We start from the raw sequence: 57,671 nt of genomic DNA on the forward strand, positions 1-57,671 counted from the left end.
CCCCGAGGATCGCTCCTCGGGGGCCGCTTCGTCGGGTCCGTGGGTCAGGCGGTCAAGTCGTCCTCGGCCGCCGACACCCGCGGCACCGGCACGGTCGCCGGCACCGGATCGGGCTCGGGCTCGGGGTCCATGTCGGCTCCGGCCACCGCCCGCGAGTCCTGGCCGACGTTGCGCGTCTCGGCCTTGATCGCGAGGTTCGCCACCGCGGTGTTGAACTGGTCGATGGACGTCGGCTCGTCCGGGCCGAGCAGGTATCGCTTGAGCTCCCCGCGGTCCTCGGCCAGCGCATCGGCGGCGGGATCCCGTACGGCGTCCAGCAGTTCGCCCAGCTCGGCCGCGCTGTTGGACAGGATCGTCGCGGCACGCACCGCGGTGTTCGCCCGCTTGAACTCCTCCACGCCCAGCTCGGCGGAGTCCGTGACGGCGTACGGCTTGCCGCTGGCGATGAAGTCGGAGACCACGCTGGAGATGTCGGAGACCATCGCGTCGGAGACGTTGAAGCAGTCGTACAGACGCGGCTCGGCGCCCGTGATGACACGGTGCTCGTGGCCGGGGAAGGAGCGCCAGTACGCGGCGTTCCACTCGGCGCGCAGCCGGGCGACCTCCTCGTGCTTGGCGATGTCGACAAGCCCGTCGCGGGTGGCCTCGGCCTCGTCGCCCTTGCCGTTGCCCTTCCCGTTGCCCTTGCCGGACAGCTCGGCGAGGCGGGCCTCGATGCGGGCCAGCTCGGCCTTGGCGGCGGTCAGCGTGGCGGTGTCGGCCGTGAAGCGCGCGTCGGTGACCCGCTCGGCGGCGGCCTGCTCGACCAGGGCGATGATCCGCCGGTGCGCGGCGCCGGCCTCCTTGCTGACGGTGCCGGTGAAGGGGTGCGGCTTGTACAGGACGCGGACCGGCGGGTCGGCCGACACCAGCTTCTTCACGATGCTCTCGCCGGCCAGCACGATCGAGGTGTTGCCGGGGTTGCCGTCCCAGCCCTCCCAGGTCGGGGCGTAGAGAACCGTCGGGATCCGCCCCGCGGGGGCACCGCTCCAGCCCTGGATCGGCGCCAGCTGCGGGCGGCCGACCTCGACGATGTCGGCGTCGCGGACACCGACGTCGGCGATGGCATAGCGGTCGCGGCCCGCGCGCCCGGCGGTCCACACCTCGTCGTAGACCTTGCTGTACGGGTTGACGCTGGCCAGCTTGTCGCTGTCGCCGTGGCCGATGAAGACGTGCTTCATGGTCGGGACACGCAGCAGGTGGATGTTCTTGCCGACGTTCGCCGCGTACAGCGCGACGCGCACGTTCGACAGGTCCAGGTTCATCAGGTGCACGCCGCCGGGCACGCAGATGACGGGGACCGTGGTGGGCGCGAGGTTGTTCAGGATGACGCGCTCACGCAGGATGATCAGCGGCTGGGAGTCCAGCTGCTCCATGGTCTCCAGCCACATGTTGACCTGGTACGCGGAGTCCTTGGAGCCGGAGAAGTACAGCACCGTCTCGGGCCGGTACTCGCCCAGCCAGTCGTCGACGGCGGCCAGCACGGTGTCGGCGTTCGGCGGGATCTTCGCGCCGCGGACGTACGGCACGAGCGCCAGCACGTAGAGGCAGCCCACGCCCACGGTGATGCCGATGCCGATGAAGCCGACGACGGCCGACTCCAGGGACGCGGAGACGAGGATGCCGGCGACGGCCGCGAGGTCGAGGTGCAGCATCTTCTCGGCGGAGCGGTGCAGCAGCCTGCGCGGCGGGGCGTCCGGGATGCGGATGCGCGAGGCGAGGTCGATGTTGCGGGTGGCGACCGGCATACGGCGGCGGTTGCGGATCAGGGTGACCAGCGCGCCGTGCGGGGCCTGAAGGCCGTAGAAGGCGATGAAGCAGGCGATCGCACCGTAGTAGATCAGGTCGTCCGCGAGGCCGAGCCGGGCCAGCAGCAGGATCAGCAGCAGCTGCCTGATCAGGAAGCGGATCGACAGACCTGCCCGCACCTTGCTCAGGCGGTTGACCAGATAGCTGCCCTTGCGGTGCAGATAGTGGTCCGCCAGGTACGTCACGGCGGCCGCGGCCGCGAAGGCGGGAACGCTCGGTACGAGCGCGGCCAGCATGAGTGCCGGGAAGCCCAGCATCATGAGGGCCGCCGCGGCCAGCTCGGCCGCGCTGCCCACCCGGGCGACGCGAATAGCGGTGGATATCACGGAGAACCTGCTCAGGAGGAGGGGCCGGTCTGAAGGGGGAAGGACTCAGGCCCCTGTGAATTCTTCGTGAACGAAGAATCGCAGAGGCCTGAATTCCATAAGGCTATTAACTGATGATTATGCCATGCCGTCCTGCCGGTCCAGAACACTGGCCAGCGCCTGCTCGAAGCCCGACGCCTTGCCGGCGGCCGCCGTCGGGTCCTGCTGGCGGACGTCGATCACATGGCCGGTCAGCTCGGAGAGCAGCACATCGAGGGACGTGCGGGCGACGGCCTCGGAGGAGAGCAGGCTGCCCGAGGGCTCCTGACCGAAGGCCTTGGTGCGCATCGGGGTGGCGGTGCGCTCCGGGTTGATGCAGTTGACGCGGATGCCGTCGCCGGCCCACTCGTCGGACAGGGCCTGGGTGAGGTTCACCATGGCGGCCTTGGTCGAGGAGTACAGGCTGTACTCGGCGCGACCGCGGGTGTAGCTGCTGGAGGTGTACAGCAGCAGCTGGCCCTTGGTCTCGGCCAGGTACTTGTACGAGGACCGCGCGATCTGCACCGGGGCGAAGTAGTTGACCTTCAGCGCCTCTTCGATGGTGGCGTTGTCGGTCTCGGCGAGCTTGCCGATGCGCAGGACGCCGGCGGTGTTGACGACGTAGTCGATGCGCCCGGTCTCGGCGTACGCCTTGGACAGCGCGTCGTCGACCTCCTCCGGGTTCTCCACGTGGGTGCCGGTGGTGGAGCGGCCCAGCGCGTACACCTTGGCGCCGTAGGACTCGGCGAGTTCGGCGATGTCCTTGCCGATGCCGTAGGAGCCGCCGAAGACGACGACGGTCTTGCCCGTCAGCAGCTCGCGGTAGGCCTCTTCGCTGACCTGCTCGGGCGTGGCGGTGGAGGCCAGCTGGAAGAGCTTGTCGGCGATGAAGACGTCGACGGGCTGGGTGACCTTCATGTTGTACTCGTCACCCGCGACGACGTGGATCGGCACGTCCGGCAGGTACTTGAGCACGACGGAGCAGTCGTCCGTGGCCTGGAAGTTGGGGTCACCGGCGGCGACCTCGTAGGCCCGCTTGATCGTGGACAGCTTGAACGCCTGCGGCGTCTGGCCGCGGCGCAGCCGGGAGCGGTCCGGGATCTCGGTGATGAACTCGCCGTCCTCGCCGTGCGTGCGGGTCACGATGATGGTGTCCGCGGACGGGATGGCGACATCGACGGCCTGGAAGCGCTCCAGCGCCACGACACAGTCGTCGATGACACGCTGCGACAGCAGGGGGCGCACGGCGTCGTGGAAGAGGACGTTCACGTCCTCGCCCTCGGCCAGGCCCTCGCCGAGGGCGTCGATGGCGCGCTCGGTCGTCTCGTTCCGGGTGGAACCACCCTCGATGATCTTCTTGACCTTCTTGAACCCGGCCTTGGCGACGATCTTCTCGATGTCCGGCACATAACCGGGCGCCATCAGAACGATGATGTCGTCGATCGAGTCGGCCTTCTCGAAGGTGGTCAACGTGTGCTCGATGACTGCCTTGCCGGCGATCTTCAGCAGCTGCTTGGGGATCGACAGACCCACGCGCTGGCCGGTACCACCCGCAAGGATCACTGCGGTGGTACGGGGCTTGGCTATGTGCTGGGACACAGGTGACCTACCTTGTGGCGACTGGGAACTTGGAAATGGTCCCACTTGGGGTTACCGCAGTGCAAGGTGAGCGTCCCCGTCTGCATATGTGCGCGCAACCTGTCATTCACCTTGTACGCATGGTCATTGCGATGAAACCGTCCGGAAGTTCCCGGGAGTTGCCGTGAGTAACGACACAGGCTCACCGAAGCCCGATCCGCTTGAGGCAACGGTGGCCGAGTACCCGTGCCAGCTCCCGGGACGACGTCTGGTGAACGGTACGCGACTTGGCGGGCGCGGCATGCCGCACGGGAGCGCCCGCCGCCGCGGCGAGAGCCCCGTACAGCGCATGTGCCGCCGCCTCGGGAGCGATGCGCGCCCCGGCGTCGGCCCTGGCCGCCGACTGCTGTACGGCGGCCGACTGCACGGCGGACAAAAGGCTCATGTCGCCGATGATCCGCACCCCTGTCGACCCGATCCGGTCCGCCATTTCGGCACCGATCCCGGCGGCGGCCTCGACGGCCCACTGCGGGGTGCAGATCTTCACGTCACCGGGACCGGGGGCGCACGTGTTCTTCATATGCATCACGGCGCCGTTCCGCACGAGCTGTGAATAGAGCTCCGCGGGCAGTTCATTGGCGCGGAATTCCTTATTAAGATTCCGCAGCATTTCGGTCTCGGCGAGGGTGAGCGAGCGATTGGCCGCGTCCGGAATCGGCCGCAGAAGGTGTGCGGGCAGCCCGAGCAGCGCCTCGAAGGTGCGCATCAGGCCCTCCCGGTCCCGGTCGTCGACAACGACGACGGTGACCCGCTCCGGGCCGACCACCCGCGCCCAGCGCTCGACGAGCCGGTCATGCCGGTGCCGGCGCCAGAAACTGGGCGTGGGCCCGTCGTACGGCGGCTTCCTGAGCAGGTGCTCCAGCCAGTCCTCGTAGCCCATGCGCAGGCCGTTCTGCACGTACTGCTGCCACTGCGAGGGCATGATCCGTGCGAGCGGGCGCAGCGTGACCAGGACGTGCACGCGCTCGCCGCCGAGCTGCTCGACGATCCTCTCGACGGTGTCGTCGTCGGGGGCGTCGGCGAAGAACTCGCTGCTGATCACCGAGGTTCGCCGCCCGGTGCCGCGCACCTGCTCCAGCAGCCGCTCCCAGTGCCGCTCGGTGGGTGCGGGGTCGCCCATCATGCCGGTGCGGGCGCAGGCGGCCAGGACCGCCTCCATGGGGTGCCGGGTGGCGGCCGGCCACTCGACGCCGTGCCCGGCCATCTCGGCCCTCGCCTCGAACAGGGCGCCCTGGATCGAGGTGGTGCCCGTCTTGTGCGGGCCGATGTGCAGCAGGCGGGTCCCGGTCGCGAGCGGGGTGATCACGTCGCCGTTGGCCGGGAGTTCATCTCTCGTACAGTCCGTCTCCATGGTCAGAGGACGGTAAGAGGGCTTGCTGAGAGAGCGCTGAGAGTGACCTGGGACACGGATGAGTCCCAGGCCCTCGGGCAGGCGTTACGGAAGTGACAGAGGTTGCGGGAGTTACACGACCTCGACGCCCGGCCGGCCCGATTCCACCCGCAGCCGGGCCAGCGTGCTCGGCGTGGCCGTCTGTGCGCGCACCGTGTCCACGATCCGCACCTGCGCGTCGATGCCGTCGCGGCGGATGTCGAAGAGGTGGTAGCCGCGGTGGGCGTCGAGGAGCTTCCAGTGCGGGTTGTCCGGCACGCGCGGGTCCCACTCCCTGTGGAAGGCGTCCTGGTCCTGGTCGCCGTTGCTGGAGATGGACGTACCGACGAACTCCGCGCCCACGACGTCCGAGCCCGGGTCGGCGTAGTCCTCCTTGAGGTCGCTGATCATCGTCAGATGCCGGTCGCCGGTGAACACGACCGGGTTGCGGACCTGCTTCAACTCCTGCATCAGGGCGTTGCGTTCGACCTGGTAGCCGTCCCAGGCGTCGTAGTACCAGAGCTTGCCCTCGCCGACCTTGAGGTCGGTCTCGGCCATCATGATCTGCGAGCCGATCATGTTCCAGCGGGCCGGCGAGTGGCGCAGCCCGTCGACCAGCCACTGCTTCTGCTCGGCCCCCAGCATGGTGAGCGACGGGTCCTGGGCCGCCTCCTGGCTCTTGACCTGGTCGCTGCGGTACTGCCGGGTGTCCAGCACGCTGAGCCGGGCCAGACGGCCGAACTCGAGGCGGCGGTACATCTGGATGTGCGGGCCGTTCGGGATGGCGCTCGCGCGGACCGGCATGTGCTCGTAGAACGCCTGGTAGCCCGCTGTCAGCCGCGCCACGAACGCGTCGTGCGGCTGCTTGTCCGGGTCCTGCGGGATCTCACCGGCGAAGTCGTTGTCGATCTCGTGGTCGTCGAAGGTGACCACCCAGGGCGCGTTCGCATGCATCGCGGCGAGGCCCGGGTCGGTGCGGTACTGGGCGTACCGGTTGCGGTACTGGACCAGGCTGTACGGCTCACCCGTGCCCTCGTGGCGGCGCACACCCGTCGCCGATGGCGTGGACTCGTAGATGTAGTCCCCGACGAACAGGACGAAGTCGGGGTCCTGGTCGAGCATGTCGGCGTACGGCGTGAAGTAGCCGTGCTGCCAGTTCTGGCAGGAGGCCAGCGCCATGCGCAGCCGGCCGCCGGAGCTCGTCGGGTGGGGCGCGGTGCGGGTGCGGCCGGTGGGCGAGAGCTGGCCGCCGGTGCGGAAGCGGTACCAGTACGTACGGCCCGGGCGCAGCCGTCGTACGTCGACGTGAACGCTGTGCCCCAGCTCGGGCCGGGCCTGGGCGACCCCGCGGCGCACCGGTTTGCGGAACCGCTCGTCCTCGGCGATCTCCCACTCGACGGACACCGGGCGATCGGGCATGCCGCCACCGTTCAGCGGGTCCGGGGCGAGGCGCGTCCACAGCACGATGCCGTCGGGAAGCGGGTCACCGGAGGCGACACCGAGGCTGAACACGCCGTCGGGCAACGGGGTTTCGGCGGCCCTGGCGGCAGTCGGCAGCCACAGCTGGGCGGAGGCCGCGGCGCCGAGCACCGCGGCACCCGCGGTCAGAAAGCGGCGTCGGTCGGGCGATACGGATCCGGAAACACCGGTCATCGGCGAACTCCCCTGCCTCGCTGGCCTCTTGGACACTTCGGATGCTCACGCCCGAGGGCGGTCCGGCTGCTGAACTGCGAGCTTCGCGTGCATGACAACTAGGGAGACAACGGAAGACCCGCTGCGGCACGGCCACGTGCCCTTGCCACAACGGGTCTGCCGGTCGATCAGTGAGTGAATCCGGCTGGATCAGTAGTTGAACCCGGAGCCCAGCCTCGCGTTCGTCGCGACCGTGCCGAGGGTCCCCGCCCCGAAGGTGAACGAGCCGGTCGGGGTGATGCCGGTCGAGGTGGACCTGAACACCCACACCGACCCGGCGTTCGCGTTCTCCCCCGGTGCGCCGACGACGAGTTCCGCGCGGCCGTCGTGGTCGGCGTCCACCAGGTGGGTGGCACCGCCGAAGGCGTCGTTGGTCTCCGCCGCGCCCGGCACATCCACGGTGGCCTGGTTGACCCCGGTGGCACCGACGCCGGTCAGGCCGTTCGCGCCACCGCGCAGCAGGACGGCACCGCCGGCGTTGCTCAGCCCGTCGAAGTCCTCGCCGGGCACGCCCGTGGCGACGTCGGCGTACCCGTCGCCGTCGACATCGGCGACCGAGACGTCGGAGCCGAAGCCGTCGCCGCGCTCGGCGGCGCCGGGAACTCCGGCGCTGTCCTGGTTGACGTACATCGCCTTCGTACCGACGGGCCCGTTCGCGGAGCCCGGTACGAAGGCGACGCGGCCGCCCGTGGGGATCGGGGTGTCGAGGTCGCTGTCGTAGCCGTCGACGGAACGGCCCACGACGACGTCCTCGTACCCGTCACCGTTCACGTCACCGAGGTCGAGGGACTCGCCGCCCTGCACCCACCAGCCCCTGCTGTCTTCGAGCACGACCCCCTCGGCGAGCCCGTCCCGCCTGCCCTGCCAGTACGTGATCCGGCGGGCGTCGTACTCGTCGCCGTCGTTCACCGTGGCGACGACGTCGCCGATGCCGTCACCGTTCACGTCGCCCGCCGTGAGGTCCAGGACCCGGCGGTCGAAGTCGTCCGGGACGCTCTCCTCGCCGCCCCCGGCGGCGCCGTCGCGGCCGAACGGCCCCTTGATGACGCGCAGTTCGGCCCTCCTGGCGACGACGACCAGGTCGGCCGCACCGTCCCCGTTCACATCGCCGACGGCCAGCTTCCCCTTGGCGCTGAGCCGGTCGTAGGTCTCGCGCCCGTACGCCAGCGCCGCCCCGCCGGACAACCCGTTCGCCCCGCCCCAGACGACCTGGACGAGCCCGGTCTCGGCACCGCCCTCGACGGAGTCCTCACCGCTCACGCCGACGATCAGGTCCGCGTACCCGTCCCGGTCGAGGTCGGCGGTGCTCACCGCGCTGCCGAACAGGTCCTCCGTCTCGGCGGAGTCGGTGACGCCGGCCGTGTTCTGGCTGACGACCTGCTTGGAGGCGGTCCTCAGCCCACTCGCCGACCCGTACACCACGGCGACGTACCCGGCCTTCGCCTTCCCGTCGACGGTCGCCTCGGGCGCCGCGACCACGAGGTCGGAGTAGCCGTCACCGTTGAAGTCGTCCCGGAGTTCGGCTGCGGGCCGAGGGTCCCCGGCCGCGTGGGCGGCGGGCACGGCGGCCACTCCCGTCACCGCCATGACAACGGCGAGTCCCGTGCGCCAGGTTCCTCTGCGCCTGTTCATGGTGTTGTCTCCTGTCGTTTTCGTGGGGGGACATCGGTACGGGGCGGTGGTCGCCCTCAGTCGGCCAGCCACGATCCGAACCGCGCCCCGGTCACGGTCAGGCCCATGGTGGCGGGACCGAACGAGAAGGAATTGGCGGCGATGACGCCGCTGGAGGTGGTGGAGAAGACCCACACGGACCCCATGTCGAAGTTCTCGGCCGGGTCACCGACGACCAGGCCGTGCTTCCCGTCACCGTTGCCGTCGACGAGAGCGGTCTTCTGGCCGAAACGGTCCTGCCCCTCGGCGGTACCGGGCACCTTGCCGGTGTTCTGGCTGAACGACTTGTGGCCGGTGGCAGTCAGGCCGTTCGCGCTGCCACGCAGCACGAGCACGGTGCCCGCGTCGGTGAGACCGTCGAAGTCCTCGCCGGGCAGCCCCGTCGCGACGTCGAGGTAGCCGTCGCCGTCGGTGTCACCGATGGACAGCCCCGAGCCCATGCCGTCACCGTGCTCGCCGGCGCCGGGAACACCTGCGGTGTCCTGGTTGATCCACACCGGCTTGCGGGTGCTCGAGACGCCGCCGGGGCCGCCATGGACGACAGCCAACGCACCACCCTTCGTGGGCAGTCCGACGTCGCTGTCAAGACTGTCGATGGAATGGCCGACGACGATGTCGCCGTACCCGTCCTTGTTCAGGTCGCCGATCCTCACGTCCTCGCCGCCGACGGTCCGGCCCTGGGCGTCCTTGAGATCGCCCTGGTGGGTGAGGCCCTCGGGGCCGCCCGTGAGCAGGGACACCGCGCGCGAGTCCGGCTCGTCCTGGGAGGAGGTGCGCACGGCGAGGTCGGCGATGCCGTCGCCGTTCACATCACCGGCCGTCACGGAGTGGTACGACGAGTGCTCGTCGGGGTCGATGCCGAAGGAGCCAGTCCTCGCGGGCTTGCCGGTGCGGGTGAACGGGCCGTGCCACACCTGGCCGGGTACCTCGCTGTCCGGCCGGTCGTCGCTGACCATGACCACGTCCGGGCGCTTGTCGCCGTCCACGTCCGCGACGGTGAACCGGCCGCCCCACTCATGGCCGGTCCTCCAGGTCAGTCTCGTCGGCGTGGCCGACAGCCCCTTGGGGCCACCCCAGTTGACGAGGAGGGCGAACCCGGAGTCGACGTACGGCGTCTCCGACTCGGCGGTCGACAACAGGTCCGCGTATCCGTCCCCGTCCAGGTCCGCGCTCGTCAACTGGGCCCCGTAGTAACCCTCGTTCGTACGGTTGGGCCACGTCAGTACCTGCTTGCGCGAGGTCGACAACCCGCTGGCAGAGCCGTACAGCACACTGATCGCGCCGCGCAGCGGTGCCCCTCCGACCGCTGTGGACGGGGCACCGATCGCCGCATCCGGATACCCGTCGCCGTTGAAGTCGTCGTGCAGCCGCTTGCTGCTCGGCGTGGCGGCCCTGGCCTCGGTGGCGGCGTTGACCGCGGGCACCACCAGTGCCCCGGCGACGAGCGCGACGCCGGTGACGAGGACGATCCCGCTGCGGCGGGAGCGCGGAGCTCGGCGGTGAGAACGCGAAGCCATGTGATTCCTGACGTAGGGAAGAGGGGGCAGTGGCAGGGCCGCTGATCAGCGCGGGAACCGGTCACCGAGCCTGGCTCCGCTCGCGACCGTGCCGAGCGTGCCGGCGCCGAAGGCGAAGGATCCCTTCGCGGTGACACCGGCCGAGCCGGACCGGAACACCCACACGCCTCCGGCACGCGCGTCCTCCCCGACCGCGGCCACGACGGGCTCGGCCCGCCCGTCGCCGTCGGCGTCGACCAGATGCACGTTCCCGCCGAAGCCGTCGTCCTTCTCGGGGGTGCCGGGGACGTCCGCGCTGTTCTGGGCGAGGAGTTTGCCGCCGGCCCCGGTCGGCCCGTCCGGTCCACCGGGTACGACGACGAAAGCGCCGGCCTGCCGCACCGTGCCCAGGTCCTCGTACGGGTCGCCGGCCAGGACGTCGCCGTAGCCGTCGCCGTTGATGTCGCCGACCGCGAGGTCGTGGCCGAGCACGTCCCCGGCCTCGTCGGCGCCGGGCATGCCCGGCGTGTCCTGGGTGATGGTCCGGGGGGCGACGGAGTCGGCCGGGCCGCTCGCCGTGCCGTAGAGGAACCTGAGCCGTCCATGACCCATGACGATGTCGTCGCGGTGGTCGCCGTTGACGTCGCCGAGGGCCAGCGTGTGGCCGGGTCTGATCCTCTCGCCCCGGGCGTCCCTGAGGACGACGAGGGGACGCAGGCCCTGGCGGCTGCCGCGCAGGAAGTTCAGGTGCTCGCCACGGTCGCCCTCGTCGTCCGCGTCGAACGAGCGGGCCAGGGTGACGAGGTCGGTGATGCCGTCGCCGTCCACATCGCCGGCCACCACCCTGACCAGGTCGAGGTCGCCGTCGACGAGCTGCGCCCCGGTCGTGCCGACGGGCTGACCGCCCCGCCCGAACGGCCCGTACTCCACGCGGCCGTTGTCGAGCAGGTCCTGATGCCCGTCGCCGTTGAAGTCACCGGTGACGGCCCCGCCGCCGCTCTGGTACGGGCTGTCTCCGACAGCGGGCCGCACCTTCCCCGAGGTGAAGCCGCCGGGGCCGCCCCACAGGACGGTGCGGCTGCCCTCCCGGGCGATGCCGCCCTGCTCCCACCGCTCGTCATCGGCGGACACCTGCAGGTCGCTGTATCCGTCGCCGTCCAGGTCGGCCGTGACGAGGTCCGAGCCGAAGCGGTCACCGGCCTCGACGGTGCCTGGAATCCCGGCGGAGGCCTGTGTGTACACCTTCTTGGCCGTGGTGCGCAGTCCGTGCGCGGATCCGTACAGCACGGCGACGTAGCCCGCCTTCGCCCGGCCGTTCACGGTGGCGTCGGGAGCGGCGACGGCCAGATCGCCGTACCCGTCACCGTTGAAGTCCTGCCGCACGGCCGGGTTCGCCGCGTGGGCGGTCCCCACCGGCAGTACACCGACACTCGCGGCCACCAGGGCGGCAGCCATGGCGGCGGTACACCGCGTCCTGCGCGAAACAGCCTCGACCACGTCGACTCCGGGAATCCGATGGGCAGTTGACGGTGGTAAGGCCTCGAAAGTTCAAGATCCTCATCCACGCCGCCCAGTACGACTCACCGGAAAGCGAAGGGGTTGCCCTGGGATACGCCGCGAATTTTCCTGGAGTTAACCAATCCGGCCAGCGACACGCACGGGCACGGAACGCCGGCCCAGGCCGAAGTCAGCCCCGTCCGGCACTAGAGGACGAGGCTGTTCAGGCCGAAGCGCGGGCCTGGGGGCGGCAGCCCCCAGGCGACGGCACCGACAGCGCCGCACGCACCCTCAGCCTCAGAACGGCTCGAAGTCGTCGAACTCCCGGAGGGCCTCGTCCCGTTCGGCCTCCTTGTCGCGCCGCCGCTGCGCAGCGGGCCGCGGCGCCTCGAAGCGGTGGTCCTCGCCACGCCGACCGAGCATCTCCGCGCCGGACATCAGCGTCGGCTCCCAGTCGAAGACGACGGCGTTGTCCTCGGGCCCGATGGCCACGCCGTCACCGGACCGGGCGCCCGCCTTCATCAACTCTTCCTCGACACCGAGCCGGTTGAGCCGGTCGGCGAGATAGCCCACGGCCTCGTCGTTGTTGAAGTCGGTCTGGCGCACCCAGCGCTCGGGCTTCTCACCGCGCACCCGGAACAGCGGCTCGCCGCTGGAGTCATCGCGCGTCACGGTGAAGCCGGCGTCGTCGACGGCCTTCGGCCGGATCACGATCCGCGTCGCCTCCTCCGTCGGCTTCGCGGCCCGCGCCCTGCCCACCAGATCGGCCAGCGCGAACGACAGCTCCTTGAGCCCGAGATGGGCCACCGCGGACACCTCGAAGACCCGGTAGCCACGGGCTTCCAGATCCGGCCGCACCATCTCGGCGAGGTCCTTGCCGTCCGGTACGTCGATCTTGTTCAGGACGACGATCCGCGGCCGGTTGTCGAGCCCGCCGTACTCCTGCAGTTCCGCCTCGATGATGTCCAGGTCGGAGACGGGGTCCCGGTCGGACTCCAGCGTCGCCGTGTCCAGGACGTGCACGAGCACACTGCACCGCTCGACGTGCCGCAGGAACTCCAGACCGAGGCCCTTGCCCTGACTGGCGCCCGGGATCAGACCCGGGACGTCGGCGATGGTGTAGACGGTCGAGCCCGCCGTCACCACGCCCAGGTTCGGCACCAGCGTCGTGAACGGGTAGTCCGCGATCTTCGGCTTCGCGGCGCTCAGCACCGAGATCAGCGAGGACTTGCCGGCACTCGGGTACCCGACCAGTGCCACGTCGGCGACGGTCTTCAGCTCCAGGACGATGTCCTGCAGGTCCCCCGGCTCACCGAGCAGCGCGAATCCGGGCGCCTTGCGCCGCGCCGACGCCAGCGCGGCATTGCCGAGCCCGCCCCGGCCGCCCTGCGCGGCGACGTACGACGTGCCCTGCCCGACCAGGTCGGCGAGAACGTTGCCCGCCTTGTCGAGCACGACGGTGCCGTCCGGCACGGTGAGGACCAGGTCCTGCCCGTCCTTGCCGGAGCGGTTGCCGCCCTCACCGGGCTTGCCGCTGGTGGCCTTGCGGTGCGGGGAGTGGTGGTAGTCGAGCAGCGTGGTGATCGACTGGTCGACGGTGAGGATCACGTCCCCGCCGCGCCCGCCGTTGCCGCCGTCGGGCCCTCCGAGCGGCTTGAACTTCTCACGGTGGACGGAGGCACAGCCGTGGCCTCCGCTACCCGCGGCGACATGCAGCTCGACGCGGTCCACGAAGGTGGTCATGGGATGTGCCTCCAGTTACGTACAGGGTGTTGTTCTCTGAGAACCAACACGCGAAAGGCGGACCCGCTTCCCGTGAGGGAAGTGAGGTCCGCCTCGCGAAAGTTTCCGATCAGGCGACCGGAACGATGTTCACGACCTTGCGGCCACGGTGGGTGCCGAACTGCACCGAACCGGCCTCCAGGGCGAACAGCGTGTCGTCGCCGCCACGGCCGACGCCCGCGCCCGGGTGGAAGTGGGTGCCGCGCTGACGGACCAGGATCTCGCCCGCGTTGACGACCTGACCGCCGAAGCGCTTCACGCCGAGGCGCTGAGCGTTGGAGTCACGACCGTTACGGGTGGACGATGCGCCCTTCTTGTGTGCCATCTCTCCTCAGTCCCTTACTTCGCAGCCGCGGGGATCTCAGTGACCTTGATCGCCGTGTACTGCTGGCGGTGGCCCTGACGACGGCGGTAGCCGGTCTTGTTCTTGTAGCGAAGGATGTCGATCTTGACGCCCTTGTGGTGGTCCACGACCTCGGCCTGAACCTTGATGCCGGCCAGCACCCACGGGTCACTGGTCACAGCGTCGCCGTCGACAACGAGCAGGGTCGAGAGCTCGACCGTGTCGCCAACCTTGGCAGTGGAAATCTTGTCAACCTCAACGATGTCGCCGACAGCAACCTTGTGCTGGCGACCACCGCTGCGCACGATGGCGTACACGCGGATCTCACTCTCTCGCTCGGGAACGGCACCCCCGCAGTCCAGCCGCCCGACATGCGGGCAGCCTCTCCGGAACACGCTGTGCTCCGGAGGGATGAGGTTTACGGGGATGTGGCGTGCCTATATCCACGGACACGCCGACGGTCAAGGTTACGGGGCCGCGGCCAAGGGGGTCAAACCGGGCCGGGCTCCCACGCAGTGCGGCCGGTCACATGGACCGGCCGCACCACGCATCAGTTGTTGCCCGTCAGTGGCGCATCACTCGTCGGTGGCGGCCGAGACCGTGGTCTTCTTCGCCGTCGACTTGGCCGCGGCCGTCTTGGTGGTCTTCGCCGCCTTCTTGGCCGTCACCTTCTTCGCGGCCGTCTTCTTGGCCGCGGTCTTCTTGGTGGCGGCCTTCTTCGCCGTGGCCTTCTTGGCCGTCTTACGGGCCGTCTTCTTGGCCGGAGCCGCCTCCTCGACGTCCTCCTCGGCGGCCGGGGCCTCCGCGGCGATGCCGGACTCCGCCTCAGCGGCCGGGACGACCACGACGGCCTGCTCCTCGGACGCGGTCGGCGCGGTGGCCTTGCGCACGGCACGGCGCCGGGCCCGGGCGGGAGCGGCACTCTCGGCCGCCTCGACCGGAGCCGGCTCGGCCTGCTCCGAGGGAGCCTCGGCCGAGACCTGCTCGGACGCGGTGGACGCGACCTCGCCGACCGTCACGACGGTCGCCTCGGACCCCGCCGGCGACCCGGCGGGCGCGGACACCTTGCGGGTCGCACGACGGCGGGTACGTCCCTTGGGCGCGGCCTCCTCGGTGGCCGGGGCCTCGACGACCGCGTCCTCCACGGCCATCGGCTCGGCCTTCGCCTCGGCGGCCGACTCCGGCTGCACCGGACGCTCGACCTCCTGCTCGACGGTCACGTCCTGAGCCGTGGGAACCGCCTCGGACTTCCTCGGCGCACCCGCCGGAGCGGACGCCCGCCGACCGCCGCGGCGCCGCGAACGACCGCCACGCCCGGCCGCGGCCTCCGCCTCGGCGACGCTGCTGTACAGCTCCTCGTCGGGCGCGAAGGCGGGCTCCGGAAGTGCGGCGGGCTGCGCGGCCTCGGCAGCGACCTCGGCCTCGGACTCCGCCTCCTCCTCGGCCGTCTCGACGGCGACAGCGGCCTCGTGGACATGCTCCGGACCGGCACCGGCCCGCGCGCGCTTCTTGCGCTTGCCGCCGCCTCCGGCGGAGGCCGGCTGCTCCATGTGCACGATGACACCGCGGCCGTTGCAGTGGACGCAGGTCTCGGAGAAGGACTCCAGCAGACCCTGGCCGACCCGCTTGCGGGTCATCTGCACGAGCCCCAGCGAGGTCACCTCGGCGACCTGGTGCTTCGTACGGTCCCGGCCCAGGCACTCCAGCAGGCGCCGCAGCACCAGGTCCCGGTTGGACTCCAGCACCATGTCGATGAAGTCGATGACGATGATGCCGCCGAGGTCGCGCAGCCGCAGCTGACGGACGATCTCCTCGGCCGCCTCCAGGTTGTTCCTGGTGACGGTCTCCTCGAGGTTGCCGCCCTGGCCGGTGAACTTGCCGGTGTTGACGTCGACGACGACCATCGCCTCGGTCCGGTCGATCACCAGCGAACCACCGCTCGGCAGCCAGACCTTGCGGTCCAGTGCCTTGGCGAGCTGCTCGTCGATCCGGTAGGTGGCGAAGACGTCGACCTCGGAGGTCCACTTCGACAGCCGGTCGGCCAGATCGGGCGCGACGTGCGAGACGTATCCGTGGATGGTCTCCCAGGCCTCGTCACCGCTGACGACGACCTTGGAGAAGTCCTCGTTGAAGATGTCCCGGACGACCCGGACGGTCATGTCCGGCTCGCCGTACAGCAGCGTCGGCGCGTTGCCGTTCTTGGACTTCTTCTGGATGTCCTCCCACTGCGCCTGGAGCCGCTCGACATCGCGGCGCAGCTCGTCCTCGCTCGCGCCCTCGGCGGCGGTGCGCACGATGACGCCCGCGTCCTCGGGGACGATCTTCTTGAGGATGGTCTTCAGCCGCGCCCGCTCGGTGTCGGGCAGCTTGCGGCTGATGCCGGTCATGGAGCCCTCGGGGACGTACACGAGGTAGCGGCCCGGCAGGGAGACCTGGCTGGTCAGACGCGCGCCCTTGTGCCCGATCGGGTCCTTGGTGACCTGGACGAGCACGGACTGGCCGGACTTGAGGGCGGACTCGATGCGGCGCGGCCCGTTGGCCATGCCGAGCGCCTCGAAGTTGACCTCACCGGCGTACAGGACGGCGTTGCGGCCCTTGCCGATGTCGATGAAGGCGGCCTCCATCGACGGCAGCACGTTCTGGACCTTGCCCAGGTAGACGTTGCCGACGTACGAGGTCGACTGCTCCTTGTTGACGTAGTGCTCGACGAGCACGTTGTCCTCGAGGACGCCGATCTGCGTACGGTCGCCGTGCTGGCGGACGACCATCACGCGCTCGACGGCCTCACGGCGGGCCAGGAACTCGGCCTCGGTGATGATCGGCACGCGGCGACGGCCCTGCTCACGGCCTTCCCGGCGGCGCTGCTTCTTGGCCTCCAGGCGCGTGGAGCCCTTGATGGACTGCACCTCGTCGGACGGCTCGGCCTTCGGGCGGGGCTCGCGGACCTTGACGACGGTGCGCTCGGGGTCACCCTCGCCGGGCTCGCTGTCCGTGGAGGAGTCACCGGCACGACGACGACGGCGCCGGCGACGACGGCTGCTGGAGCTGGAACCGCCGTCCTCGCCTCGGGCGTCCTCGGCGTCCTCTTCGTCCTGCTCGGCGGCGTCCTCGGCATCCTGCGCGGCCTGCGCCGCGGCGACCTCGTCGCCCTCGGCGTCCCCGCCCTCGGACTCGGAGTCCGCGGACTCACCCCGACGACGACGCCGGCCACCACGCCTGCGGCGCCGACGCGACCCGGTCTCCTCGGAGTCGTCACCGTCGGCGGCGTCCTCGGTCTCCGCGTCCTCGGCGTCCTCGGTCTCGTCCTCGGCGGCGGCCTCGACGCTCTGGGTGGCCTCGGCCTCGTCGCCCTGCCCCGCGCCCCGGCGCCGGCGACGACGCCTCGACGCGGCGGGCTGCTCCTCGGCGAACTCCTCGACGTCCTCGACGTCCTCGGTCTCCGCCTCCGCGGCGGCCTCGGCGGCGGCGCGCTGAGGCGTCTGGAACTGCGGCTCGGTGAACACGGGCGCCTGGAACACGGCCACGGCGGGCCGCGCGGGGCGCGGCGCCTCGTCGCCCTCGGAGGCGGCGGACTGAGCCGGCGCCGCGAAGCCGGTGGCGGCCCGCTGGACGACACGGCGACGGCGGCGGGGGCCGCCCTTCTCCTCGGCTTCGGCGGCGGGTGCCTCGGCGGGCTCGCCGACACCGGCCACCGCGGCCGTCACGGTGTCGATACCGGAGGTGACGGGCGTCACCGCCGTCACCGGCGTCTCGGCGGGGGCCTCGTCGGCAACGACGGCCTCGTCGGCAGCAGCGGCCGCACGCCGCGTGGCGCGCCGGCGGGTACGACGCGGGGCGGCCTCGGCGGCCTCCTCGACGTCGGTGGAGGTCTCGGCGGAGGCCTCGTCGCTCACGGGTGCCTCGGCGCTCTCCTCGGCCACCGGGGAGGCAGCGGCCTCGTCGGGGGCACCGGCGGGAACGGACACCCGACGCGTGGCACGCCGGCGCGTACGACGCGGGGCAGCGTCCTCGGCAGCCTCGGCGTCCTCGGCCGGGGCGGCGGCAGGCACTTCAGCGGGCGTACCGGACGCCTCGGAGACCACGGTCTCGGCGGCCTCCGTCGGCGCGGGAGCACCGGCGGGCGCGGACGCCCGACGCACGGCACGGCGACGCGAACGGGGCGGCGCCGACTCCTCGGCCACAGCGCTCTCGGCCGCAGGCTCTTCGGCGGGGCTCGCCTGCTCGGCGACGGGTGCGGCGGCAGCCACCGGCACCACGGTCTCGGACACCTCGGCAGCCGTCGGCGATCCGGCCGGCGCGGACGCGCGGCGCACCGCACGCCGACGCGTACGACCGGCAGGGGCGGCCTCCGTCGTCCCCTCCGCCTCTTCGGCGTCCTGGGTCTCTTCGGCGTCCACGTCCTCAGAAGTCGCCTCGGCAACGGCGGCCACAACGGCGTCGATGCTCTCCTTGCGCTTCTCGGCCGTCTCGGCGTCCTCGGTCAGGGCCGCCACATCGGAGGCCTCGGCGACCGGTATGGCCGGCTCGACCACCTCTGTGGGCTGCGCCTCGGCGGCAGCCGTCGGCGGGCCCGCCGGGCGGGACGCGGCACGGCGCCGCCGGCGCGGCGGCAGGGTGTCGCTGGGAGTGTTCAGTTCGGAACCCTCAGTGGGTTCGGTCGGTTCGAGCATGCGGGCGTTTCTCCCGTCAGGCTCCCGGGCGCCGCGCCTGGTCCGGCGGTATGCCGGTGACGTCCGCGGCTCGCGCAATGCGCGACTACCGCCGTCCGGGGCGCGGGCGCCGCACGGGAGCTCTCTGTGTCCTGTCTCGCCGGTTCCGTACGCCGAATGCGTACGGCCTGGCGAAAGTCTTCTGGTCGGTGCGCTGCCCGACCCAGGTGGCTCCCGAGTACGAGGGCGGCGCTTTCGACGACCGTCCCTACGCGGAACCTTCCTTACGCCGGCGCCGTCGCGGCGGCAGCGGTCTCGGCCTCGGTTGGGGCCGTCGCTGCCTCGCGGTCGGGCGCGAGCGGGTCGGTCACCGTGCTGGTCTCTTCATCGAACAGCCCCTGCGCCAGCCTGGTCACCGCTGCGGGGACCGGCGGCGCCAGGTCGGCCACGGCGCGGAGACCGGACAGGACGTCGTCGGGTCGTACGGCAGGCGTCACGTGCCGAACAACCAGCCGCAGTATCGCACAGGGCTGGTCGGTCGGCCTATCAGCCGTTTCACTCTGTGTTTCAAGTTGTACGACCGCGGGGCGGGCGTCGAAGGTGCGGACGCCGTTCTTGGTCATCCGCTGGACCTCGACCGCCTCGGCGGCGTTGAAGGCCGCCACGGCTCGCTCGGCCTCGGCCGACTCCACGCCGGCCAGCCGCACCTCCCACACGGAAGCGGTGAGCCGGTCGGCGAGCCCCGAGGTCCGGGCCTCGACCGCGTCGACGATGTCGAGGCCGGTGGGCATCGACTCGTCGAGGAGAACCCGCAGCTTCTCGGGATCCCGCACTGTGGTGAGCGCGATCTCCAGATACTCCGCCTCACTGCCCGTGCCGGTGGGTGCGGCATTGGCGTACGACACCTTCGGATGCGGCGTGAACCCTGCCGAGTACGCCATCGGCACCTCGGCACGGCGCAGCGCACGCTCGAAGGCGCGCTGGAAGTCACGGTGGCTGGTGAACCGGAGGCGGCCGCGCTTGGTGTAGCGCAGTCGGATGCGCTGCACCGCGGGTGCGGGCGGCGGGCCTTCGGGCTGTCGCTTGCCCAGTGTCGTTCAGTCCTTCGTGAGAGCGGTCGTACTGCTACCAAGAGTACGTGTCTCACGGCCCGGAGGTTCCCGTCGGGCCACGGCCTCCCGCTTCTTCGGCTCCCCGAGCAGCATCCGCCGGAAGTCGGCCCGCGCCTGCCGTACGGACTCCCGGACGTCGGCGAGGGCCTGCCGGGTGGCTCGCCCCACGCTGCGCGCGGCCTCGGCGGCGGGCCGCAGCACGGTGTCGCGGACGACGTGCCCGACCGGGGTGAGCACCGTCCGGTACACCCATCGCACCGGCTCCACGAAGATCCACCGGAAGAGGCTCGCGAGGAACCGCCCGACGGCGAGCGAGATCCGCCCGGCGACCCGCCACGCATGCCCGAGCGCCTCCCAGATCTCCTTGCCGATGACGGCGAGCACACGGCCGACGGGCGCGAGGACCCACCGGTAAACCCCCAGCGCCGGCAGCACGAACAGCACGCGCCCGATCCAGTACAGCCCGATCCCGATCCCGGTGACGACCGTGCTCACGACCCACAGCAAACCCCTCGCGCACCAGGCGATCGCCCGCCCGAGGGGCGCGAGGACCCACTCGTACACCCACACGGCCGGGACGACGAGGAGATACCGCACCAGCCACGCCACGACGGCGAAGGTGCCGAGCCCGAACGCGGCGAGCATCGCGCCGAGCCCTCTGAGGACCCACATCGCCGCATGCCCGATCGGTGCGAGCCCGCGCGCGTACAGCCATCCCAGCCCGGCCCCGAGCCCTCGCGCCAGCCACGCGCACGCGTGCCCCAGGGGAGTGAGCACGTACCGGTACAGCCACACCAGCGGAACGACCACGAGTACGTTCCCCAGCCAGGCGAGCCCCTGCGCGACGGGCACGACGACGTACCGCCACAGCCCCACGAACGGCCACACGAACAACGCCCGCCCGACCCACAGCAGCGCCCGCCCCAACGGCCGCAGCATCGTGTCGTTCAGGAAGCGCCCGGCGACGACGAGCGCGTCCCACACCATCCGCACCGGCACGACCAGCACGAGCACGATGATGCGCACCGGCACTCGGATCGCGATGGCAAGGCACCCTTCCGGCGCCGGGTGCTGCGAGGGTCGAGCCGGTGGCTTCTCAAGGTCCATATCCGTGTAGACGCCACAGCCGCGTGTCCGGATCCCGACGCTCGCCACCATCACGCGACAACACCACGCCCGGCACCAGGCGTTCGCATTGCGGGATGCGCGGAGCAGGTGAACAGTGGATTCATAGGCCCGGGTAGGCAAACGGATGACGTCGGTACAGCGCACAGTTCATCTGGAACCAACATGGCCAGAACCACCAGGCGGTACACCTTCCACAGGGTCCACGCATCTCTCCTGGTCGCAGCACTCGCGGTGCCGACAGGGGTGGCGAGTTCGGTGGCAGCGGAGCAGAGGCCGAGCGCGAGCAGACCCCACGCGCCCGCGCAGACGACACCACCACCACCACCGTCACCGGACTCGCCGCCCTCTGAGCCCGCATCCCCACCATCTGTGGAGCCGGAACCACAACCAGTGGTCCCGGATAACTCCACTCCTTCGTCGGTCGAGCCCAAACCGGTCGAGCCCAAACCGCCGGATGTGACAACTCCGAGCGAGGAGCCGCCCGCTGATCCACCGTCAGGGTCCGCTTCCAGCGGCGAAGACGGCGAAGACGGCGAAGACGGCGAAGACGGCGAAGACGGCGAAGACGAAACCAAGACCGCACCCCCGCCGGAGCAGAAGCAGGCCCTTGCAGAAGTGACGGCCACTCTGAACGAGGAGCGCGCGGAGGTCCCCGAGGAGCTCACGGCAACCGTTGACACACTGATCGTCACGCTCGTGTCAGTCGAGGACCCGGCCACCTCGCCCCAGGACAGAGAAGCGCTCACCGACAGCGCGAAGGAGCTGGGCGCGACGCTGGCGGTAATCAGCGACAACGGCACACCCGGCAAGCTGCGGAAACAGCTGGCCAGGATCGTGAAGCAGATGGCCGCCACGCTGAAGGCGGGGCTGAAGCCGGATGTTTCGCCCGAGGATCGGTCGAGGCTCTTGGTGGTGGTGGAGCGGACAACAGTCGTCCTGGCCGCGATCGCCGATCCCAGGACGCCCCAGAAGCCGCGGCAGCAGCTGACGGCGATCGTCGAAGACACGAACTACGCCCTGGAGCAGTGCAACGGCAAAGGAGAGACGGGCGCCGCTGCGCTGCTGGTGAGCTCGTCGGTGGAATTTCTCGCCGAATCGATCACACCTCAGCAGATCCCAGGCTCGAACAGACCGGACGAGCGGCAGCCGGGGTCCACCGGAGACAACCAGCTCTTGGATGAGTCACAGCGGGTCAGTGGACAGATGAGGCGGGCGAACGACCCCAAGGCCTCACCGGAGGACCGGGCCGAAGCAGGGCAGGAGATGAGGGACCGGTCCTCCCAGTTGGAGCAAGAGCAGGACAAAGCCGCCGCGAGGCAGGGTCGGCCGGATGTCTCCCTCGGGAAGGCAGCCGAAGTATGTACCAGCGCCATTTTCAAGGCCGTATCGGATCGGAAGCTCTCGAAGGGGCTGCGGGATATGACGCCCCCGAGCTGGAACAGCACAGGAGTCAAGGACTTCTGGAAGGCCATCGACGAGGGAACGGACATGCTCGACGTCAGCGCCCAACTGGAGAACGACGAGCACACCAACGCCCCGTTCAAGGTGGCGCCCCTCATCAGCGGACTCGCCGAAATCCTGCACGGGAGCGAACTGAACGGGAGGGTCGGGATAAAGCAGGCTTCCCATTGCAGGCAGACGGCTGCCCACCTGGAGCAGGAGGGCGTCACAGTAGGGAGCTGGCTCACGAGCGGCGAAGGGTAGGAATGCGAGCGTCGCCGTCACGAGCCTGCGGATCCCAGCAGTTCCGCGACCGACACCTCCGTATCCGCCCGGACAGTCGCAGCTCCGTACCTGTCCAACTCCCTCCTTTCTTCCCCCAGGAACTCCTCCTTCTCCCAGTAGCGAAATGATGAAATGGAGGTGCCGGGCGAGCGATCCGGCGACCAGGTCACCGTCACAAATCGAGGCCTGCGCGTCACATTGATGAGGTTGTTGTTGTGCCGGACGCGCCCGCTGTAGACGAGCTCCTGCCCGCACCATGCGCAGTAGTACCGCTCGTCGGCACCCCGCCACGTGTAGTGAACCTTGCGAAACTCATCTACATCCAGCTTCCCTCGGTCCTTCCTCATGTAGGTGATCTGCACGTTGACGCCGACCGTTCCGAATCTCGGCTTCCTGGGGATTTGGAACACGCGTTCAACGGAATACTCCTGCCCGACTTCGAGCCATCTGCCGGGCCCATAGACGTGGTTGCTGCTGATGATGGTTTTTCTGAACTGACCCACATAGAGATCAGCCTCCCCCGCAGGAGTCGCTGGCCCTCCCACGCTGTCCTTCCACTCACTCAGCAAGTCCAAGGTCTCGGGAATCCTGTAGTACGTGGCGCGCGTGCCTCGGACCGTGTAGATGTCATTGACGATGTAGACGGGAATCCCGCCCGTGTTCTTCATCCGAAGCGAAAGCGGGACATGGACAAACGGCAGCGTTCGATCCGCCCGCGCCGCCCCGAACTCCGCCTTCAAGGTGAGGTGCATCGGAGCTGCCGTGGGTTGGTACATCGTCGAGTACGCCAGACTGACCCCGGTCAGAAGCGCCGTGGCCACCACTCCGGCCGCAAACCTCTTGGGCCACGGGACGCCCTCCCAGCATTTGCGCCGCACAAGGACAACGAGCGCCCAGAGTGACCAGCACCAAAGAGGCAGAAACACCAGCAGATAGGGCGTGTACTCCCTCTCTTCCAGCCACATGAAGAGCAGGAGACTGCTCGTGGCCAGCGCGATGAGCACCCCGAGCAGAACGACTGCCCCGGACAACGTGAACTGCTGTCTGCCCCAGTAGTCGAGGACCGCAACCGCGGCCAAGCCCTGCACCAGAGCCGTCAGCACGAAAACAACCCCGGTCATCCGTTGCGCAAAGGTGAGCGCCCCGGATGCGTCCGGCCATCCCACAACCGCGCTGAGCACCATCGCGGCCAGCAGTCCGACCATCATCAGCACGAGGACCACGCGCCTGGGCCACGGACGGTCCGGCCACGTGCCGCTGTCACCTCCGCGCCAGCAGATGAATGCTGTGTCGTCCAGGTCCACGTCGTCCGGGAAATCCAGACGGCGAAGAATTCGCAGCAGCTCACCCGGCGACCATGCGCTGCCCACCGCCTCACCGTTCATGGTCACCTGGCGAAGACCACGACCGTCCGGCGCCTCGACGACAACCCATGGACGCAGACTCATGCCCCCAGCCTCGAACGCACCCCGCCCCTGCGCACCCGGGGCTCCCCCGTTCGGCCCTCAAGAGCACTCAAGTCAACGGGGCCCGCGGTCTCAAGATCCCACTAGCCGGCAGTCCGGTTGAAGCTGGTGATGTTGAGTTTGACGCCGTTCGCGCTATCGAGCGTCGTGGGGGAATCACCCCGGGCCGTCTGCCCCGGTCTGATGGCGGTCTCCCATTCAGTGCCGTTCGCCAGTCGGGTGCCTCCGGCGTCGGCAGCTTCCCATTCCCATGAGTAGTCGGACTTCTCGCTGCTGCTGTTCTTGATCGTCCAAACGACCCAGACATCGGTGAGGCCGGCTACCGAGCGGTCGTCCAGCTGGAACCTGACCAGGTCCGCCCGCTCGCCCTGCGGTTCCTTCTCCCCCTGTGGCGCGTTCTCGGTCGCCGCGTCGGTGGGAGCGGACGTGGTGCTCTCGTCGTCATTCGCCGCCGAGACCACCAGCACAACCACGACGATGACAGCCACCACAGCCGCAGCCAGGGCACCGGCGCACCCCCAAAGGCACGCAGGCCCCCGCCCCTTCTGCTGCGGCGGCCCGGCGGGAGCCGCCCACTGCCCTGTAGGCGGAGAGCCTGCGCCAGGTCTCTCCCACTGGGGCCCGTCCGCACGCGGATCGTCAGCCGGCATGTTCGCCTCCTCCGTGGCGGATATCGCCACGGTAGGTAGCCGGGGCAGACCCCGCGAGCTGGAAGCAGCCGGCCAGGCGACAGCCGTCAGGTCCGCCGACGACAGCCGGTCATCTGGCGCGCAGGACCGAGGCGGCTCGGCCGGCCATGGCGAGGCCGAAGCGGGCGGCGGTACGGACGAGTTGCGGGACACCCTTCTGGGTGAACGACCCGGCGTGCTCCGCGGCGAAACCCTCGATGGTCTGCGGGGGCCGTCCGGTCAGGTCGCGCACGGTGGTGCTGACCGTCGCACCGGCGCCGGCACGGAACAGTTCCGCCATCTCGACGAGATGCTCGACGTACCAGTCGGGCTTTCCCTGGCGCCGGAGCACGTTCGCGGCGAGTCCGGGGGGTGTGTTGACGTACCCGACCCGCTGTCCGGTCGCGTCGGTGAGGACCGCGGCCAGTTCCTCGTAGCCGAACGCGCGCGGCCCGGTGACGTCGTACACCCTGTCGTGGTGGCTGTCGCTGGTCAGCACCGCGGCCGCTACGGCGGCGATGTCGCGTGCGTCGACCATCGCGATCGGTGCGCCGTCCATCGGTGCCGCGAGCAGACCGAGTTTGGAGACCATCGGCGCTGCCGTCTCGAGGAGGTTCTGCATGAAGAAGCCGGGGCGCAGGAACGTGAACGGGACGCCTGACTCTTCGATTCGGTGCTCGGTCTGCCAGTGCTGGCGGCCGATTTCCGCTGGGCCGCCGGGTGAGACCGAGGGTGCGATGCCGGACACCTTGGCGATGTGGCCGACCGTTGCGCGGAGTGCGGCGTCGACGGCGTTGCCCTGCAGTTCGGCCTGTCGGAGGTCCTGGGCCGAGACGAGGAACATGCGGTCGACGTCCTGCATCGCCTTGTCGAGTGAGGCGGCGTCACCCAGGTCGCCGGTTGCCATTTCGACGCCTTGGCGGGCGAGGGCGTGGGCGGCTGCTTTCGAGGGGTCGCGGACCAGTGCTCGTACCGGTGTTCCTGTCGCGACGAGCAGGCGGGCGACCTCGCCGCCGATTTTTCCGGTGGCCCCAATGACGAGAATCACGCGCGGCCGACCTCCTTCTGGACTTATGGACTTATCGATTTATGGGCCTAAGGGCCTACGGGCCTAAGGGCTTTCGGGGCTTTCTCCGCTTTCTGGGTTTCACGGAGCGAACGGACCGCGTGTCGGGCGGCGGACCGGACCGCCCACCAACGACCTGTACAGGTCGGCCACGCGGTCGAGGCCGCGGATGTCCGGCATCGCGAACACGATGCGGTCCGGTCGCACGATCGCGAAGTCACCGCCGTGCCGGTCGAAGAAGTCGAGCGCGTAGCCGTCGAGATCCTCGACCGCGACGGTGCCGGCCTCGCAGGGTGGCCGGAGGTGGCCGGGGCGGCTGATGGAAAGGTAGGTGGCGCCGAGCGACGTCCACAGCTCGCGGCTCTCCGCACTCAGGTGGACCTGCGGATCGAGATCGCGGCCGAGGAGGGCCCAGCCGCTGCCGATCAGGTCGTCGAGGGGCCGTAGTTGTCCCTCCGATGTGCGGACCGTGGGCTGGGGGAACGCATGTCCTGCACCGGCACGGCGTCCGGAACCGTCGAACGCTCCGCAGGAGTACCGCAGGTCGGGCTTGAACCGCCCTTCGGTGAAGTAGGGCAGGTGCGCCGCCCTCTTCAGAAGCGCGTCCCGCACCGTGGCGACGCGACGGCGGCGGGTCTGGACCATGGCGCCGGAGAAGCGGGTCAGCCGGGTCATGCGTGTGACGTGCGGACGCCGCTCGCTCTCGTAGCTGTCGAGCAACGCCGGGTCGGCACCGTCTGCCACGACGGCGGCGAGCTTCCAGGCGAGGTTGTGGGCGTCACGCAGACCCGAACTGAGCCCCTGCCCCGCGAAGGGCGGCATCAGGTGGGCCGCGTCACCGGCGAGAAGCACCCGACCCGAGCGCCACTGTGCCGCGGCGCGGGCGTGGAAGGTGTAGACGATGTGCCGGAGGATGGTGATCCGGTCGGGGTCGACCCACGGGGAGACGAGTCGCCGAGCGTTCTCCTCAGTGGCGAGTTCGGCGTGGTCCTCGCCCGGGAGAACCATGAACTCCCAGCGGTGGTGGGTCCCGGGTAGCGGCAGTGTCACGCCCGGACGGTCCGGGTTCCCGATGAACTGGAAGGACGTGACGTCGGTCAACGGAGCCTCGAGCTTGGCGTCGACGACGAGCCACGGCTGCGCGTAGGTGGAGCCGGCGAACCCGATGGAGCGAAGGCCGCGGACGGTGCTTCGCCCGCCGTCACAGGCCACGACGTAGCGGGCGCGGGTCGCGGTCTGCCGGCCTCGGTCGCCCTCTCGGGCCCACACGGTCACACCGTCGCCGTCCTCGTGGAGCCCCTCGACGCGGACGCCCATCCTGACGGTGACGTGTGGGTACCGAGCGACTCCCTCGTGGAGCACCCGCTCGAGGTCGGGCTGGTAGAAGAACGCGAGCTGCGGGAACCCGTTGCGGCCCCCGCTGGGACGCATCGTCACCAGCCGGTCGCCGCGCACCGAGAGGAACTGCGTGCTCTGCCCCAGGTCGAGAACCGGGAGGAGCCGATCGACCAGGCCGACCGCCTGAAAGACCCGGAGCACTTCGTCGTCGGTGGCGCCCGCGCGCGGCATGGTGAGCGGCTTGGCGTCGCGCTCGAGCACGATCGTCCTGACCCCGGCCTGGCCGAGGAGGTTCGCGACCATGGCGCCGACCGGTCCGTAGCCGACGATCACCACATCGGCGTCCTCGGGGGCGGCGTCGGTGACGGCGCCCGCGTTCGACTCGGTCTGAGCTTTCATCCGCATGGGCTGTTCTTCCTGTAGCGGGCCAGCCGATAACACCAGACTGAAGATTTCCTCAACATCGAGGATATCTTCAGTTTAAAAGGCGTCAAGAGGTCGCGGGTCGCACACGCAACCGGGTCCCCTTTCCGTCCGGGAAGGGGGCCCACCACGTGCTCAAGCCAAGAAGACGAAGTGGTCCTCGCCGAGAACTTGGCTGCCGCTCGGGGGCGGTGAGGGTCGCTGTGTTCATGCCACCGACCCCTGCTACATTGCGCCCTCAAGATCAAAAAACGGGGGCCGGACATGACCGTGCAAGGGCACGCCGGGGGCTATCAAGTCCAGGCGAGCGCGATGAACAGCGAGGCGCAGACACTCGACACGGCGGGTGACGACGTCGGTGCCGTCGCCAGGGCGGTCAAGGACACCGCCTGCTACCCCTCGGACGTCCTCGGCGGCTCCGACGCGGGTCCCGCGTACAACAACTTCGCCGGTGACTGGCAGGCCGAGGCCAAGGTCCTGGAGAGCGCCCTGCACGAGCTGGCCGACAAGGTGCGGGTGTCCAAGGCGAACTACCAGGGCGCCGAGCACGCCTCCATCCGGGGCATGAGCGCGGCGGGCGGCGAGGGCGCGACGACGATGCCCGCGCCCGCGGGGGATGTTCCCGCGCCGGGCTACCGCACCATGCCCGCGTCCGGCACGCCGCCGCGCGGCCTGTCCGACTTCGGCTGAGCGTCCCACGTTCCGCGCACGAGTCCGCCGTATCGCGTACGAGTCCGCACTCCTGCCCTCACCACGACAGAAGGCCGCACCCGTCATGCCCGACGCAGGCGAATCCACCACCGACCGCCGCCAGAAGCTCGCCGAGTACCACGACTCCATATCCTCGGCCGACAGCAAGAACGATCTCATCGGGGCCATCAACAACGCCCTGGGCGTCTCGGCGCCGGTAGGTGACCCCGGGGTCATCGAGGGTCTCGCCAAGACCTACCGCAAACAGATCGACGACGTCGCCGACGTGCAACGGCGGGTGCAGAAGGTCGCCAACGAGGGCCTGCCCGAAGCCTGGGTGGGCAGCACCGGGGCGCGGGCGTCCGAGGTGGTGATGGCGGCGGCCCGCTCCGCCGAGCAGATGGAGCAGGCGTTCACCGGCGCGGCCGGCGCCCTGTTCCGCCTGGCCGACGCGCTGACCAACGCCAAGTCCCAGGACAAGGGCGGCCGCGAGCAGTTGCGCGAGGCGCTCGGCATGCTCGGCGGTGAGGACGGCTTCTTCGACGACATCGTGGAGAAGGACGCCGAGGAGGCGGAGCGGCTGCGGGCCCGCAGCATCGCGGCCGCCGGCGCCAGGACGATGCACACCGCCGCGGAGGTGGCCGACGACGCGGCGCGGGCCGCGGCGCGCGACCTCAACAAGCTGGCGTCCGAGGCCCGGGCGGGCCAGATGCAGACCGACAACATCTCCGCCGCCGACCGCCTCGTACTCGCCGACATCGCGGGCCCCGGCGGCCCGGCGGAGATGAACGAGCTGCTGACCGCGAACGACCTGGAGCGCTCGGGCCGCGCGATGGAGCGCCTCGACGCCCGTGAGGAGGCCGAGTTCGAGCGGATGCTCGCCGAGGCGAAGACCCCGCAGGAACGGGCGTACCTCGTGAAGGCACTGGCCGCCGGGTACGACGTCAAGGAGGTCGGCGAGTTCCGCGACAAGATCCACGGCAAGGACCCGGACTGGCTGCAGCGGCACCTGACGCCGGTCACCACGGCCGGGGACAGCATGAAGGACGAGGGGATCAACACCAGCGGCCCCAACAAGGGTTCCAACCACAACACGGACCAGCAGACGTTCAACGGCGAGAGGTGGTCGCAGGAAGGCAACACCTGCGTGCCGTCGACCGTCGTCACCGGGCGCGCCATGGTCGATCCGGTGTACGCCCTCGAACTCACCGGCGGCCCGTCCGGGCAGGAGGACGACCCCGGCGCCTTCCGGGAGCGGCTGCGCGACGAGCAGCTTCGGATGCACGACGAAGGCGACGGCAACGACGAGTACGACTTCCCCTTCGGCTCGACACCCGACGGCATGGACAACGACGGCAAGACGGAGATCTCCAACAAGGAGATCAGCCCGCACACGGGCGGCGAGTACGAGTTCCAGGAGGTCAGGAGCGCGGACGACCGCCGGGACGCGCTCCCCGACATCCAGCGGGCCGTCGCCGAGGGCAGACCCGTGCCGATCGGCGTCGAGGGCGAGGACGAGAACGGTGACCGGGTCGGCCACTCCATGATGATCATCGGTCAGGAGGGCGACATGCTGCAGGTCTACAACCCCTGGGGAACGACAACATGGGTCAGCGAGGACGACTTCGTCAACGGCGACATGGGCAAGGCCTCCGACAAGGACCTGCCCGACGCCTACGGCGTCCACCTGCCCGCCCAGTGAACGGAAGGCCGATCCCCGTGAAGTCCAGCCACCGCCTGTCCGCCGCCCTGGCCCTGCCGCTGACGGCCGTGATGCTGTCCGGGTGCGGCCTCTTCGGCCCCGAGACGTTCGAGGCCGACGAGCAGTCCATCGAAGTGGACGCGGGCGACACGTTCGAGCTGGTTCTCCCGGCCAACCCCTCGATGGGCCAGGACTGGAGCATCGTGGACCCCGGTCCCGACCGTGCCACGGTGCGCCAGGAGGGCGGCCGGGAGGAGGACTTCGGGGGCGACAGCGGTGTCGACGGGGGTGGTGACGGTACGCAGACCTTCACCTTCGAGGCCGTTGCCGCGGGCACCACGAAGATCAAAATGAGCTACTGCGTGCTGGGCGAGTGCCCCGACGGCGACAACCGCACCGCGACGGGCAGCCCCGCCAACGACCCGGCGTACTTCAACTACACGGTCACCGTGCGATGACCGGAACGGAGGTACCGATGAACCCCGGCAAGACCGACGAAGAGTCGGCGCAGGCCGACGTCGCCATGCTCCTGCGCTACGGCGTCGGCGCCCCGGGCCCGCGTCGCAGCGCCCTGTTCGGCGACGGAGCCGTGGGCGCCGCGGTCACGCTCGACCGCCTCGGGGTGCAGCCCCGCTCGGTGGCGTTCCTCGGCAGGACCGTCCGCAGCGGTGGCACCGGCTACACCGCCCGGCTGCCGGAGTTGCTGCCCGACCCGGCGGCCTCGGACCTGATGCGCGGCTGGCTGGAGGCGGCCGCGTCGGTGGCCCGGCCCGTGGAAGGCGACGAGGTCGTGGCCCGCTGGCTGGAGGCGGTCGCCGAACTCATCGGGCTGCGCCGCACCACCCGGGAGCGTGCCGCCCGCTGAGCTCAGCCCATGCGGCCCCGCATCCCTCTGCTTCACCCCGGCAAGGGCCGCACCCGATCGACCTGGAGTCGCTCAGTCTTACCGACGTGAGAGCGACAGTCGGCGTCGCTCCTGGGTCGACGTTCGTGACGACGGCTGGGTAGCCCGCAGGGACAGCCGAGCCTCCCCGTTCCATGTGTCGAACTGCAAGAACTCGCACGAGACCCGCTGCCCGACCTCGACGGCATCGGACGCCGTCTCGAAACGAAGCCACGACAGCTCGGGTTAGGTGATGAGGCCGACGCCGGGGCGAAGCCGCTTGAGGAACGCCCAGAGCTCCGGGTTCAGTGGACGTCCGAGCCGCTGGTCGGGGAAGCCGTACGGGAGGAGGCCGTCGGCACTGACGGACGCGGGTTCGGAGGACCCGTCCCGGCCATCAGTGCAGCCCCCTCCTCCTCGCTTGCCCCCGCCGACACATCAGTCACCCGGTCGAGGGCCTCGCCCACTTCAGTGCGAGTGACCACTCGACGCCGGCGTCGGACCGCCGTTCTTGACCGTCAGAGGCAGCAGCTTCTTCCCGGTCGGACCGATCTGGCTGTGGGTGTCCATTTGCGGCTCGATGTCCTCACCGACCGAACAGACCGCCCGCCTCCACGTCGCGCAGCGGGCTGCAAGAACATCAAGTCAGTGCTCGAAGACACTCACGTCCCCGGGCTCGGTCTCCAACGCCGGGCGATTGAACAGCAGCAAGCCGACGAAGAACGCCCCACCCACGACGAGCAGACCCACCACGATCAGCACGGGAACGAGCGCTTCGGACGGCGACACCAGCATGACCAGGGACGCGAGCGTCCAGACCAGCGCGCAGACCGCGACCGGCAACTCGAACCGCCCGAGGTCAAAGGCACCCTTCCTGCGGTCCAACTTGCGGCGCACCGCGAGGTACAGGCCGATCGTCGCGCCGTAGATGATCGCCGGAAGGATCGTTGACGCCGTGATCAGCTTCAGCAGCGCGGCGCCCGGTAGCGCGACCATCAGGACAACGCCCACGGCGAGAATCAGCAGCGTCGCGGGCACCGGCGTCTGCGTGCGAGGGCTGACCCGGCGCATGAGCCGGTGGGCAGGGAAGCGCCCGTCGCGCGACATCGCGAAGACCATCCGTGAACACGCGGTCATCACCACCGTCCCAGCACCGAAGAAGGCGATCGCAACGGCCGCAAGGAGCACTCTCTCCATCGGCGACCCCAGCTGCTCACGCATGATCGCCGCGACAGGCGACTCGCTCGCGGTGATCCGTGGGATGTCCTCGATCGCGATGGTGAGGCAGATCAGGAACACGATCCCCAGTACACCGGCGGCTGCAACGGACCCCACGATCGCGCGCGGGACGCTGCGGAAGGGGTTCTTGGCCTCCTCGGCCAGGTTCGCCGCGGAATCGAAGCCGACCAGCGTGGCAAGGCCCATGATCATCGCGATCATCAGCCCCCCGCCGACGTCGAAGTAGTGCGGGGCATGCTCGGTGATGCCGCGCGAGGTCAGGTTGCCGGCCGCGCCATGGCCGGTGACCGCCACCGCGATGGCAAGGGCGAGCGCCACCACCACAACCAACGCCAGCTCCAGCACCACCGCGGTCGTGTTGATCAGGCTCACGAGGCGTGTCGAGGCCACGACGACCACGGCTTGGACCAGCAGGATCACAAGGGTGATCACCCGCGCGGTGTCCTCGTCCGGCTGCAGACCCACGAGCGGCATGAATGCTTGACTCGCGAGCGCATTGTCGATCGCCACCACCGCGATGGCCAGGTAGCAGAAGCTCAGCCAGCCGAATCCCCAGCCGACCTTCGGGTTGGCCAGCCGCGAGGCCCATTGGTAGGACGAGCCGCTGAGCGGGATGCGCCCTGCGAGCTGCGCCACCACCAAGGCCACCAGCACCTGACCCACCGTCGCGATGACCCACAGCCAGATCCCGACCGGCCCCGCGTTCTGCAGCACGTCGTCGTATGTCGAGAAGATGCCGACCGCCACCGAGATGAACGCGAACGAGATCGCGAACACCTGAAAAGAACCGAGAGTCCGCTTCAGCTCCTGCTGATAGCCGCCGAGGGCAGTGGAGTCCTCTTCGCCCGCGGAGCCCGGCGAAGCCGCTTCCACCACTTCGGCAACCCGCCTTTCGTCCCGCCCAGCCGGCTAGCACCCTCGCACCGGCTCTCACGGCCCGGCGATCAGCTTCCCATCCGTGCACTTCTCGTAGATTTAAGACATATGCACAGCACTTGTGCACCCGGAAGATCGATTCCGTCCCCCACACAGCACTGAACCAACAAGCCCCCGTCCCGGTCGGGGAAGGGGGCTCGCAGGGTCATACAGTCACGCCTGGCCGAGATACAGACCTCAGACCCACTCCACCTCGGAAAGGATCTGCGAGCCACTTCCCGGCCCAGGCAGCGGCGTACGGGACGGCACCGGTCGATCCGGCGGGCCCTGACGGGATGCGCCGGCCGAAGCCAGCACCGCAGACACCTCGTCCTCACTCGCCCCCGCCAAGGCCTCCATCACCCGATCGAGTGCCCCTCCCACCTCAGTGAGAGTGACCGCTAGGCGCCGGCGCAGCGTTCTTGACCGTGAGAGGCAGCAACTTCTTCCCGGTCGGCCCGATTTGGATGGACGTATCCATCTGCGGGCAAACCCCGCAGTCGAAGCACGGTGTCCACCGGCAGTCCTCCACCTCGGTCTCGTCGAGGGCGTCCTGCCAGTCCTCCCAGAGCCAGTCCTTGTCGAGGCCGGAGTCGAGGTGGTCCCAGGGGAGGACCTCCTCGTAGGTGCGCTCGCGGGTGGTGTACCAGTCGACGTCGACGCCGAACGGGATCAGCGCCTTGTCGGCGCACTGCATCCAGCGGTCGTAGGAGAAGTGCTCGCGCCAGCCGTCGAAGCGGCCGCCGTCGTCGTAGACCGCGCGGATGACCGCGCCGATGCGGCGGTCGCCGCGGGAGAGGAGGCCCTCGACGATGCCCGGCTTGCCGTCGTGGTAGCGGAAGCCGATCGAGCGGCCGTACTTCTTGTCGCCGCGGATCTTGTCGCGGAGCTTCTCGAGACGGGCGTCCGTCTCCTCGGCCGACAGCTGCGGGGCCCACTGGAAGGGCGTGTGGGGCTTCGGGACGAAGCCGCCGATCGAGACCGTGCAGCGGATGTCGTTCGAGCGGGAGACCTCGCGGCCCTTGGCGATGACCTTCGTCGCCATGTCGGCGATCTGCAGGACGTCGTCGTCGGTCTCGGTCGGCAGGCCGCACATGAAGTACAGCTTCACCTGGCGCCAGCCGTTGCCGTAGGCGGTGGAGACAGTCCGGATCAGGTCGTCCTCCGAGACCATCTTGTTGATGACCTTGCGGATGCGTTCCGAGCCGCCCTCCGGGGCGAAGGTCAGGCCGGAGCGGCGGCCGTTGCGCGTCAGCTCGTTCGCCAGGTCGATGTTGAAGGCGTCGACGCGGGTGGACGGGAGCGAGAGGCCGATCTTGTCTTCCTCGTAGCGGTCGGCCAGGCCCTTCGCCACGTCGCCGATCTCGCTGTGGTCCGCCGAGGAGAGGGAGAGCAGGCCGACCTCCTCGAACCCCGTCGCCTTCAGGCCCTTGTCGACCATCTCGCCGATGCCGGTGATCGAGCGCTCACGCACCGGGCGCGTGATCATGCCGGCCTGGCAGAAGCGGCAGCCTCGGGTGCAGCCGCGGAAGATCTCGACCGACATGCGCTCGTGGACCGTCTCGGCGAGCGGCACGAGCGGCTGCTTGGGATACGGCCACTCGTCCAGGTCCATGACCGTGTGCTTGGACACACGCCACGGGACACCGCTCTTGTTCGGTACGACACGGGCGATACGGCCGTCCGGGAGGTACTCGACGTCGTAGAACGCCGGGATGTACACCGAACCCGTCCTCGCCAGGCGGAAGAGGACCTCTTCGCGTCCGCCGGGGCAGCCCTCGGCCTTCCACGCGCGGATGATCGCCGTCATGTCCAGCACGGCCTGCTCACCGTCGCCGATGATCGCCGCGTCGATGAAGTCGGCGATCGGCTCGGGGTTGAAGGCCGCGTGGCCGCCCGCCAGGACGATCGGGTCGTCGATGGTCCGGTCCTTGGACTCCAGCGGGATGCCCGCCAGGTCGAGGGCCGTGAGCATGTTCGTGTAACCGAGCTCGGTCGAGAAGGACAGGCCGAACACGTCGAAGGCCTTCACCGGCCGGTGGCTGTCCACCGTGAACTGCGGGACGGCGTGCTCCCGCATGAGGGCCTCCAGGTCCGGCCACACACTGTACGTGCGCTCGGCGAGGACGCCCTGCTGCTCGTTGAGGACCTCGTAAAGGATCATGACGCCCTGGTTGGGCAGCCCGACCTCGTACGCGTCGGGGTACATGAGCGCCCAGCGGACGTCACAGGAGTCCCACGGCTTGACCGTGGAATTGAGCTCTCCGCCGACGTACTGGATCGGCTTCTGCACATGCGGGAGCAGAGCTTCGAGCTGCGGGAACACCGACGCAGCGACTTCGGCAGGCATCTCGCGAACCTTCGTGAGCGGGACTGAACTGACAGGGGTGACCATCTAGCGTAACGCGACCGCGGACACCCCCAGCACGTCCCAGGGCTCAGAGGACGTCCGCCCCGTCCTTGATCCCGTCCCAGACTCCGGGCAGCTGGTCCTCCACGGCCGCCGCCCGCTGCTCCTCGCGCCCGTACAGCAGCCCGTAGGTGAAGGTGCTCTCTCCTGCCCCGTGCGCGACCGCGGACAGCTCGCACAGGGTCTGGCGGGCCATGACGCTGTCCTGGTGCTCGCCGAGCAGGTTCTGCAGTGACTTCATGGTCTTGACCAGGCTCCTGGCCGGCTTGCCGAGTGCCGGAGCGGCCGCCTCCGCCGCGTAGCGGGTGCGCTTGGTCTTCTTGCGGGCCTCGTGGATGGTGACGTCACGGTCGCTGCCGGGCTCCAGCTCCAGAGCCCGCTCGACAAGCGCGGACACCTTGCCGAAGTCCTTCCGCACGGCCTTCGGCAGCGCGTTCCCGGGTTCCTTCCCGGCCGCCTTCAGCAGCGGCGGGTCGGCGAGCAGGCCGTCCATGGCGTCGAGCAGGGCCAGGTAGCGGTGGGAGTCGAGGACTCCGATCAGCCGGCTGCTCGCCCCGCCGGGCCTGTCCCCCGCCCAGTGGCTCAGCCGCTCGGCGACGGGACCGTAGACCAGCCCCTGGGGCACCTCGTCGAGAGCCAGCGACAGACGTTCGTTCAGCACCTCGCGGTCCCGGTCCACGCCCAGCTCGCCGGCGAGCCACTTCAGCTCGTCGCCGATCGGGTCGGTGACCGCCCGGTCCAGGACCTTGCCGAAGGACTTGAAGGTGCTGCGCATCCGGCGGGTGGCGACGCGCATGCTGTGCACGGAGTCCTCGACGTCCTGGCGCACGGCGGGGTCGAGCTCGACGATCGCGTCGCGCTGGGCGCGGACGTACGCGAGCACGTGGTCGCCGGCGGTCACGGGGTCCTCGACGGACACGGGGGCGAGCTTCTGCGGGGCGGTCTCGGCCAGGGCGCGCGCGAGCTTCGACGCCGACTTCGACGGCCGAACCCCGGCCTTGCGCAGTCGCTTCTCCACCTTGTCGAGCAGCACCGGGTCCACGCCGTCGGCCAACTCCACCTCGATCTCGGTCCACTGCGCGGTACCGCTGCCACCTGCGAGGCGGTCGGCCTGGACGGCGTCCACACTGACCTCCGCGAGCAGCCCGCCGTCGGCGTCCACGAGATGCCGCACATCACGCTCGGAGCGCAGCCGGACCATGGGCACCAGGTCGGTGCCGCGAACCCGGGAGCGGACGAGCCCGGCAAGGGCGTCGGGCAGCGTGTCGGACAGCGGCGCCTGGACCTCGTCCCGCACGCCGGGGGCCACGGGGAACTTCAGATGCCAGCCCGCGTCGGCCCCGCCCGTTCGGCGTCGCAGAGTGAGCGAGGACGTGGCGAGGCGCTCGTCCGCGGTGTCGTAATACGTGGCGTCCAAGTGCGCTACGCCCTTGTCGATCACGGCATCGACCCCGGCGACCCCGGTCAGGTCGGGCAGGCCGCTGTCGTCGGATTCATACTTCCGCTCGATTTCGCGCTTCGTGTCCGCCATGCCCTGAATCTAATCGCAGTCACGACGCGATGACAGGGCTTACCAGCCATGAACGCCCGGACAACAGGGGGCGACGGCTGGGAAACGGGCTGGTGCGGGCTGATGGAGTCCAATTCTGCGGCTGGACACCGGGCGGCCGGCTGGGGCGCCGCCGCGCCCCGGCCGGCGAGGGCACTGCCGCGCCGGTCATGGCGACGGCGCGGCGCCCATTCGGCCGACCACCGCGGCCCGAAACGACACCGCACCGGCCCGCATCGGCCCAGCCCAATGCTCACGCCGACAAGGGACGTTGCACCCGGATCGACTGCAGCAACCCCACCGCCACCCAGACCGCGAACATCGACGACCCTCCGTATGACACGAACGGCAGCGGCAGACCGGTCACCGGCATGATCCCCAGCGTCATCCCGACGTTCTCGAACGACTGGAAGGCGAACCACGCGACGATCCCCGCCGCGACGATCGTCCCGTACAGCTCGGTGGTCTCGCGGGCGATACGGCAGGCCCGCCACAGGATCACGCCGAGGAGGACGATGATCAGCCCGCCGCCGAGGAAGCCCAGTTCCTCCCCCGCCACGGTGAACACGAAGTCGGTCTGCTGCTCCGGCACGAACTGGCCGGTCGTCTGCGAGCCGTGGAACAGCCCGGCGCCCATGAGCCCGCCGGAACCGATCGCGATGCGCGCCTGGTTGGTGTTGTAGCCGACGCCCGCCGGGTCGAGCTCCGGGTTGGCGAAGGCCGCGAAGCGGGCGATCTGGTAGTCGTCCAGGACGCCCAGTTGCCAGACCGCGATCGCCCCCATGGTGCCCGCACCGATCAGCCCGAAGACCCAGCGGTTGGAGGCACCGGACGCGAGCAGCACGCCCAGCACGATCACCACCATCACCATGACCGAGCCGAGGTCGGGCATGAGCAGCACGATCAGCATCGGCACGGCGGCCAGACCCAGCGCCTGCACGACCGTGCGGTGGTCCGGGTACTGCTTGTCCCCCGCGTCCACTCTCGTCGCCAGCAGCATCGCCATGCCGAGGATGATCGTGACCTTCACGAACTCCGAGGGCTGGAGCGAGAAGCCGCCGGGGAGCTTGATCCAGGAGTGGGCGCCGTTGATCGTGGAGCCGAGCGGGGTGAGCACCAGCAGGATCAGGAACACCGAGACGCCGTAGAGGATCGGCACGGCCGTGCGCAGGGTGCGGTGCCCCAGCCACACGGTGCCGATCATCAGCGCGATCCCGATCCCGGTGTTCAGGATGTGCCGGATCAGGAAGTAGTACTGGTCGCCCTGGTTGAGCTCGGTGCGGTTGCGTGTCGCCGAGAAGACGAGGATCGAGCCGATCAGCGACAGGGCGATCGCCGCCAGCAGTATCGGCCAGTCCAGCCGGCGGGCGAGCGAGTCGCGGGCGAACAGGCGGGTCCAGCCGGCCCGCTCGGGCCCGTACCCGGAGACCTGGAAACTGTTGGCGCCGGTCATGTGAGCATCCTCCGGCTTCCGCGCCCGCGGCCCCTGCGTCGTCTGCGCCGGGTGTCCCGGTTCTCGGTCGTCGGCGGCGCGACCGTCCCGGCGAGTTGCTGCTCGTCCTGCTCGGCCTCGCCCTTCTGACCGGCCCGCTGCTCCTTCGCCGGGTCCTTGGAGACCTTCGGCGAGGCGATGGTGCCGTCGGTGCGGACCTTCGGCAGGTTCTTCTCCGGGGTGGGCAGCAGCGCGTTCTTCTTGTTGATCGCGCCGTCGTCGGCGACGCCGTACAGCGCGTCGTAGATGTTGCGCACGGCCGGACCCGAGGCGCCGGAACCCGTACCACCCTGGGAGATCGTCATGACGACCGAGTAGTCCTTGGTGTACGTCGCGAACCACGAGGTCGTCTGCTTGCCGTAGACCTCGGCGGTACCGGTCTTGGCGTGCATCGGGATCTTGTCCTGCGGCCAGCCGACGTCCGCGAACCGCCAGGCGGCGGTACCGCGGGTGGCGACGCCGGCGAGGGCGTCGTCCATCGCGGCCAGCGTCTGCTTGTTTATGGGCAGCTTGCCGTGGGACTTGGGCTTGATCTCCTCGACGGTCTTGCCGTCGGGGCTGACGACGGCCTTGCCGACCGTGGGGTCGTAGAGGGTGCCGCCGTTGGAGATGGCCGAGTAGATGGTCGCCATCTGGATGGGGGTGACGAGGGTGTCGCCCTGTCCGATGGAGTAGTTGACGGAGTCACCGGCGCGCAGCCGGTTGCCTTCGAGGCAGTTCTCGTAGGCGATCTTCTCGGCGTAGCTGCCGTCCCTCTTGCCGTACTTGCACCAGGCGTCCTTGTTGGCCTTCCAGTAGTCCTGCTTCCACTGGCGGTCGGGGATGCGGCCGGTGACCTCGTTGGGGAGGTCGATGCCGGTCTCCGCGCCGAGGCCGAACTGGTGGGCGGTCTTGTAGAACCAGTCGCCCGCGTTCTTCTTCGGCTTGGTGCCGCCGTCCCGCTTCCACTCCTCGTGGGAGAGGCGGTAGAAGACGGTGTCGCAGGAGACCTCCAGGGCGCGGCCGAGGCTGATCGGGCCGTACCCCTTGGACTCGAAGTTCTTGAAGACCTGGCCGCCGATCGAGTACGAGCTGGAGCATTGGTACGGGCCGTCGAAGGAGTAGCCCGCGTTGACCGCGGCGGCCGTCGGGACGACCTTGAAGATGGAGCCGGGGGCCGACTGGCCCTGGATCGCCCGGTTGAGCAGCGGGTAGTTGGATGCCTTGCCCGTCAGCGTCTTGTAGTCCTTGGCCGAGATGCCGCCGACCCAGGCGTTCGGGTCGTACGACGGGTTGGACGCCATGGCGACGACGCGGCCGGTCTTGGCCTCCATCACCACGACCGCGCCCGAGTCGGCCTTGTACTGCTCGTGGGTGTTGCGGTCCCACTCCTTGCGGGCTTGCTTCATCGCCTCGTTCAGCTCGTACTCGGCGACTCGCTGCACGCGGGCGTCGATGCTGGTGACGAGGTTGGCCCCGGGCTCGGCGGCGTCCGCCTTGGCCTGGCCGATGACCCGGCCGAGGTTGTCGACCTCGTAGCGGGTGACGCCGGCCTTGCCGCGCAGCTGCTTGTCGTACTCCCGCTCCAGGCCGGAGCGGCCGACCTGGTCGGAACGCAGGTACGGCGAGTCGGTGTCCTGGGCCTGCTGGAGCTCCTCGTCGGTGACCGGGGAGAGATAGCCGAGGACCTGGGCGGTGTTGGAATTGCCGGGGCTCGGGTACCGGCGCAGGGCCTGCGGCTCGGCGGTGATGCCGGGGAAGTCCTCGGCCCGCTCACGGATCTGCAGGGCCTGCTTGGGGGTGGCCTCGTCGGTGATGGGGATGGGCTGGTACGGCGAGCCGTTCCAACAGGGCTGCGGGGTCTCGGCGTCGCACAGCCGGACCTTGCCCATCACGTCCTCGGTCTTCATGCCGAGCACTTTGGCCAGCTTGGTCAGGACGCCCTTGCCGTCGTCCTTCATCTTCAGCAGGTCGGTGCGGGAGGCGGAGACCACCAGCCGCGTCTCGTTGTCCGCGAGGGGCACTCCGCGCGCGTCCAGGATCGAGCCGCGCACGGCGGGCTGCACGACCTGCTGGACGTGGTTGCCGGACGCCTCCTTGGCGTAGGCGTCGCCCTCGCGGATCTGCAGGTACCACAGGCGGCCGCCGAGGGTGCCCAGGAGGGAGAGGACGAGGATCTGGATGACTACGAGCCGGATCTGGACACGTGGCGTGCGGCCGGTCTCGGGGATGTTGCTCACTGCGGCTGCCTCCCCCTCTCAGTACGAGAACCAGTGCGGATACGACTGTGTGTGAACGACTCTGTGCACGACGCCGCCTGCGACTGCGGGTACGAGTGATGAACGTCCGGCCCGCGGGGCCCGGTTCCTCCTGGACTCACCCGTCCGGGTGAACTCGCCTGCCCTCACAGTCGCTTGACCCCCTTGATGCGCCCGGCGCGTGCCGTCCGCGCCCGCACGGCCTTCACCTTCAGCCCGCCCTTGAGTCCGCCCTTCAGGCCCCCCATCCCGCCGCGCTGGCCGCCGATGCGCAGGCCGGTGCCGCCGGAGAGCCAGCCGGTGGAGATGTCGGCCTTCTTCGCCTGGGACTTGGTGTCGGCGAGCGGATCGTTCTCCGCGCGCCTGGCCAGCGCCATGATCCCCGGGACGACGAACGGGGCGAGCAGCAGGTCGTACAGCGCGGCCGTGAACAGCAGGCTGCCGAGGCCGACATGGCGGGCGGCGGTGTCCCCGACCAAGGCACCGACACCGGCGTACAGCAGTGTCGAGCCGATCGCGGCGACGACCACGACGACCATCGGCCCGGTGGCCGATTTGAGTCGGCCGTGGTCCGGCTTGATGAGCCCGGCGAGATAGCCGATGACGCACAGCACCAGCGCATAGCGGCCGGCGGCATGGTCGGCGGGCGGAACGAGGTCGGCGAGCAGACCGGCGCCGAAGCCGACGAGGGCGCCGCCGACATGGCCGTACACCATGGCGAGGCCCAGGACGGTGAGCAGCAGCAGATCGGGGACGGCGCCCGGGAGGTGGAGGCGGGCCAGGACGCTGACCTGGATCACCAGGGCGACGACGACCAGGGAGGAGGAGAGCAGGACTCGGTTGACGCGCATCTGGCTTCAGCTCCTACTGCTCTTGCTCGTACACGTCTTGCTCGTACTGGTTCCGGCCGTCGGCCTCAGGTTGATCCTGGCCGTCGGCCTGCGGCTGGTCCTGACCATCCGCCTGCGGCTGGTTCTGACCGTCGGCCGGGTCCTCGGCGCCCGGCGTGACGGTGACCGTCACGGTCGGCGTGGGGGTCGGCTCGGGCTTGTCGGGGAGCACCGTGTCGCGCGGGTCCTTCGTGGGTGCCTGGACGACGACGCCGACGATGTCGAGCTTGCTGAAGCTGACGTACGGCGTGACGTACAGGGTGCGGGTCAGGTTTCCCCCGGACGGGTCGACGCGGGAGACCACGCCGACGGGGACGCCGGGCACGAACGGCTTGTCGGCCTGCGAGCCGAAGGTCACGAGCCGGTCGCCCTTCTTCACCTCGGCCTTGCCGTTGAGCAGTTCGACACGCAGCGGACGGTCGCCCTGGCCGGAGGCGAAGCCGAGCTCGTCGCTGGCCTCCATGCGGGTGCCTACGGTGAAGTCGGGGTCGCTGGCGAGAAGCACGGTCGCCGTGTTCGGGCCGACGGTGGTGACCCGCCCGACCAGCCCGTCCCCGTTCAGTACGGTCATGTCGCGCTGGATGCCGTCGTTCACGCCGACGTCGATGGTGATCGTCCAGGAGAAGCCCTGAGCCGCTCCTATGGCGATGACCTCCGCACCCTTGATCCCGTACTGACCTGCGCCCGCGACCTTCAGCACCTTGTCGAGCTGCTTCAGGCGGCTGCGGTTGCGGTCGTCGCTGCCGAGCTTGGCCTTGAGGGCGGCGTTCTCCTGCTCCAGCCGGGCGAGCCGGTCGTGGCGCTCGCCGGAGTCGCGGATCGCGGCGACCGCGTTGCCGACCGGGTTCACCGCGGCCGACACGCCGTCCTCGATCGGGCCGAAGACCGTGGCGGCGGCATGGCGGGCACCGTCGACCGGCGAATCCTCACCGCCGCGGATGTCCACCGTGATCAGCGCGAACGCGATGGCGATCAGCAGCACCAGGAGCAGCCGGCTCTCTCGTGTGTCCCTCACGTGCGGCGGCCGTGCCCTTCCTCAGTAGGAATTCGGGAAACCCCCGGCAAACCCGAGGTGCTCCCTATGCGGAGTTTGGCTACGAACTTGTAAGCGGAGCTTGTATGTGGAGCTTGTATGCGGAGGTTCCCTGCCAAGTGCCGAAGTCCGAAGGTTCGAAGTTTCGAGGCTCTTCAGGGAGCTTATGCCTCCATATCAACGATCCGCCGTACGAGAGGAGATCATCCCGTACGGCGGAATCGAAGAGTTACGTCATCTGCGCGGCTGGGCGTCCAGCACCTGCTGCAACGCCTCGAACTCCTCGACGCACTTGCCGGAGCCGAGCGCCACGCTGTCCAGCGGGTCCTCGGCGATGTGGATCGGCATGCCGGTCTCGCGGCGCAGCCGCTCGTCGAGGCCGCGCAGCAGGGCGCCACCGCCGGTCAGAACGATTCCTCGGTCCATGATGTCGCCGGACAGCTCCGGCGGGCACTTGTCGAGGGTCGTCTTCACGGCGTCCACGATCGCGTTGACCGGTTCCTCGATGGCCTTGCGCACTTCGGCCGCTGAGATGACGACGGTCTTCGGCAGTCCGGAGACGAGATCCCGGCCGCGGATTTCGGTGTGTTCGTCAGCATCGAGGTCGTACGCCGAACCGATCGTGATCTTGATCTGCTCGGCCGTCCGCTCACCCAGCAGAAGGGAGTACTCCTTCTTGATGTGCTGGATGATCGCGTTGTCCAGTTCGTCGCCCGCGACGCGGATGGACTGGGCGGTGACGATCCCGCCGAGGGAGATGACCGCGACCTCCGTGGTGCCGCCGCCGATGTCGACCACCATGTTGCCCGTGGCCTCGTGGACCGGCAGGCCGGAGCCGATGGCCGCGGCCATCGGCTCCTCGATGATGTGCACCTGGCGGGCGCCGGCCTGGGACGACGCCTCGATGACGGCGCGGCGCTCGACACCCGTGATGCCGGACGGCACACAGACGACGACCCGCGGACGAGCCAGATACCGCCGCTTGTGGATCTTCAGGATGAAGTAGCGGAGCATCCGCTCGGTGATCTCGAAGTCGGCGATGACGCCGTCCTTCAGCGGACGTACGGCAACGATGTTGCCGGGCGTGCGCCCGATCATCTTCTTCGCTTCGGCGCCGACCGCGAGAATGCCACCGGTGTTGGTGTTGATCGCGACGACGGACGGCTCGTTGAGTACGATCCCGCGACCCCTGACGTACACCAGCGTGTTGGCGGTCCCGAGGTCGACAGCCATGTCACGGCCGATGAACGACATTGAGTTCCCCATCAGGATTCGTCTGGCCTTCCTGGGAGCTTTTGATGGCTTTTCAGGTCGGCGAAGTGGGTGCTGTGACGTGAAGGCTTCTATCGTAGACGCGCCTTCGCGAACACTGCGGGAGGGTCTTCGCCATTGTCAGCAGATGGCGAGTCGCCTCGCTTGTGGAGACGGGCCATCGGGGGCACTCGTTCCCTCGATCGCCACGCATATGCCACTGGGCGGCCGGGTTTCTTCGACCGCCCCGGTTCGGGCCGGGTGTGGGGGTCAGGCGCGGCCCGGGAAGAAGATCTTCACCTCGCGCTCGGCGGACTCCTCGGAGTCGGAGGCGTGGATGAGGTTCTCGCGGACGATCACGCCGAAGTCACCGCGGATGGAGCCGGGCGCCGCGGCGATCGGGTCGGTCGGACCGGCCAGCGCGCGCAGCCCCTCGATGACCCGCTCACCCTCGACGATCAGGGCCACGACCGGGCCGGAAGCCATGAACTCCACCAACGGCTCGTAGAAGGGCTTGCCCTTGTGCTCGCCGTAGTGCTGCTCCAGGGTCTCCTGGTCCAGGGTGCGCAGCTCCAGCGCGGTGATCTGCCAGCCGGCCTTGCGCTCGATCCGGCCGATGATCTCGCCGGTCAGGCCGCGGCGGACTGCGTCGGGCTTGAGCAGGACGAGGGTGCGCTGGGTCACGACGAGCTCCTTATTACCTACAGGTGTGCGGTGGGACGAGGTTACAGGGCTGAGCTGGGCGCTCGTCACGGAGTGTCAGCCTGTGCAGGTCGCCGGCCCCGAGGGCTGCCCCTCAGGGCCTGGATCGGCCTCGACGGCCTCGTCCTCAGGCTCCGGAAGGGCTGGTTTTGTCCCCTTGCGCCGCAAAGCGCGCCTTCGCTTCGTCGACCTTTCTGCCGTAGTGCACCGAAGCCCACCACAGCGCCGCGAACACCGCGCCCAGGAAGAACATCGTCGGGACGATGAAGCCGGACGCGATGAGGGCGATCTGCAGGGCCCAGCCGAGGGCGACACCGCCGGGCCGGGTCACCAGGCCGCACAGCAGCAGGCACAGGAACATCGCGATCCCGCTGACCGTCCACACCGTCGACATGGACAGGTCGGGATCCTTCATGGCGACCAGACCGGCGAAGCCGATGACGAAGAACTCGCCGATCAGGGTCGAGGAACAGAGCGTACGCATCTTCGGACTCAGCCCTTCCCCAGCAGCAGCCGGGCTTCGCCGACCGTGATGACGGACCCGGTGACGAGCACACCGCCGCCCGCGAACTCGCCCTCCTCCTCGGCCAGCGTGATCGCGGCCTCCAGGGCGTCCGGCAGTCGCGGTTCGACTTGTACGCGGTCGTCGCCGAACACCTCGACGGCGAGGGCGGCCAGTTCGTCGGCGTCCATGGCGCGGTGGGAGCTGTTCTGCGTGACGACGATCTCGGCGAAGATCGGCTCGAAGGCCTCCAGCAGCTCCCGTACGTTCTTGTCGGCGCTCGCGCCGACGACCCCGATCAGCCGGCTGAAGTCGAAGGCCTCCCCGATCGCCTCGGCGGTCGCCCGCGCGCCGGCCGGGTTGTGGGCGGCGTCGAGCACGACGGTCGGCGAGCGCCGTACGACCTCCATACGGCCCGGGGAGGAGACGGCCGCGAACGCCTTGCGGACCGTGTCGATGTCCAGCGGCTCGGCCCGCGCGGCGCCGACGCCGAAGAAGGCTTCCACGGCGGCGAGGGCGACGGCCGCGTTGTGCGCCTGGTGCGCGCCGTGCAGCGGCAGATACACCTCGGGGTACTCACCGCCCAGACCGCGCAGGGTCGCCAACTGTCCGCCGACGGCGACCTGGCGCGACACGACACCGAACTCCAGGCCCTCGCGCGCGACGGTGGCGTCGACCTCCACGGCCTTCTTCAGCAGCACCTGCGCCGCGTCCACCGGCTGCTGGGCCATGATCACGGTGGCGTCCTGCTTGATGATCCCGGCCTTCTCACCGGCGATCTCGCCCGGAGTGCCGCCGAGCCGGTCGGTGTGGTCGAGGTCTATGGGGGTCACGACGGCGACATCACCGTCGATGACGTTCGTGGCGTCCCAGGAGCCGCCCATCCCCACTTCCACGACGGCCACATCGACGGGCGCGTCGGCGAAGGCGGCGTACGCCATGCCCGTCAGCACCTCGAAGAAGGACAGCCGGTACTCCTGCTGCGAGTCGACCATCTCGATGTACGGCCGGATGTCCTGGTACGTCTCGATGAACCGCTCGGCCGAGATCGGCGCCCCGTCGAGGCTGATCCGCTCGGTGATCGACTGGACGTGCGGAGAGGTGTAGCGGCCGGTGCGCAGCTCGAAGGCGCCGAGGAGGGCCTCGATCATGCGGGCCGTCGACGTCTTGCCGTTGGTGCCGGTGATGTGGATGGAGGGGTACGCCCGCTGCGGCTCGCCCAGCACGTCCATGAGCGCGGCGATCCGAGTGACGGACGGCTCCAGCTTGGTCTCGCCCCAGCGGGTGGCGAGCTCCGCCTCGACCTCGCGCAGCGCCTTGTCGACCTCGGGGTCCTCGGGGCGTGCGGGCACGTCGGCGCTGGGCGGGCCGCCCTGGGTGCGCAGGGTGCGGCTGCCGGCCTCGATCACCGCGAGATCCGGGTCGCGGTCGGTCTCGGCCGCGATGATCTCTTCGAAGGGGTCGAGGGGGTCGGGCTCGTTCTGGTCGCTCACGGGGCCAGTCTACGGAGGGCGACTGACAGTGCGCCCATGGAGTGGGGTGTCCTGGGTTGCCGGGCGGCTACCGGTCCGTTGTGGCCGGTCGCGCCCACGCGGCGGAGGCGCATATCGATACGGCCCCGCGCCCCTGAGGTACGCGCAGGCCCCCGGTGCCAGGACAGCACCGGGGGCCTCAGGGCCGTGGAACCGCCTATGCCTGCGGCAGACGGTCCAGCTGGGCGGCAATCCGCGCGATGTCCTCGTCCGCCTTCGCGAGGCGGCCGCGGATCTTCTCCACGACGTTGTCCGGGGCCTTCGCGAGGAACGCCTCGTTGCCGAGCTTGGCGTTCGCCTGGGCCTTCTCCTTCTCGGCCGCCGCGAGGTCCTTCGCGAGGCGCTTGCGCTCGGCCGCGACGTCGATCACGCCGGAGAGGTCGAGCGCGACCTCGGCGCCCGCCACCGGCAGGGTCGCCGTGGCCGTGAAGGACTCGCCCTCCGGCGTCAGGCGCAGCAGCTGGCGGATGGCCGGCTCGTGCGGGGCGAGTGCCGTGCCGTCGAGGGTCAGGCGGGCCGGGACGCGCTGGCCCGGCTGGAGGCCCTGGTCGGCGCGGAAGCGGCGGACCTCGGTGGTGACCTGCTGGAGAACGGCGATCTCCTGCTCGGCAGCGGCGTCACGGAAGCCGCTGTCCTTCGGCCACTCGGCGATCACGATCGACTCGCCGCCCGTCAGCGTGGTCCACAGCGTCTCCGTGACGAACGGGACCACCGGGTGCAGCAGCTTGAGGGTGACGTCGAGGACCTCACCGAGGACGCGCTTGGAGACCTCGGCCGGCTCGCCGCCCGCCTGGAACGTCGTCTTCGACAGCTCGACGTACCAGTCGAAGACCTCGTCCCACGCGAAGTGGAAGAGCGCGTCGGAGAGCTTCGCGAACTGGAAGTCCTCGTAGAACGCGTCGACTTCGGCGACGACGGAGTTCAGGCGGGACAGGATCCAGCGGTCCGTCGACGACATCGCCGAGGGCTCCGGGAGCGGGCCGTCGACCGTGGCGCCGTTCATCAGCGCGAAGCGGGTGGCGTTCCAGATCTTGTTGGCGAAGTTCCGGGAACCCTGGACCCAGTCCTCGCCGATCGGGACGTCGACGCCCGGGTTGGCGCCGCGGGCCAGGGTGAAGCGGAGCGCGTCGCTGCCGTACTTGTCCATCCAGTCCAGCGGGTTGACCGCGTTGCCGAAGGACTTCGACATCTTCTTGCCGAACTGGTCGCGGACCATGCCGTGCAGGGCGATGGTGTGGAACGGCGGGGTGCCGTCCATCGCGTACAGGCCGAACATCATCATCCGGGCGACCCAGAAGAAGAGGATGTCGTAGCCGGTGACCAGGACGGAGTTCGGGTAGAACTTCGCCAGCGAGTCGGTCTGTTCGGGCCAGCCGAGCGTGGAGAAGGGCCACAGGCCGGAGGAGAACCAGGTGTCGAGGACGTCGGTGTCCTGGTGCCAGCCCTCGCCGGTGGGGACCTCGTCGTCGGGGCCGACGCAGAGGACTTCACCCTCCGGGCCGTACCAGACCGGGATGCGGTGCCCCCACCACAACTGCCGCGAGATGCACCAGTCGTGGAGGTTGTCGACCCAGTCGAAGTACCGCTTTTCCATCTCCTGCGGATGGATCTTGACGCGGCCGTCGCGGACCGCGTCACCGGCCGCCTTGGCGAGCGGGCCGACCTTGACCCACCACTGCATGGACAGGCGCGGCTCGATGGTGGTCTTGCAGCGTGAGCAGTGTCCGACGGAGTGGACGTACGGCCGCTTCTCGGCGACGATCCGGCCCTCGGCGCGCAGCGCGGCGACGATGGCCGAGCGGGCCTCCAGGCGGTCCAGGCCCTGGAAGGGGCCGTGGGCCGTGATGACGGCGTGCTCGTCCATCACCGTGAGGGACGGCAGGTCGTGACGCCGGCCGATCTCGAAGTCGTTCGGGTCGTGGGCCGGGGTGACCTTGACGGCGCCGGTGCCGAACTCGGGGTCGACGTGCTCGTCGGCGACGACGGGGATACGGCGGCCGGTGAGCGGAAGCTCGATGTCGCGGCCGACGAGGTGGCGGTACCGCTCGTCGTCGGGGTGGACGGCGACCGCGGTGTCGCCGAGCATCGTCTCGGCGCGGGTCGTCGCCACGACGATGGCCTCGTCGCCGTCGCCGTACCGGATGGAGACGAGCTCGCCGTCGTCGTCCTGGTACTCGACCTCGATGTCCGAGATGGCCGTCAGACAGCGCGGGCACCAGTTGATGATGCGCTCGGCGCGGTAGATCAGCTCGTCGTCGTAGAGGCGCTTGAAGATGGTCTGGACGGCCTTGGACAGGCCCTCGTCCATGGTGAACCGCTCGCGGGACCAGGCGACGCCGTCGCCGAGGCGGCGCATCTGGCCGCTGATCTGCCCGCCGGACTCGCCCTTCCACCGCCAGACACGCTCGACGAAGGCCTCACGCCCGAGGTCGTGCCGGGACTTGCCTTCCTTGCCCAGCTCGCGCTCGACGACGTTCTGCGTGGCGATGCCGGCGTGGTCCATGCCGGGCTGCCACAGCGTCTCGTGACCCTGCATGCGCTTACGACGGGTCAGGGCGTCGATGAGGGTGTGCTCGAAGGCGTGCCCGAGGTGCAGGCTGCCGGTGACGTTCGGCGGCGGGATGACGACGGTGTACGGCGGCTTGTCGCTCTTCGCGTCCGCCTCGAAGTAACCCCGCTCCACCCAGCGCTCGTACAGCGGCCCCTCTACGTCGGCCGGCGCGTACTGGGTCGGCAGTTCGGTCTCGGGCGCTGGTGGCTGCTGCTGAGCGTTCTCGGTCACCCGCTCAGTTTAGGGGTGTCGCGGGCGTGTCCCGAAACGCCTTTGTTCTGTAACGGTGGGCACCCCGATGCCATGCGTTGCCTGAGTCTGAGCCAGGATGTCAGGAACACATAAGCATCTGGAGGGGAACCCAGAAATGAGCTACAACCAGCCGGGCCCGTACGGCGGGCAGCCCCAGCAGCCCGGTCCGTACGGCGGGCAGCCTCAGCAGCCCGGTCCCTACGGCCAGCAGCCGCAGGCGCCCCAGCCCGGCTACGGCTACCCCCAGCAGGCCCCGCCGGCCCAGCCCGGCTACGGCTACCCCCAGCAGCCCCCCGGCGTCCCGCCCCAGCAGCCGAACCCCTACGGCCAGCAGCCCCAGTACGGCCAGCAGCCTCAGTACGGCATGCCCCAGCCCCCGGCTCCGGGTGGCGGCGGCAAGAAGGCCGGCCTGATCATCGGCGCCGTGGCCGTCGTGGCCGCCATCGGCGTGGGCGCGTACTTCGTGCTGGGCGGCAGCAGGGGCGGCGGCGCGGGCAACCTCGAGGACGACGGGGCGCACAAGCTGGCTACGCCGGCGACGGTGCTCAGCGAGTACAAGCGGGTCAGTGCAAGGAACCAGTCCTCCGACTCCGACACCGTGAAGGACATGGAGAAGAGCGGCGTCAAGAACGGAACGGTCGTCGTCGGGAGCTGGTCCACCGCCGACTTCAGCAACTACGACCCGCAGGACCCCAGCACCATCCCTGACCAGGCGGAGCTGCTGGCCGCCAAGGGCGTCACGATGGTGGGCGGTTACGGAGAGATCGCGGACCCCCAGTCGACCCTGGACAAGTTCTTCGCCTCCATCCAGAAGGAGGTCGAGAAGAGCTCTTCGAGCGACTCCCCCACCATGCAGAATGCCGAGCTGGTAGGCGAGCCCGAGGAGGTCGAGATCGACGGCGCGGTCGCCAAGTGCCAGTCGACCAAGGCCACCAACGCACTCACCAAGAAGCAGTCCACCGACTGGTTCTGCGCCTGGGCCGACTACAGCACGGTCGCCATGGTCTCGCCCGGCGACAACACCGGCACGGGCGTCGGCAAGGACACCACGGTCGACCTCACCAGCAAGCTGCGCCAGGAAGTCCGCGAAAAGGCCTGACACCGCACGCGCCAACTACGAAGGGCCCCGTCTCGCGACCGGGGCCCCTTCGTACGTCTGCGGTAGTGCGGTGCGGCTACGCCGTCTTCTGCTCCCCCGACCCCCGCCCCCGCGCATCCCGCGGAATCAGCGTCGGGTTCACGTTCGACTGGACGACCTCGGCCGTGATGACGACCCGGGCGACGTCCTTGCGGGACGGCACCTCGTACATCACCGACATCAGGACCTCCTCCATGATGGCGCGCAGGCCGCGCGCGCCGGTCTGGCGGAGGATGGCCTGGTCGGCGATGGCCTCCAGGGCCTCGCGCTCGAAGTCGAGTTCCACGCCGTCGAGTTCGAAGAGGCGCTGGTACTGCTTGACGAGGGCGTTGCGCGGCTCGACCAGGATCTGGAGCAGGGCCTCGCGGTCCAGGTTGTGGACCGAGGTGATGACGGGGAGGCGGCCGATGAACTCGGGGATCATGCCGAACTTGACCAGGTCCTCGGGCATGACGTCCTCGAACTGGTCCTTGGCCTCCAGCTCGCGCTTGGAGCGGATCGTCGCGCCGAAGCCGATGCCCTTGGCGCCGGCCCGGGACTCGATGATCTTCTCCAGGCCCGCGAACGCGCCGCCCACGATGAACAGGACGTTCGTCGTGTCGATCTGGATGAACTCCTGGTGCGGGTGCTTACGGCCGCCCTGCGGCGGGACCGAGGCCGTCGTGCCCTCCAGGATCTTCAGCAGGGCCTGCTGGACGCCCTCGCCGCTCACGTCCCGGGTGATCGACGGATTTTCACTCTTCCGCGCGACCTTGTCGATCTCGTCGATGTAGATGATCCCGGTCTCGGCCTTCTTGACGTCGTAGTCGGCCGCCTGGATCAGCTTCAGCAGGATGTTCTCGACGTCCTCGCCGACATAGCCGGCCTCCGTCAGCGCCGTCGCGTCCGCGATGGCGAAGGGGACGTTCAGCATGCGGGCCAGGGTCTGGGCGAGCAGCGTCTTGCCGGAGCCCGTGGGGCCCAGCAGCAGGATGTTGGACTTCGCCAACTCGATGGCGTCCTCGCGGCTTTGACCGCCGCCGTTCTCGCCGGCCTGCACGCGCTTGTAGTGGTTGTAGACGGCGACGGAGAGCGCCTTCTTGGCTGCTTCCTGGCCGACCACATAGCCCTCGAGGAACTCGTAGATCTCGCGCGGCTTGGGCAGTTCCTCCCAGCGGACCTCACTGGTCTCCGCGAGCTCTTCCTCGATGATCTCGTTGCAGAGATCGATGCACTCGTCGCAGATGTACACACCAGGGCCTGCGATGAGCTTCTTGACCTGCTTCTGGCTCTTGCCGCAGAACGAGCACTTGAGCAGATCGCCGCCGTCACCGATGCGTGCCACGGTGTGCTTCCCCTTCGCCTGGGAGACGACTGGACGTTTTCGAATCCAGCGGCTCCTGGTGCTGCCTTATGTCGACGGTACCTTGCCTGGCCCCCCGTTCGGGCCCCCCTTGGCGCGGTTCACTTTGACGTGCACCGTCCCAAACCGTGCCAAGGGGCAGCAGACACTACCGGGTCCGCGTCAGCGAACGTCGGCGTTGTTCATCTTCCGGGTGGAGATGATCTGGTCGATCAGCCCGTACGACAGCGCGTCCTCGGCTGTGAGGATCTTGTCGCGCTCGATGTCCTCGCGAATCTTCTCGATCGGCGTGGTGGAGTGCTTGGCCAGCATCTCCTCCAGCTGCGAGCGCATCCGCAGGATCTCGTTCGCGGCGATCTCCAGGTCGGAGACCTGACCGCGGCCGGTCTCGCTGTACGGCTGGTGGATCAGCACGCGGGCGTTGGGCAGCGCCATGCGCTTGCCGGGCGTGCCGGCGGCCAGCAGCACGGCCGCGGCGGAGGCCGCCTGGCCCATGCAGACCGTCTGGACGTCCGGCTTCACGAACTGCATCGTGTCGTAGATGGCCGTGAGGGCGGTGAAGGAGCCGCCCGGGCTGTTGATGTAGACCGAGATGTCCCGGTCGGGGTCCATCGACTCCAGGCACAGCAGCTGCGCCATGACGTCATTGGCGGAGGCGTCGTCGATCTGCACGCCGAGGAAGATCACGCGCTCCTCGAAGAGCTTCGCGTACGGGTCGTACTCGCGGATGCCCTGCGAGGTGCGCTCCACGAACCGCGGGATGACGTAGCGGGACTCGGCGGCGGGACCCGTGTACTCGGCGCGCGTGCGGTCGTACAGGCCGCTGCCGGGGAAGTCGTTCACTGTCTGTCTCCTAGGGGCTTGGGCGGTCGGCTGGGGGCGCTGCGGGGGTGTGTGTGCCCCGCGGTGGGGCTCAGGCCCCGGTGCCGCCGCCGCCCGGCATACCGGCGGCCGTGGGCATCACGTCGTCGATGAGGCCGTACTCCTTGGCCTCGAAGGCGTCGAACCAGCGGTCACGGTCCGAGTCGCGGGTGATCTGCTCGATCGACTGGCCCGTGTGCTGGGACGTGAGCTCGGCCATGCGCTTCTTCGTGTGCAGCAGCCGCTCGGCGTGGATCTTGATGTCGGAGGCCGAGCCGGCCAGGCCCGCGGAGGGCTGGTGGATCAGGATCTCGGCGTTCGGCAGCGCGAAGCGCTTGCCCGGGGTACCCGCGCTGAGCAGGAACTGTCCCATCGAGGCGGCGAGGCCCATGGCGATGGTCACCACGTCGTTCTTGATGTACTGCATGGTGTCGTAGATCGCCATGCCGGCCGTGATCGAACCGCCGGGGCTGTTGATGTACAGGAAGATGTCCTTGTCCGGTTCGGCGGCAAGGAGCAGCAGCTGCGCAGTGATCTTGTTGGCGATGTCGTCGTCGACCGGCTGGCCGAGGAAGATGATCCGCTCGCCGAGCAGCCGGTTGTAGACCTGGTCGCCGAGGCCACCGCCGATGGAGGGCTCGCCGGCGGCGGAGGGCATCAGATTCGTCACGTATCCACCTGCTCGTCTTACGACGGCGCCGGGCCGTCTTACGTGTTCTGCGGGCAACGGGGGCTTCCCTGCCCTCATACTCATGGACCCTAACGCGGTGGCCCTGTGCTGCAATCCCGGTTCAGCGGGTGTTCGCTGTGAGCGCATGCGCACCGCCGGTGGGCCGTTCCTGCTCGCCGCAGGTCCACCGGGTAAGCAGACGGGCCCCGGGTCATCCAATGACCCGGGGCCCGTCCGTACGGCTTACAAGGTGCCGTGGGCTCAGCCCTCGGACTTCTCCTCGGCGGCCTCGTCGGCGGTGCCCTCGGCGGCCTCCACCGTCTCGGTGGCCTGCTCGGTCTCGTCCTCGTCGTCCAGGTCGATGACCTCGCCGTTGGTGTCCTTGACCACGGCCTTCTCGACCACGACGGCCAGGGCCTTGCCGCGGGCGACCTCGCCGACCAGGAGCGGAACCTGGCCGCCCTCGACGACCGCCTGGGCGAACTGGTCGGGGGACATGCCGGAGGAGGCGGCGCGACGCATGAGGTGCTCGGTGAGCTCCTCCTGGTTGACGTTCAGCTTCTCCTGCTTGACGAGCTCGTCGAGGACGAACTGCGTCTTGATGCCCTTGACCGCGGCTTCCTTGGTCTCGGCATCGAACTCCTCGACCGTCTTACCCTGGATCTCGAGGTACTTCTCGAGGTCGAGACCCATCTGGCCGAGCTGGTGGTGCTCGAGGTTGTGCTTACGGGTGTTGATCTCGTCCTCGAGCAGCTTCTCGGGGACGGGCACCTCGACGAGCTCCAGCAGCTTCTCCAGGACGCGCTCCTGGGCCTGCGTGGCCTGGTCGTACTGCTTCATGTTCTCGAGGCGCTTGCGGCTGTCGGCCTTGAGCTCGTCCAGCGTGTCGAACTCGGAGGCGAGCTGCGCGAACTCGTCGTCCAGCTCGGGCAGTTCGCGGGCGGCGACCTGGGTGACCTTGACGGTGACCTCGGCCTCCTTGCCGGCCGCCGAGCCGCCCTTGAGCTCGGAGGCGAAGGTGGCCTCGCCACCGGCCTCGAGGCCCTTCACGGCGTCGTCGATGCCTTCCAGCAGCTCGCCGGAGCCGATGGTGTAGGAGACACCCTCGGCGACGCCGTCCTCCAGGACCTCGTCGTCGACCTTGGCCTGCAGGTCGATGGTGACGACATCGCCGTCCTCGGCGGCCCGCTCGACCGGGGAGGTGGAGGCGAAGCGCTCGCGGAGCTGCTCGACCGACTTCTCGACGTCCTCGTCGGTGACCTCGACCGCGTCGACCTCGACCTCGATGCCGGAGTAGTCCGGGATCTCGATGGTCGGGCGGATGTCGACCTCGGCGGTGAAGTTCAGCGTCTCGCCGTCCTTCAGCTCGGTGATGTCGACCTCGGGCTGGCCCAGGACGTTGAGGTCGGCCTCGTTGACCGCCTCGGTGTAGAACTTCGGCAGCGCGTCGTTGACGGCCTCCTCCAGCACGGCGCCACGGCCGAACCGCTGGTCGATGACGCGGGCCGGGATCTTGCCCTTGCGGAAGCCCTTCACCGTGACCTGCTGGTTGATCTTCTTGTACGCCGCGTCGAGGCTGTCCTTGAGCTCCTCGAAGGGCACCTCGACAGTGAGCCGAACCCGAGTCGGGTTCAGGGTCTCCACGGCGCTCTTCACGGTTCGGTCTCCTTGTGGCTGACTTCTTGGGTTCTGCCGGGACCAGACTGGCCCGGCGGATTTCGCCGCCCGGGAGGACTTCATCAGATGGAGAGACACACGGGCGTGCAGCTTGCATAGTAACGGCAGCGGCGACACGCCCCAAAGGCGATCACTGGACGCGATCACACGAGGTCGCCACGCATGTGGCCGGTCTTGACCGGTCCTGGTCGGGGTGGCGGGATTTGAACCCACGGCCTTCCGCTCCCAAAGCGGACGCGCTACCAAGCTGCGCCACACCCCGTGCTGGTGCGACACGTAGGGTACATGCCCACAGGCAGCGCGGCCGCCGCATTAACGGGGTGTGCGATGAGGGGTGCCGACCCGCTACGATGCCTTCTGTGCCGCGGTCACCTGACCTGCGGCGCGTCCTGTGCGGGCGTAGCTCAATGGTAGAGCCCTAGTCTTCCAAACTAGCTACGCGGGTTCGATTCCCGTCGCCCGCTCCATACGGCTCAGGGCCAGGTCAGAGGATTAGTCCCCGACCTGGCCCTGAGCCGTTTTCGTGGCCGTCTCCGGGCCCTCCGAGAGCTGATCGCGGCGTTTCGATCTTGCGTGCCGATGGCCGATGCACACCAGGAGCGCGGTCACCGGCGCCATCAGCAGGGCAAAGCGGGCGAGCGCGTACGGGAGAACGTTGAGGATCTCGTTCGTGTCAGCGCCCTGGATCATCCCCGGAAGAGGCGGCTCCCAGCCCAAGGCTTCGCGCCCTCCACGCACCGACAAGCCTCGACGTGGTGATCCCGATCCTCGCCGAACGGATGCCGTACGGGGCGTAGAGGGCGTCGCCGACCAGGACCGGTGGGGCGGAGATGCCAGCCAGGTAGAGGTGGGTGTCGGAGGGCCCCGCGCAGGAGGACCGGGGTGGAGCCCTCGGGCTGGGCCTTGGACAGCCGTACGGTCGTCCGGACGGCCGGCGACGCGTTGAGCAAGGTCATCGTGCGGTGCGTGCCGCCCGTGCCGAGCAGGATCAGGCGCTCGCCGGTCTGTCCGACGATGTCCTGCTCCCCCTTGACCTGAACGGTCCAGCGGGCACGGCCGGTGGTGGGGTCGAGGCGCTCGTGCCGGTGATGTCGTCGGGGGTGGCGTCCATGGGGGCGGGCCCAGGTGTTGCTGCCGCTGGCCAGGGCGAACCGGGTCGCCAGGACCTCGTCGCCCGCGCACACCAGCGACGTGCCTGAGGCGATTTAGCGGTTGAAGGGACCGCCGGGGCCGATCGGCTCCTTGTCGACGCTCGGGTCCTTCGACTTCTTGTGCCAGGCCTGCCAGGCGGCCGACAGGCCGGCCGGAGCGGAGTCGTCTTCACGGCGACGGTGGTGGCGGCGGTGAGGAGCGCGGCGCCCAGCGCGATGGCCGACCGCAGGCGTCTGCGGCGCCTGGGCGGTCGTACGGGTGAGGTCTCCTTGTCTCCTTGTCCGCCTTCGTGGGCTCCGGCGGCGTCGGCTCCGGGATGCGGCCGTCGCGCAGCAGCCCAAGCAACTCGTCCTACTTTTCCAGACAGAGGTGGATGAAAGTGAGCAAGTCGGGCGGCGCATTGTCGAGTTCCGGGGTGCCGTCGATGACACGTACGGCCGTCCCATAAGGCGGGGCACCCTCCCCCATCGCGGCCGGTCTGGGTGAGGACGTCCGAGGCGCCGAACTCGGTGGCGCGGGAGATGCCGAAGCCGATGACGCGGGGGCCGTCCTCGGCGAGCATCACGTTGGCCGGTTTCAGGTCCCGGTGGACCATCCCCGCGCGATGGATGTCGCGCAGGGCCTCGGCGAGGCCGGCGGCGAGTTCGCGCAACTTCGGCAGCGGCAGGGGGCCGTGGCGGCGGATGCGGGTACCGAGGTCCTCGCCCGGGATGTGGAGCGTGGCCGTCCAGGGGCGCGGCGCGTCGGCGTCCACGACGGGAGCGGTGAGGGCGCCGCTGACCTGGCGGGCGGCGGCCACCTCGCGGCGATGGGAGTCCCCCGTTCGAGCGAAGCCGAGAGTGGGGGAGGGTGCGGAACTCGTCATCGTCGGCGTACTGCGCGTGCACGACCTTGAGGGCGAGGCGACGGCCGGAGGCGGAGCGGGCCAGGTAGACCACGCCCATGCCGTCGAAGCCGAGACGGTCCTCGATCCGGTGGCCACCCACTCCGCCGGGTCCGTGTCGCGCAGTGCCGCCCCGTACGTTTCCCCGTTCCGTACCGTTCGACGACCTCGAACGAGGGTATCCGTACTCTTCCGGGCCGCCCCACGGGCCCCGGAAGCCGCCTGACGGACCCTAGAACTGGATCGAGTTGATGGTCTCCGCTATCGAGTTGAGGAACCGCTGGATGTCGTCGGCCATGCCTGTCGAGGCCAGGAAGAAGCCGAACAGCACGGCGACGACGGCGGGGCCGGCCTTCAGGGATCCGCCACGGATCAGCACCACCAAGATGATCGCCAACAGCAACACCACTGACAGCGAAATGGCCACAACAGATCACACCCTCGGTCGGTCCGCTCTCCCGGCCCGGGGATGCGACCCCGCGCACCCCCGCCAGAACCATCGTGCCACCAACCGGGCCTCGCTATGCGGCACGTGACGTTTCGTTCGCCACACCTGTGCCGGATCTGTGCGGGCGCGTCGGACGCGGTCACCTCTCTCGTTGAGTCCGTACAGCAATTCGAGGGAACGCCGGGGGAGAGAATTCGACGGGTTCGTTTCCATCGACACACAACGTGTTCGCCGACAATTCGAATTGTGGGTGAGTTGATCATTCCATCGGAGTCGGCTCCTGACCATATGCACCTTTTAGTCGGGATGAATCCAGACAAGGCGGATGTCCAACAGGTGTCTGCCAGGTGCATGTTCGTTGTACACGTGAGTTCGAACGCAATAACCGGGAACGACCTCGCAGGTTTTACGAAAT

The 57,671-nt window shown here is 69.3% G+C and carries 42 protein-coding genes, 2 tRNA genes and 2 pseudogenes; 7 read left to right on the forward strand and 39 right to left on the reverse strand.

Annotated elements, in window-relative coordinates; genetic code table 11:
- Nucleotides 1–44 precede the first annotated feature (44 nt).
- The 13 genes from ACWGDB_RS30275 to ACWGDB_RS30335 form a co-directional block, all read right to left on the reverse strand.
- Nucleotides 45–2,144: a hypothetical protein gene (locus ACWGDB_RS30275; protein ID WP_453825423.1), complete on the reverse strand. Its 2,100-nt coding sequence runs from the start codon at nucleotides 2,142–2,144 to the stop codon at nucleotides 45–47.
- 147 nt (nucleotides 2,145–2,291) lie between these two features.
- The gene (locus tag ACWGDB_RS30280; protein WP_453825342.1) at nucleotides 2,292–3,791 is read right to left on the reverse strand and encodes a D-ribitol-5-phosphate cytidylyltransferase; all 1,500 of its coding nucleotides are present in this window, start codon (nucleotides 3,789–3,791) and stop codon (nucleotides 2,292–2,294) included.
- Between the two features lie 181 nt (nucleotides 3,792–3,972).
- A complete protein-coding gene (locus tag ACWGDB_RS30285) occupies nucleotides 3,973–5,181 on the reverse strand; it encodes a hypothetical protein (protein ID WP_453825343.1) in 1,209 nt (402 codons plus the stop codon).
- Between the two features lie 111 nt (nucleotides 5,182–5,292).
- Nucleotides 5,293–6,852, reverse strand: coding sequence for an alkaline phosphatase D family protein (locus ACWGDB_RS30290; RefSeq protein ID WP_453825344.1), 1,560 nt, complete (start codon nucleotides 6,850–6,852; stop codon nucleotides 5,293–5,295).
- A gap of 189 nt (nucleotides 6,853–7,041) precedes the next feature.
- Nucleotides 7,042–8,523, reverse strand: a complete 1,482-nt coding sequence (locus ACWGDB_RS30295; protein WP_453825345.1) for an FG-GAP-like repeat-containing protein — start codon at nucleotides 8,521–8,523, stop codon at nucleotides 7,042–7,044.
- 56 nt (nucleotides 8,524–8,579) lie between these two features.
- Nucleotides 8,580–10,079, reverse strand: a complete 1,500-nt coding sequence (locus ACWGDB_RS30300) for an FG-GAP and VCBS repeat-containing protein (protein WP_453825346.1) — start codon at nucleotides 10,077–10,079, stop codon at nucleotides 8,580–8,582.
- Nucleotides 10,080–10,124: 45 nt separating this feature from the next.
- A complete protein-coding gene (locus tag ACWGDB_RS30305) occupies nucleotides 10,125–11,513 on the reverse strand; it encodes an FG-GAP repeat domain-containing protein (RefSeq protein WP_453825347.1) in 1,389 nt (462 codons plus the stop codon).
- 339 nt (nucleotides 11,514–11,852) lie between these two features.
- Nucleotides 11,853–13,298, reverse strand: coding sequence for a GTPase ObgE (obgE, locus tag ACWGDB_RS30310; protein WP_453825348.1), 1,446 nt, complete (start codon nucleotides 13,296–13,298; stop codon nucleotides 11,853–11,855).
- A 109-nt stretch (nucleotides 13,299–13,407) separates the two neighbouring features.
- Nucleotides 13,408–13,662, reverse strand: a complete 255-nt coding sequence (rpmA, locus tag ACWGDB_RS30315) for a 50S ribosomal protein L27 (protein ID WP_003990207.1) — start codon at nucleotides 13,660–13,662, stop codon at nucleotides 13,408–13,410.
- Between the two features lie 14 nt (nucleotides 13,663–13,676).
- On the reverse strand, nucleotides 13,677–13,997 hold the full coding sequence (gene rplU, locus ACWGDB_RS30320) for a 50S ribosomal protein L21 (protein ID WP_007381993.1): 321 nt from the start codon (nucleotides 13,995–13,997) through the stop codon (nucleotides 13,677–13,679).
- Nucleotides 13,998–14,255: 258 nt separating this feature from the next.
- Complete coding sequence (locus tag ACWGDB_RS30325; RefSeq protein ID WP_453825349.1) at nucleotides 14,256–18,350, reverse strand: Rne/Rng family ribonuclease; 4,095 nt, start codon at nucleotides 18,348–18,350, stop codon at nucleotides 14,256–14,258.
- A 263-nt stretch (nucleotides 18,351–18,613) separates the two neighbouring features.
- Nucleotides 18,614–19,378 (reverse strand): TIGR03936 family radical SAM-associated protein, encoded by a 765-nt coding sequence (locus ACWGDB_RS30330; RefSeq protein ID WP_453825350.1) that lies wholly within the window; start codon nucleotides 19,376–19,378, stop codon nucleotides 18,614–18,616.
- 48 nt (nucleotides 19,379–19,426) lie between these two features.
- Nucleotides 19,427–20,548 (reverse strand): hypothetical protein, encoded by a 1,122-nt coding sequence (locus ACWGDB_RS30335; RefSeq protein ID WP_453825351.1) that lies wholly within the window; start codon nucleotides 20,546–20,548, stop codon nucleotides 19,427–19,429.
- A 477-nt stretch (nucleotides 20,549–21,025) separates the two neighbouring features.
- On the opposite strand from ACWGDB_RS30335, the gene ACWGDB_RS30340 reads away from it, so the two are divergent.
- The gene (locus ACWGDB_RS30340) at nucleotides 21,026–22,273 is read left to right on the forward strand and encodes a hypothetical protein (RefSeq protein WP_453825352.1); all 1,248 of its coding nucleotides are present in this window, start codon (nucleotides 21,026–21,028) and stop codon (nucleotides 22,271–22,273) included.
- A gap of 17 nt (nucleotides 22,274–22,290) precedes the next feature.
- On the opposite strand, the gene ACWGDB_RS30345 is transcribed toward ACWGDB_RS30340, so the two are convergent.
- From ACWGDB_RS30345 to mhpA, 4 genes are all read right to left on the reverse strand, one after another.
- Nucleotides 22,291–23,742: a Yip1 family protein gene (locus tag ACWGDB_RS30345; RefSeq protein ID WP_453825353.1), complete on the reverse strand. Its 1,452-nt coding sequence runs from the start codon at nucleotides 23,740–23,742 to the stop codon at nucleotides 22,291–22,293.
- A 101-nt stretch (nucleotides 23,743–23,843) separates the two neighbouring features.
- Nucleotides 23,844–24,251, reverse strand: a complete 408-nt coding sequence (locus ACWGDB_RS30350) for a hypothetical protein (RefSeq protein WP_453825354.1) — start codon at nucleotides 24,249–24,251, stop codon at nucleotides 23,844–23,846.
- Between the two features lie 268 nt (nucleotides 24,252–24,519).
- The gene (locus ACWGDB_RS30355; protein WP_453825355.1) at nucleotides 24,520–25,476 is read right to left on the reverse strand and encodes an SDR family oxidoreductase; all 957 of its coding nucleotides are present in this window, start codon (nucleotides 25,474–25,476) and stop codon (nucleotides 24,520–24,522) included.
- A 99-nt stretch (nucleotides 25,477–25,575) separates the two neighbouring features.
- The gene (mhpA, locus tag ACWGDB_RS30360) at nucleotides 25,576–27,237 is read right to left on the reverse strand and encodes a bifunctional 3-(3-hydroxy-phenyl)propionate/3-hydroxycinnamic acid hydroxylase MhpA (protein ID WP_453825356.1); all 1,662 of its coding nucleotides are present in this window, start codon (nucleotides 27,235–27,237) and stop codon (nucleotides 25,576–25,578) included.
- A gap of 282 nt (nucleotides 27,238–27,519) precedes the next feature.
- On the opposite strand from mhpA, the gene ACWGDB_RS30365 reads away from it, so the two are divergent.
- The 4 genes from ACWGDB_RS30365 (at nucleotide 27,520) to ACWGDB_RS30380 (ending at nucleotide 30,512) form a co-directional block, all read left to right on the forward strand.
- Complete coding sequence (locus tag ACWGDB_RS30365) at nucleotides 27,520–27,945, forward strand: type VII secretion target (RefSeq protein ID WP_453825357.1); 426 nt, start codon at nucleotides 27,520–27,522, stop codon at nucleotides 27,943–27,945.
- 85 nt (nucleotides 27,946–28,030) lie between these two features.
- On the forward strand, nucleotides 28,031–29,647 hold the full coding sequence (locus tag ACWGDB_RS30370) for a WXG100 family type VII secretion target (protein WP_453825358.1): 1,617 nt from the start codon (nucleotides 28,031–28,033) through the stop codon (nucleotides 29,645–29,647).
- A 17-nt stretch (nucleotides 29,648–29,664) separates the two neighbouring features.
- Nucleotides 29,665–30,105 (forward strand): protease inhibitor I42 family protein, encoded by a 441-nt coding sequence (locus ACWGDB_RS30375; protein WP_453825359.1) that lies wholly within the window; start codon nucleotides 29,665–29,667, stop codon nucleotides 30,103–30,105.
- A gap of 17 nt (nucleotides 30,106–30,122) precedes the next feature.
- Nucleotides 30,123–30,512 (forward strand): hypothetical protein, encoded by a 390-nt coding sequence (locus tag ACWGDB_RS30380; protein ID WP_453825360.1) that lies wholly within the window; start codon nucleotides 30,123–30,125, stop codon nucleotides 30,510–30,512.
- 132 nt (nucleotides 30,513–30,644) lie between these two features.
- Here the strand turns inward: ACWGDB_RS30380 and ACWGDB_RS30385 are convergent.
- The 13 genes and pseudogenes from ACWGDB_RS30385 to ACWGDB_RS30445 all read right to left on the reverse strand — a co-directional run.
- A pseudogene (locus ACWGDB_RS30385) lies at nucleotides 30,645–30,839 on the reverse strand (S1 RNA-binding domain-containing protein); the annotation flags it as partial.
- Between the two features lie 336 nt (nucleotides 30,840–31,175).
- Nucleotides 31,176–32,645 carry an APC family permease gene (locus ACWGDB_RS30390; protein ID WP_453825361.1) on the reverse strand — a complete coding sequence of 490 codons (1,470 nt, stop codon included), beginning with the start codon at nucleotides 32,643–32,645 and terminating at the stop codon, nucleotides 31,176–31,178.
- A gap of 424 nt (nucleotides 32,646–33,069) precedes the next feature.
- Nucleotides 33,070–35,034 carry a TIGR03960 family B12-binding radical SAM protein gene (locus tag ACWGDB_RS30395; protein WP_453825362.1) on the reverse strand — a complete coding sequence of 655 codons (1,965 nt, stop codon included), beginning with the start codon at nucleotides 35,032–35,034 and terminating at the stop codon, nucleotides 33,070–33,072.
- A gap of 88 nt (nucleotides 35,035–35,122) precedes the next feature.
- On the reverse strand, nucleotides 35,123–36,625 hold the full coding sequence (locus ACWGDB_RS30400) for a CYTH and CHAD domain-containing protein (RefSeq protein ID WP_453825363.1): 1,503 nt from the start codon (nucleotides 36,623–36,625) through the stop codon (nucleotides 35,123–35,125).
- A 271-nt stretch (nucleotides 36,626–36,896) separates the two neighbouring features.
- Nucleotides 36,897–38,096, reverse strand: a complete 1,200-nt coding sequence (rodA, locus tag ACWGDB_RS30405; RefSeq protein WP_453825364.1) for a rod shape-determining protein RodA — start codon at nucleotides 38,094–38,096, stop codon at nucleotides 36,897–36,899.
- Entirely contained in the window at nucleotides 38,093–40,354 is a 2,262-nt protein-coding gene (mrdA, locus tag ACWGDB_RS30410; RefSeq protein WP_453825365.1) for a penicillin-binding protein 2, read from the reverse strand. Before mrdA ends, rodA begins: the two co-directional genes overlap by 4 nt.
- A gap of 164 nt (nucleotides 40,355–40,518) precedes the next feature.
- Complete coding sequence (gene mreD / locus ACWGDB_RS30415; protein WP_453825366.1) at nucleotides 40,519–41,223, reverse strand: rod shape-determining protein MreD; 705 nt, start codon at nucleotides 41,221–41,223, stop codon at nucleotides 40,519–40,521.
- A gap of 13 nt (nucleotides 41,224–41,236) precedes the next feature.
- A complete protein-coding gene (gene mreC / locus ACWGDB_RS30420; protein ID WP_453825367.1) occupies nucleotides 41,237–42,277 on the reverse strand; it encodes a rod shape-determining protein MreC in 1,041 nt (346 codons plus the stop codon).
- Between the two features lie 252 nt (nucleotides 42,278–42,529).
- Complete coding sequence (locus ACWGDB_RS30425) at nucleotides 42,530–43,549, reverse strand: rod shape-determining protein (RefSeq protein ID WP_004931372.1); 1,020 nt, start codon at nucleotides 43,547–43,549, stop codon at nucleotides 42,530–42,532.
- A gap of 267 nt (nucleotides 43,550–43,816) precedes the next feature.
- Complete coding sequence (gene ndk / locus ACWGDB_RS30430) at nucleotides 43,817–44,230, reverse strand: nucleoside-diphosphate kinase (RefSeq protein WP_383613178.1); 414 nt, start codon at nucleotides 44,228–44,230, stop codon at nucleotides 43,817–43,819.
- 145 nt (nucleotides 44,231–44,375) lie between these two features.
- A complete protein-coding gene (locus tag ACWGDB_RS30435) occupies nucleotides 44,376–44,732 on the reverse strand; it encodes a DUF4233 domain-containing protein (RefSeq protein WP_328881654.1) in 357 nt (118 codons plus the stop codon).
- An 8-nt stretch (nucleotides 44,733–44,740) separates the two neighbouring features.
- On the reverse strand, nucleotides 44,741–46,243 hold the full coding sequence (gene folC / locus ACWGDB_RS30440) for a bifunctional tetrahydrofolate synthase/dihydrofolate synthase (RefSeq protein ID WP_453825368.1): 1,503 nt from the start codon (nucleotides 46,241–46,243) through the stop codon (nucleotides 44,741–44,743).
- Nucleotides 46,244–46,439: 196 nt separating this feature from the next.
- The gene (locus ACWGDB_RS30445) at nucleotides 46,440–49,064 is read right to left on the reverse strand and encodes a valine--tRNA ligase (RefSeq protein ID WP_453825369.1); all 2,625 of its coding nucleotides are present in this window, start codon (nucleotides 49,062–49,064) and stop codon (nucleotides 46,440–46,442) included.
- 136 nt (nucleotides 49,065–49,200) lie between these two features.
- Here ACWGDB_RS30445 and ACWGDB_RS30450 point away from each other — a divergent pair, with 136 nt between their 5' ends.
- Nucleotides 49,201–50,184, forward strand: coding sequence for a hypothetical protein (locus tag ACWGDB_RS30450; protein WP_453825370.1), 984 nt, complete (start codon nucleotides 49,201–49,203; stop codon nucleotides 50,182–50,184).
- A 76-nt stretch (nucleotides 50,185–50,260) separates the two neighbouring features.
- Here ACWGDB_RS30450 and clpX read toward each other — a convergent pair whose 3' ends face one another.
- The 5 genes from clpX to ACWGDB_RS30475 all read right to left on the reverse strand — a co-directional run bounded on the left by clpX (nucleotide 50,261) and on the right by ACWGDB_RS30475 (nucleotide 55,035).
- Nucleotides 50,261–51,547 (reverse strand): ATP-dependent Clp protease ATP-binding subunit ClpX, encoded by a 1,287-nt coding sequence (gene clpX / locus ACWGDB_RS30455; RefSeq protein ID WP_383613191.1) that lies wholly within the window; start codon nucleotides 51,545–51,547, stop codon nucleotides 50,261–50,263.
- Between the two features lie 180 nt (nucleotides 51,548–51,727).
- Nucleotides 51,728–52,408, reverse strand: coding sequence for an ATP-dependent Clp protease proteolytic subunit (locus ACWGDB_RS30460; RefSeq protein ID WP_328881649.1), 681 nt, complete (start codon nucleotides 52,406–52,408; stop codon nucleotides 51,728–51,730).
- A 70-nt stretch (nucleotides 52,409–52,478) separates the two neighbouring features.
- Entirely contained in the window at nucleotides 52,479–53,084 is a 606-nt protein-coding gene (locus tag ACWGDB_RS30465; protein WP_328430572.1) for an ATP-dependent Clp protease proteolytic subunit, read from the reverse strand.
- Between the two features lie 273 nt (nucleotides 53,085–53,357).
- Nucleotides 53,358–54,752, reverse strand: a complete 1,395-nt coding sequence (tig, locus tag ACWGDB_RS30470) for a trigger factor (protein WP_389443959.1) — start codon at nucleotides 54,750–54,752, stop codon at nucleotides 53,358–53,360.
- A gap of 206 nt (nucleotides 54,753–54,958) precedes the next feature.
- Nucleotides 54,959–55,035, reverse strand: a tRNA-Pro gene (locus ACWGDB_RS30475).
- A 131-nt stretch (nucleotides 55,036–55,166) separates the two neighbouring features.
- Between ACWGDB_RS30475 and ACWGDB_RS30480 the strand changes: the two genes are divergently transcribed.
- Nucleotides 55,167–55,240: transfer RNA gene (locus ACWGDB_RS30480), tRNA-Gly, on the forward strand.
- A 25-nt stretch (nucleotides 55,241–55,265) separates the two neighbouring features.
- On the opposite strand, the gene ACWGDB_RS30485 is transcribed toward ACWGDB_RS30480, so the two are convergent.
- The 4 genes and pseudogenes from ACWGDB_RS30485 to ACWGDB_RS30500 all read right to left on the reverse strand — a co-directional run bounded on the left by ACWGDB_RS30485 (nucleotide 55,266) and on the right by ACWGDB_RS30500 (nucleotide 57,235).
- Entirely contained in the window at nucleotides 55,266–55,463 is a 198-nt protein-coding gene (locus ACWGDB_RS30485) for a hypothetical protein (protein WP_453825371.1), read from the reverse strand.
- Complete coding sequence (locus ACWGDB_RS30490; protein ID WP_453825426.1) at nucleotides 55,460–55,957, reverse strand: hypothetical protein; 498 nt, start codon at nucleotides 55,955–55,957, stop codon at nucleotides 55,460–55,462. Before ACWGDB_RS30490 ends, ACWGDB_RS30485 begins: the two co-directional genes overlap by 4 nt.
- Before the next feature lie 419 nt (nucleotides 55,958–56,376).
- A pseudogene (locus ACWGDB_RS30495) lies at nucleotides 56,377–56,911 on the reverse strand (protein kinase domain-containing protein); the annotation flags it as partial.
- A gap of 129 nt (nucleotides 56,912–57,040) precedes the next feature.
- Nucleotides 57,041–57,235 carry a hypothetical protein gene (locus tag ACWGDB_RS30500; RefSeq protein WP_030044846.1) on the reverse strand — a complete coding sequence of 65 codons (195 nt, stop codon included), beginning with the start codon at nucleotides 57,233–57,235 and terminating at the stop codon, nucleotides 57,041–57,043.
- Between the last annotated feature and the right edge of the window lie 436 nt (nucleotides 57,236–57,671).

Source organism: Streptomyces sp. NPDC055013 (assembly GCF_053608645.1).

What these genes read in the sequence shown, in the direction of transcription:
- ACWGDB_RS30285 (WP_453825343.1), bottom strand. Translation starts at nt 5,181, where the DNA reads ATGGAGACGGACTGTACGAGAGATGAACTCCCGGCCAACGGCGACGTG.
- ACWGDB_RS30290 (WP_453825344.1), bottom strand. Translation starts at nt 6,852, where the DNA reads ATGACCGGTGTTTCCGGATCCGTATCGCCCGACCGACGCCGCTTTCTG.
- ACWGDB_RS30295 (WP_453825345.1), bottom strand. Translation starts at nt 8,523, where the DNA reads ATGAACAGGCGCAGAGGAACCTGGCGCACGGGACTCGCCGTTGTCATG.
- ACWGDB_RS30300 (WP_453825346.1), bottom strand. Translation starts at nt 10,079, where the DNA reads ATGGCTTCGCGTTCTCACCGCCGAGCTCCGCGCTCCCGCCGCAGCGGG.
- ACWGDB_RS30305 (WP_453825347.1), bottom strand. Translation starts at nt 11,513, where the DNA reads ATGGCTGCCGCCCTGGTGGCCGCGAGTGTCGGTGTACTGCCGGTGGGG.
- obgE (WP_453825348.1), bottom strand. Translation starts at nt 13,298, where the DNA reads ATGACCACCTTCGTGGACCGCGTCGAGCTGCATGTCGCCGCGGGTAGC.
- rpmA (WP_003990207.1), bottom strand. Translation starts at nt 13,662, where the DNA reads ATGGCACACAAGAAGGGCGCATCGTCCACCCGTAACGGTCGTGACTCC.
- ACWGDB_RS30325 (WP_453825349.1), bottom strand. Translation starts at nt 18,350, where the DNA reads ATGCTCGAACCGACCGAACCCACTGAGGGTTCCGAACTGAACACTCCC.
- ACWGDB_RS30335 (WP_453825351.1), bottom strand. Translation starts at nt 20,548, where the DNA reads ATGGACCTTGAGAAGCCACCGGCTCGACCCTCGCAGCACCCGGCGCCG.
- ACWGDB_RS30345 (WP_453825353.1), bottom strand. Translation starts at nt 23,742, where the DNA reads ATGAGTCTGCGTCCATGGGTTGTCGTCGAGGCGCCGGACGGTCGTGGT.
- mhpA (WP_453825356.1), bottom strand. Translation starts at nt 27,237, where the DNA reads ATGCGGATGAAAGCTCAGACCGAGTCGAACGCGGGCGCCGTCACCGAC.
- ACWGDB_RS30365 (WP_453825357.1), top strand. Translation starts at nt 27,520, where the DNA reads ATGACCGTGCAAGGGCACGCCGGGGGCTATCAAGTCCAGGCGAGCGCG.
- ACWGDB_RS30370 (WP_453825358.1), top strand. Translation starts at nt 28,031, where the DNA reads ATGCCCGACGCAGGCGAATCCACCACCGACCGCCGCCAGAAGCTCGCC.
- ACWGDB_RS30380 (WP_453825360.1), top strand. Translation starts at nt 30,123, where the DNA reads ATGAACCCCGGCAAGACCGACGAAGAGTCGGCGCAGGCCGACGTCGCC.
- ACWGDB_RS30395 (WP_453825362.1), bottom strand. Translation starts at nt 35,034, where the DNA reads ATGCCTGCCGAAGTCGCTGCGTCGGTGTTCCCGCAGCTCGAAGCTCTG.
- ACWGDB_RS30400 (WP_453825363.1), bottom strand. Translation starts at nt 36,625, where the DNA reads ATGGCGGACACGAAGCGCGAAATCGAGCGGAAGTATGAATCCGACGAC.
- rodA (WP_453825364.1), bottom strand. Translation starts at nt 38,096, where the DNA reads ATGACCGGCGCCAACAGTTTCCAGGTCTCCGGGTACGGGCCCGAGCGG.
- mreD (WP_453825366.1), bottom strand. Translation starts at nt 41,223, where the DNA reads ATGCGCGTCAACCGAGTCCTGCTCTCCTCCTCCCTGGTCGTCGTCGCC.
- ACWGDB_RS30425 (WP_004931372.1), bottom strand. Translation starts at nt 43,549, where the DNA reads ATGTCGTTCATCGGCCGTGACATGGCTGTCGACCTCGGGACCGCCAAC.
- ACWGDB_RS30435 (WP_328881654.1), bottom strand. Translation starts at nt 44,732, where the DNA reads ATGCGTACGCTCTGTTCCTCGACCCTGATCGGCGAGTTCTTCGTCATC.
- ACWGDB_RS30450 (WP_453825370.1), top strand. Translation starts at nt 49,201, where the DNA reads ATGAGCTACAACCAGCCGGGCCCGTACGGCGGGCAGCCCCAGCAGCCC.
- ACWGDB_RS30465 (WP_328430572.1), bottom strand. Translation starts at nt 53,084, where the DNA reads ATGCCCTCCGCCGCCGGCGAGCCCTCCATCGGCGGTGGCCTCGGCGAC.
- ACWGDB_RS30485 (WP_453825371.1), bottom strand. Translation starts at nt 55,463, where the DNA reads ATGATCCAGGGCGCTGACACGAACGAGATCCTCAACGTTCTCCCGTAC.